46 protein-coding genes, 1 pseudogene and 1 riboswitch (1 of these 48 running past the window's edge) are annotated in these 57,671 nt (G+C 50.6%); of the genes and pseudogenes, 17 read left to right on the forward strand and 30 right to left on the reverse strand.

The genetic code is table 11. The features are described 5' to 3' along the window. Positions 1–305: 305 nt before the first annotated feature. The 24 genes from nagA to CAFE_RS04260 form a co-directional block, all read right to left on the reverse strand. Positions 306–1,433: an N-acetylglucosamine-6-phosphate deacetylase gene (nagA, locus tag CAFE_RS04145; protein ID WP_156989885.1), complete on the reverse strand. Its 1,128-nt coding sequence runs from the start codon at positions 1,431–1,433 to the stop codon at positions 306–308. Positions 1,434–1,448: 15 nt separating this feature from the next. After that, entirely contained in the window at positions 1,449–2,189 is a 741-nt protein-coding gene (gene nagB, locus CAFE_RS04150) for a glucosamine-6-phosphate deaminase (protein WP_066648156.1), read from the reverse strand. An 83-nt stretch (positions 2,190–2,272) separates the two neighbouring features. Continuing rightward, a complete protein-coding gene (locus tag CAFE_RS04155; RefSeq protein ID WP_156989886.1) occupies positions 2,273–3,028 on the reverse strand; it encodes a response regulator transcription factor in 756 nt (251 codons plus the stop codon). 29 nt (positions 3,029–3,057) lie between these two features. Continuing rightward, the gene (locus CAFE_RS04160) at positions 3,058–3,954 is read right to left on the reverse strand and encodes a carbohydrate ABC transporter permease (RefSeq protein ID WP_156989887.1); all 897 of its coding nucleotides are present in this window, start codon (positions 3,952–3,954) and stop codon (positions 3,058–3,060) included. Between the two features lie 82 nt (positions 3,955–4,036). After that, the gene (locus tag CAFE_RS04165) at positions 4,037–4,891 is read right to left on the reverse strand and encodes a carbohydrate ABC transporter permease (RefSeq protein WP_407926838.1); all 855 of its coding nucleotides are present in this window, start codon (positions 4,889–4,891) and stop codon (positions 4,037–4,039) included. A gap of 117 nt (positions 4,892–5,008) precedes the next feature. Then, the gene (locus tag CAFE_RS04170) at positions 5,009–6,340 is read right to left on the reverse strand and encodes an ABC transporter substrate-binding protein (protein WP_156989889.1); all 1,332 of its coding nucleotides are present in this window, start codon (positions 6,338–6,340) and stop codon (positions 5,009–5,011) included. A 105-nt stretch (positions 6,341–6,445) separates the two neighbouring features. Beyond that, positions 6,446–8,188 (reverse strand): sensor histidine kinase, encoded by a 1,743-nt coding sequence (locus CAFE_RS04175; protein WP_156989890.1) that lies wholly within the window; start codon positions 8,186–8,188, stop codon positions 6,446–6,448. 92 nt (positions 8,189–8,280) lie between these two features. Further along, complete coding sequence (locus tag CAFE_RS04180; protein WP_156989891.1) at positions 8,281–9,705, reverse strand: phosphoglucomutase/phosphomannomutase family protein; 1,425 nt, start codon at positions 9,703–9,705, stop codon at positions 8,281–8,283. A gap of 56 nt (positions 9,706–9,761) precedes the next feature. Then, positions 9,762–12,158, reverse strand: a complete 2,397-nt coding sequence (locus CAFE_RS04185) for a GH36-type glycosyl hydrolase domain-containing protein (RefSeq protein ID WP_156989892.1) — start codon at positions 12,156–12,158, stop codon at positions 9,762–9,764. Between the two features lie 225 nt (positions 12,159–12,383). Beyond that, positions 12,384–13,535: a LacI family DNA-binding transcriptional regulator gene (locus tag CAFE_RS04190; RefSeq protein ID WP_066648170.1), complete on the reverse strand. Its 1,152-nt coding sequence runs from the start codon at positions 13,533–13,535 to the stop codon at positions 12,384–12,386. A gap of 23 nt (positions 13,536–13,558) precedes the next feature. Next, a complete protein-coding gene (locus tag CAFE_RS04195; protein WP_156989893.1) occupies positions 13,559–14,620 on the reverse strand; it encodes a glycoside hydrolase family 130 protein in 1,062 nt (353 codons plus the stop codon). An 85-nt stretch (positions 14,621–14,705) separates the two neighbouring features. Continuing rightward, the gene (locus CAFE_RS04200) at positions 14,706–15,566 is read right to left on the reverse strand and encodes a carbohydrate ABC transporter permease (protein WP_066648174.1); all 861 of its coding nucleotides are present in this window, start codon (positions 15,564–15,566) and stop codon (positions 14,706–14,708) included. Further along, on the reverse strand, positions 15,563–16,492 hold the full coding sequence (locus tag CAFE_RS04205) for a carbohydrate ABC transporter permease (RefSeq protein WP_156989894.1): 930 nt from the start codon (positions 16,490–16,492) through the stop codon (positions 15,563–15,565). The genes CAFE_RS04200 and CAFE_RS04205 overlap by 4 nt, the downstream gene beginning before the upstream one ends. A 59-nt stretch (positions 16,493–16,551) precedes the next feature. Continuing rightward, the gene (locus CAFE_RS04210; RefSeq protein ID WP_156989895.1) at positions 16,552–17,835 is read right to left on the reverse strand and encodes an ABC transporter substrate-binding protein; all 1,284 of its coding nucleotides are present in this window, start codon (positions 17,833–17,835) and stop codon (positions 16,552–16,554) included. Positions 17,836–17,855: 20 nt separating this feature from the next. Continuing rightward, a complete protein-coding gene (locus CAFE_RS04215; RefSeq protein ID WP_066648187.1) occupies positions 17,856–18,791 on the reverse strand; it encodes a DUF1861 family protein in 936 nt (311 codons plus the stop codon). A gap of 508 nt (positions 18,792–19,299) precedes the next feature. Further along, on the reverse strand, positions 19,300–20,076 hold the full coding sequence (locus CAFE_RS04220) for a 5-deoxy-glucuronate isomerase (protein ID WP_066648189.1): 777 nt from the start codon (positions 20,074–20,076) through the stop codon (positions 19,300–19,302). 41 nt (positions 20,077–20,117) lie between these two features. Beyond that, positions 20,118–21,128: an inositol 2-dehydrogenase gene (gene iolG / locus CAFE_RS04225; protein ID WP_066648191.1), complete on the reverse strand. Its 1,011-nt coding sequence runs from the start codon at positions 21,126–21,128 to the stop codon at positions 20,118–20,120. Positions 21,129–21,267: 139 nt separating this feature from the next. After that, positions 21,268–22,746, reverse strand: coding sequence for a histidine phosphatase family protein (locus CAFE_RS04230; protein ID WP_156989896.1), 1,479 nt, complete (start codon positions 22,744–22,746; stop codon positions 21,268–21,270). A 90-nt stretch (positions 22,747–22,836) separates the two neighbouring features. Beyond that, on the reverse strand, positions 22,837–25,800 hold the full coding sequence (locus tag CAFE_RS04235) for a metallophosphoesterase family protein (RefSeq protein WP_156989897.1): 2,964 nt from the start codon (positions 25,798–25,800) through the stop codon (positions 22,837–22,839). A gap of 49 nt (positions 25,801–25,849) precedes the next feature. Then, entirely contained in the window at positions 25,850–27,202 is a 1,353-nt protein-coding gene (locus CAFE_RS04240; RefSeq protein ID WP_156989898.1) for an MFS transporter, read from the reverse strand. Positions 27,203–27,443: 241 nt separating this feature from the next. After that, on the reverse strand, positions 27,444–28,337 hold the full coding sequence (gene iolE / locus CAFE_RS04245) for a myo-inosose-2 dehydratase (protein ID WP_156989899.1): 894 nt from the start codon (positions 28,335–28,337) through the stop codon (positions 27,444–27,446). A 16-nt stretch (positions 28,338–28,353) separates the two neighbouring features. Then, positions 28,354–30,285 carry a 3D-(3,5/4)-trihydroxycyclohexane-1,2-dione acylhydrolase (decyclizing) gene (gene iolD / locus CAFE_RS04250; protein WP_156989900.1) on the reverse strand — a complete coding sequence of 644 codons (1,932 nt, stop codon included), beginning with the start codon at positions 30,283–30,285 and terminating at the stop codon, positions 28,354–28,356. Between the two features lie 41 nt (positions 30,286–30,326). Beyond that, positions 30,327–31,343, reverse strand: coding sequence for a 5-dehydro-2-deoxygluconokinase (gene iolC, locus CAFE_RS04255; protein WP_156989901.1), 1,017 nt, complete (start codon positions 31,341–31,343; stop codon positions 30,327–30,329). A 21-nt stretch (positions 31,344–31,364) separates the two neighbouring features. Continuing rightward, on the reverse strand, positions 31,365–32,222 hold the full coding sequence (locus tag CAFE_RS04260; RefSeq protein WP_066648209.1) for a class II fructose-bisphosphate aldolase: 858 nt from the start codon (positions 32,220–32,222) through the stop codon (positions 31,365–31,367). A gap of 360 nt (positions 32,223–32,582) precedes the next feature. On the opposite strand from CAFE_RS04260, the gene CAFE_RS04265 reads away from it, so the two are divergent. From CAFE_RS04265 to ribH, 6 genes are all read left to right on the forward strand, one after another. Further along, entirely contained in the window at positions 32,583–33,341 is a 759-nt protein-coding gene (locus tag CAFE_RS04265; protein ID WP_066648211.1) for a DeoR/GlpR family DNA-binding transcription regulator, read from the forward strand. Between the two features lie 355 nt (positions 33,342–33,696). Continuing rightward, on the forward strand, positions 33,697–35,214 hold the full coding sequence (locus CAFE_RS04270) for a CoA-acylating methylmalonate-semialdehyde dehydrogenase (protein ID WP_066648213.1): 1,518 nt from the start codon (positions 33,697–33,699) through the stop codon (positions 35,212–35,214). 224 nt (positions 35,215–35,438) lie between these two features. Then, positions 35,439–35,579: riboswitch (FMN riboswitch) on the forward strand. Between the two features lie 170 nt (positions 35,580–35,749). Further along, positions 35,750–36,853: a bifunctional diaminohydroxyphosphoribosylaminopyrimidine deaminase/5-amino-6-(5-phosphoribosylamino)uracil reductase RibD gene (gene ribD / locus CAFE_RS04275; RefSeq protein WP_066648215.1), complete on the forward strand. Its 1,104-nt coding sequence runs from the start codon at positions 35,750–35,752 to the stop codon at positions 36,851–36,853. Next, entirely contained in the window at positions 36,835–37,473 is a 639-nt protein-coding gene (locus CAFE_RS04280; RefSeq protein ID WP_066648224.1) for a riboflavin synthase, read from the forward strand. The genes ribD and CAFE_RS04280 overlap by 19 nt, the downstream gene beginning before the upstream one ends. 14 nt (positions 37,474–37,487) lie before the next feature. Continuing rightward, a complete protein-coding gene (locus tag CAFE_RS04285) occupies positions 37,488–38,687 on the forward strand; it encodes a bifunctional 3,4-dihydroxy-2-butanone-4-phosphate synthase/GTP cyclohydrolase II (RefSeq protein WP_066648234.1) in 1,200 nt (399 codons plus the stop codon). Between the two features lie 13 nt (positions 38,688–38,700). Next, positions 38,701–39,168, forward strand: a complete 468-nt coding sequence (gene ribH, locus CAFE_RS04290; RefSeq protein WP_156989902.1) for a 6,7-dimethyl-8-ribityllumazine synthase — start codon at positions 38,701–38,703, stop codon at positions 39,166–39,168. A 231-nt stretch (positions 39,169–39,399) separates the two neighbouring features. Here the strand turns inward: ribH and CAFE_RS04295 are convergent, their stop codons facing one another. The 5 genes from CAFE_RS04295 to CAFE_RS04315 all read right to left on the reverse strand — a co-directional run bounded on the left by CAFE_RS04295 (position 39,400) and on the right by CAFE_RS04315 (position 45,355). Next, positions 39,400–40,143, reverse strand: coding sequence for a hypothetical protein (locus CAFE_RS04295; protein WP_066648237.1), 744 nt, complete (start codon positions 40,141–40,143; stop codon positions 39,400–39,402). Beyond that, positions 40,136–42,352: a hypothetical protein gene (locus tag CAFE_RS04300; protein WP_156989903.1), complete on the reverse strand. Its 2,217-nt coding sequence runs from the start codon at positions 42,350–42,352 to the stop codon at positions 40,136–40,138. The genes CAFE_RS04295 and CAFE_RS04300 overlap by 8 nt, the downstream gene beginning before the upstream one ends. Next, positions 42,349–43,080 carry an ABC transporter ATP-binding protein gene (locus CAFE_RS04305; protein ID WP_156989904.1) on the reverse strand — a complete coding sequence of 244 codons (732 nt, stop codon included), beginning with the start codon at positions 43,078–43,080 and terminating at the stop codon, positions 42,349–42,351. The genes CAFE_RS04300 and CAFE_RS04305 overlap by 4 nt, the downstream gene beginning before the upstream one ends. An 86-nt stretch (positions 43,081–43,166) precedes the next feature. Then, positions 43,167–44,696, reverse strand: a complete 1,530-nt coding sequence (locus tag CAFE_RS04310; protein ID WP_233452698.1) for a sensor histidine kinase — start codon at positions 44,694–44,696, stop codon at positions 43,167–43,169. Beyond that, positions 44,693–45,355: a response regulator transcription factor gene (locus CAFE_RS04315; RefSeq protein ID WP_156989905.1), complete on the reverse strand. Its 663-nt coding sequence runs from the start codon at positions 45,353–45,355 to the stop codon at positions 44,693–44,695. The genes CAFE_RS04310 and CAFE_RS04315 overlap by 4 nt, the downstream gene beginning before the upstream one ends. Before the next feature lie 565 nt (positions 45,356–45,920). Between CAFE_RS04315 and CAFE_RS04320 the strand changes: the two genes are divergently transcribed. From CAFE_RS04320 to CAFE_RS04340, 5 genes are all read left to right on the forward strand, one after another. Then, positions 45,921–46,832, forward strand: a complete 912-nt coding sequence (locus CAFE_RS04320; protein WP_066648248.1) for an NUDIX hydrolase — start codon at positions 45,921–45,923, stop codon at positions 46,830–46,832. 45 nt (positions 46,833–46,877) lie between these two features. Further along, positions 46,878–47,795 carry a quinolinate synthase NadA gene (nadA, locus tag CAFE_RS04325; protein WP_156989906.1) on the forward strand — a complete coding sequence of 306 codons (918 nt, stop codon included), beginning with the start codon at positions 46,878–46,880 and terminating at the stop codon, positions 47,793–47,795. A 1-nt stretch (position 47,796) separates the two neighbouring features. Continuing rightward, positions 47,797–49,359, forward strand: a complete 1,563-nt coding sequence (nadB, locus tag CAFE_RS04330; RefSeq protein WP_233452699.1) for an L-aspartate oxidase — start codon at positions 47,797–47,799, stop codon at positions 49,357–49,359. Positions 49,360–49,380: 21 nt separating this feature from the next. After that, the gene (gene nadC / locus CAFE_RS04335) at positions 49,381–50,223 is read left to right on the forward strand and encodes a carboxylating nicotinate-nucleotide diphosphorylase (RefSeq protein WP_156989907.1); all 843 of its coding nucleotides are present in this window, start codon (positions 49,381–49,383) and stop codon (positions 50,221–50,223) included. A gap of 152 nt (positions 50,224–50,375) precedes the next feature. Beyond that, complete coding sequence (locus tag CAFE_RS04340; RefSeq protein ID WP_066648254.1) at positions 50,376–50,750, forward strand: RidA family protein; 375 nt, start codon at positions 50,376–50,378, stop codon at positions 50,748–50,750. A 13-nt stretch (positions 50,751–50,763) separates the two neighbouring features. Here the strand turns inward: CAFE_RS04340 and CAFE_RS04345 are convergent, their stop codons facing one another. After that, complete coding sequence (locus CAFE_RS04345; RefSeq protein WP_066648256.1) at positions 50,764–51,432, reverse strand: helix-turn-helix transcriptional regulator; 669 nt, start codon at positions 51,430–51,432, stop codon at positions 50,764–50,766. Between the two features lie 160 nt (positions 51,433–51,592). Between CAFE_RS04345 and sdaAB the strand changes: the two genes are divergently transcribed. The 6 genes and pseudogenes from sdaAB to CAFE_RS04370 all read left to right on the forward strand — a co-directional run. Continuing rightward, complete coding sequence (gene sdaAB / locus CAFE_RS04350; protein WP_156989908.1) at positions 51,593–52,252, forward strand: L-serine ammonia-lyase, iron-sulfur-dependent subunit beta; 660 nt, start codon at positions 51,593–51,595, stop codon at positions 52,250–52,252. Positions 52,253–52,263: 11 nt separating this feature from the next. After that, on the forward strand, positions 52,264–53,160 hold the full coding sequence (sdaAA, locus tag CAFE_RS04355; RefSeq protein WP_156989909.1) for an L-serine ammonia-lyase, iron-sulfur-dependent, subunit alpha: 897 nt from the start codon (positions 52,264–52,266) through the stop codon (positions 53,158–53,160). Positions 53,161–53,242: 82 nt separating this feature from the next. Further along, the gene (locus tag CAFE_RS04360; protein WP_066648327.1) at positions 53,243–54,460 is read left to right on the forward strand and encodes a dicarboxylate/amino acid:cation symporter; all 1,218 of its coding nucleotides are present in this window, start codon (positions 53,243–53,245) and stop codon (positions 54,458–54,460) included. 582 nt (positions 54,461–55,042) lie between these two features. Continuing rightward, a pseudogene (locus CAFE_RS20600) lies at positions 55,043–55,171 on the forward strand (LacI family DNA-binding transcriptional regulator); the annotation flags it as partial. A 171-nt stretch (positions 55,172–55,342) separates the two neighbouring features. Next, complete coding sequence (locus CAFE_RS04365; RefSeq protein ID WP_066648265.1) at positions 55,343–56,938, forward strand: PfkB family carbohydrate kinase; 1,596 nt, start codon at positions 55,343–55,345, stop codon at positions 56,936–56,938. After that, positions 56,935–57,671, forward strand: the 5' portion of a protein-coding gene (locus CAFE_RS04370; RefSeq protein WP_066648270.1) for a ribokinase. 181 nt of this gene lie beyond the right edge of the window; only the first 737 of its 918 coding nucleotides appear in the window; the start codon lies at positions 56,935–56,937; its stop codon lies beyond the right edge, outside the window. Before CAFE_RS04365 ends, CAFE_RS04370 begins: the two co-directional genes overlap by 4 nt.

Consider the following 57,671-nt stretch of genomic DNA (forward strand, 5'->3'; position numbering starts at 1 on the left):
ATATTCGATATCCGTAAAAGTTTGTTGCTTTTTCATTTCTCTGCACCGCCTGTGAATTGATAGTTCTATTTTACCAGAGTTCTCCTCTCTTCGGTAGAGGGGCGGATTAAATCAGAGGTTCCTTAGATAAGGTTATCGTTCGCATTTGTTGCTGAAAACATTCATAATTTAATAAATTCCCGCCGGCATGCCGTTTCCCGAAAGAAAAGACGGCGGACCGGATTCTGTAAACCACCCGTAAAACCGGCAGTACAGAATCCGGCACCGTCTCAAATGAACTGAAAAAAAATTTTTGAAAACGTCGGCTAAAACACAAACTTGCCGCCCACCATCACTTTCCTGATGGTGAAATCCCGGTTCAGTACAACGAGGTCGGCAGATTTTCCTGTTTTAATACTGCCGATCCGGTCGTCCATCCCGATCGCGGCGGCAGGATTAATCGTCGCGGACTTTATGATCCGTCGGAGCGGCAGTCCGAACCGGACCAGATTCCTGATTTCATCCAAAAGGTTGGTGGTGGAACCCGCGATCGTGCCGTCAGCCAGTCTGGCTCTGCCGTCTTTCACGAAAACCTGCTGTCCGCCCAGGTCATAAAGGCCGTCCGCGAGTCCCGCCGCGCGAAGGGAATCGCTGACAATCACCGTTCTGTCTTCTCCCAGAAGGCGGAACGAAAGCCGCAGCACAGCCGGATGAATATGAACCCCGTCGCAAATGATTTCAGCCTTCACGTCAGAATTGTCGAAGACCGCCCCCACCGCGCCCGGCGTGCGGTGGTTGAGTCCGGTCATGGCATTATACAGATGGGTTACGTGCGTGATTCCCTGTTCAAAAGCGGCTTTGGCCCGGTCATAGTCCGCGTCGGTATGCGCCATAGATACCGTGCACAATTTTGCGGCATGTTCGATAAAGTCATCCGCGTTTTCCTGTTCCGGAGCAATATCGACAAGCTTGATGATGCCGCCGCAGTCCCGGAAAAGCTCCTCGAACTCCCTCCAGTCCGGCGTTCGCACGTAGCTTTCGTCCTGCGCGCCCTTTCTATGCGCGGAAATGTAGGGACCTTCCATATTAACCCCGCACACGCGCGCCCCCTCGACGGGATGTTCCATGCAGTCCCTGACGACGGAAAGCGCGGATCGGATTTGGGTCATCGCAACCGTCATCGTCGTGGGGCAAAATGACGTAACGCCCTTTGTAATCAGATGTTTTGCCATTGTTTCGATCGCCCCGCGAGTGCCGTCGCAGGTGTCGGCGCCCGCACAGCCGTGGATATGAATATCCACAAACCCCGGCGCAACAATGCAGCCGCTCAGATCGACGGTTTCTTCTCCGGAAAGGCAGGGCGCGATTTCAGCGATCCTGTCCTCATGAATGGAAAGATCGGTTTGAACCAGATCGAAATCCTGATTAAACACCTCTGCGTTTTTCAATAACATATGTTTTCTATCCTTTCACCGGCGTCTGCTGTGAACAGCCGACATTGCGTCCTGATCCGCAACCACCGTCACGTCCGGATGAAGCTGAAGAATCGAAGCCGGAATTCCAGGGGTCACCGGGCCAAACAGAGCCTTTTCAAGAATATCGGCCTTATTTGCGCCGCTGACCACCAAAAGGATTTTTTTCGCCTGCATGATCGCCTTGATTCCCATCGTAAGCGCATACCTCGGGACTTCCTCCATGCTCTGGAAAAAGCGGGAATTCGCCTGAATGGTTTCTTCCCTGAGCGCCGCCCGGTGCGTCATTTTGTCAAAGCTCTGGTCCGGCTCGTTAAATCCGATGTGACCGGTTTCCCCGACGCCGAGCAGCTGAAGGTCGATTCCTCCAAGCTCCGCGATATGCCTGTCATATTTTTTGCATTCCGTTTCAAAGTCTTCCGCCATCCCGTTTGGAACCGCCGTGTTTTCCGGTTTTATATTGACATGCCCGAAAAAGTTTTGATTCATATAATAGCGGTAGCTCTGCGGGTTTTCCGGAGAAAGCCCGCAGTACTCATCCAAATTTACACTGTGGATTTCCCCGAAATCGACGTCCCCTTTTTCGTACCAGTCAACCAGCTGACGATAAATGCCCAGCGGAGTCGACCCCGTCGCAAGACCCAGAACACTTCTCGGAAAGAGAATCACCTGCGCCGAAATGATGTTCGCGGCCTTGCGGCTCATCCCCTGATAATCCTTTGCCTCAATTAATTTCATCGTCCGATTTCCTTTCTTTTCCCAATTTTGTAGTCCGATTATCCTTTTTTATCATACCACACAAATGCAAAGCGGTTAAGCTTCTATTGATATGAATTTCGATATTCCAGCGGCGACATTTGAATTGTTTTTTTAAAGATTCTTGAAAAATGCGTGACATCGTTAAAACCCAGCATTTCGGAAATCTCATGGATTTTGAAAGAAGGATCTTTCAGAAGCTCTTTTGCCTTTTCAATCCTCGTATTGTTTAAAAGGCTGCTGAAGCTTTCCCCGGTGTACCGGTTCAGAAGTTTACTGAGATACCATGGACTGACATATGTTTTTTCGGTGAGCACGGTCAGGGTGAGCTTCTCCGCGTAATGCACCCGGATATACTCCACGGCGCTGCGGACGATCAGGTTCCCGGCGGGGCTCTCTTCCGGGCGTTCTTCGCCGATTCCCGCTTCGCGCGGAGAAGCAGTGTTTCCGCTGAGGTTTTTCGTCATAATCCGAAGGGCTTCCTCCAGCTCGTGCATCCTGGAGGGCTTCAGCAAAAAGCGGGTAACACCGAGGTTGATTGCCCTTTTTGCGTATTCAAAATCCCTGTAGCCGGTCAGCACCGTAATCTGCATCCGGGGGAATTCGCTTTTCAGTCCGGCAAGCATGGTAAGGCCGTCCATGTCCGGCATTTTGATATCGGTAAAAAGAATATCCGGGCGGTATTGTCTGACCGCGACCGCGCCCTGCCGCGCGTCCGACGCGGTCGCAACTACCTCGCAGTCAAACGCGGTCCAGTCGACAACCTTTTTCAGGCCCTCCACAATGATCGTTTCATCGTCGATCAAAATCACTTTGTACATCAAGCCGCCTCCGGTACGCAAAAAGATGTTCAGCCCTTGATGGCTCCAACGGTCAGTCCCCTGATAATATTCTTTTGTAAAATGACGTATACGGCCAAAACCGGCACCACGACCAGAACAACGGCCGCCGCCATCAGTCCGTAGTTGACGCCCGCAATCGAGGTGATCTCGCTCAGCAGACGGGTAATGGTAAAGGTATCCTTATACCGCAAAAAGAACATCTGGGTGAACAGGTCGTTATAGGACCATAGGAATGTAAATATAGCAACGGTAACAAAGGAAGGTTTTGCAATGGGAAGAATGATTTTAAAAAATATCTGATAAGTGCTGCAGCCTTCCAGGTAAGCCGCCTCCTCCAGGTCGATGGGCAGCGAGCGGATAAATCCGGTCAGAACAATCATGGCGAAGGAAAGATTCCCCGCTATCTGCGGCAGAATCACGCTGAGCTGGGAAAGAAACAGATGGTCGGTGTTGACGATGTGCCAGCTGAACATCATCCGAAACACCGGAATCACCGTTGAAAAAACAGGAAACATCATGCTGGCAATTACCAGGGAATACAAAATTCCCCTGCCCTTGAACTGGTAGCGAGCCATTCCGTAGGCCGCGAGTCCCGCCAGCAGAAGAACCGCGACGGTAACCGCAGTGGAAATCACCATGCTGTTCTTATAGGCGCTGAGGATATCCACTCTCTCAAAAGCGGTTTTATAATTATCCAGCGTAAAGCTGTTGCCAAACGGGATGGAAAAGGAATCGGAACGGATGAGTCCTTTCAGCCGGAACGAATTCAAAATCACCCAGAAAAACGGATAAATCGTTGTCAGAGCCCAAAATGAAAGAAGCAAATATAGAAACAGTTTTCCCGGGCCAAACCGCCTGCCCGGACTTTTTAATTTTGCTAAGGAAACAGAATCTGCTGTTTGCATCTGATGACCAATCCTTTCGCTGCGCATAAGGCAATGCGGTAATTCAAAAAAATCTCCGGACGGTATTTCTGTTGAATCATCGCTAATAATCCTTTTCTTTGAATATTTTGTTCGCAGCCTGTGCGATCACTACGCCGAGCACTACAATCACGATGGCGATTGCGGAACCGTAATCCACGTCTCCCATCGTAAAGGTCTGATGATACATATAGGTACCCGTCAGCCAGGACAGGTTCATGGGAATTCCCTCTCCCATCATAACCCAGGGAAGATCGAACACCTTCAGCGCCCCGGTAATTGCCAAAATTAGGCAGGTACAAAGAACATTGTGCAGCAGGGGCAGCGTGATATAGCGCACTTGCTGCAACTTTCCGGCTCCGTCAATCTCGGCGGCCTCGTAAAGCTCTTCGGAAATGTTGTTCAGCCCCGTGACAAGGATGACAAAATAGAAACCGACATACTGCCACATCACGGGCAGCGTCATGGTAAACAGAAAATGGGTTTCGTCCTTCCAGTCTATCACTTCGGTTGAGCCGAGCATTTGAAGCAGCTGGTTGACCATGCCCCCGTCGTAGAGAAAGATCAGATTAAAAAGCAGTCCCAGCGCAGTTGCGGAGATGACAATCGGAAAAAAGTACACGGTGCGGAAGAATTGGGTGCCCGCTCTGATATGGTCGACCATCAGCGCGAGAAGCAACGCGACGCCGACCTGAAAAATGATCGTCAATACCATCAGCAGCAGCGTATTTTTAACCGCTGTCGCCATCATGGGATCCTGAAACAGCTTTTTATAATTTTCGTACCACGGCTGATTCATCCCCGCCGCAGCGGTGCCAAGGCCGTCAATGCTGCAAAAGCTGTTGTAGACATTCATGACAAATGGATAGTAGAGAAACAGCCCCATAAACAGAAACGCGGGAACCAGAAAAATAACCAACGGCCCTTTCCTTCTGTAAACCATCGAAGTCATACCATCATCGCTTTCTTTAGAAAAACCGGAGAGACGACGCGCACTCTCCGGTTTTTTCTGTAATTTTCGGGAAACGGCCTTGTCTTAACCCTTGATTGCCAGGCTTTGGTCAATGACCTTGCCCGCGTCCTGCTTTCCGGCAACAATATCCTTGATTCCGGCAAACAGCGCGGTGCGGGCGGCCTGATTCAGATTATCCTGCGCGGCGGGCGCGAGCCCCGTTTTACCGTTGACCATCTGAAGAGCGGACTGAACAAGGGCGTCCGCGCCGTCCGGGGTAGGCATCGGTTTCTTGAGCGCGGTCACATTGGTCGCGCCGAATTTTGCGACCACATCGTCCGCAGTCATCGCCTCGACAAACTGAACGCATGCCTTTTGCTTGGCCGGGTCGCTCCATGCCTTTTTGGTAATATAATAGCCCATGGAGATTCCGCCGATGAGATCAGTCGCTTTTCTCTCATTTTCAGCAGGTACGTAGGTAACGGCAAAATCTTTAATGTCTTTCGCGTTCTGCTGGAACCAGCCGATCTTCCAGGAACCGTCAATGGCAAACGCGGCTTTGTCGTCCGCCATCAGCTGAAACGTCTCCGCGTCGGTGGCAGTCAATGTATTTTTCGGGAAATATCCTTTTTCATAAAGGGTTTTCATGTCGTTCATCCCGTCAACCCATGCTTTTCCGCGCTCATCCGTGGAGGACGCGGGAACCTTGGCGTGGGTTGCAATAGTGTCGTGGTTAAAAATCGTGTATTCAAACCAATAATGCGGAACCTCCTGAAGCGAGCATGCGATCGGCGTATACCCCTTCGCCTTGATGGCTTCGCAGTCTTTCAGAAACTGATCCCATGTGTAATTGGAATCCGGAACGGAAACGCCGCAGTCCGAGAGAACCTTTTTGTTAACGTACAACCCTTCCCAGTATCCGTTGACCGGAACGGAATAATTCTTGCCGTCAACCGGGGAAGCGCCCAGAAGCTCGTCTTTCATATTGCCGGCATACTCCGGATACGTTTGGCGGATCTCGTCCACGCCGACAACTTTTCCGCCCTGAACCAGCTTGTTGGAGTCGACGCCGTTGAAGTAAAAGAGAACGTCCGGCTCCGCGCCGGTTTCAAAGTCGGCCATGATTTTTGCTTTCCACTCTTCGTTGGATGTGCCGGAGGCGTCTTTCACCGTATTGCCGGTCGCCTTTTCGTAATCCTTTACCGCGGCTTCATAGTTGCCGCGGTTGCCGTCGTCACCGCCGTACGAGGTGACAACCGTGATTTCTACCGGCTGAGCGGCCGCGGAGGAAACCTGCGCGGATTGCGCGGAAGCGGCCTGGGACGACGCCGCGGGCTGAGAAGAGTTTTGGCAGCCGAACATCGTGCCGCACAGGGATACGGCAAGCACGAGCGCTGCTGCTTTTTTGATTTTCATAATGAAACCTCCCTATTTTTGATAGCGCCAGAACCATTCTTTCGCTTTTTATGATACTCTTCTCCGAATTAAATAATAATAGACAGACTTGTGATTTCTTGCATATTATTGTTTGCTTTGTACATTTGCAATAACAATTCTCGCCAAAGTATGGTCTTTGCTGTTCATAATAATAGTCAGCCCACTGCCGTCCCCAAAAATTATTTTCAATCGCTGATTTACATTTCGAATTCCAATGTTGCAGGAACTTTCATTTTCAAGGCTGCCGTTCCCGGAAAGAAGCTCTTCGATTTTTGCGCGGTCCTCCGGTGAAAGCGCGCTGTCGTTTTCGACTTCCAGAATCAAAGCGTTGTCTTCATAAAAGGCCCTGATCTGAATTTCCCCCTTCTGCCGCTGCTGGATTCCATGCTCCACAGCGTTTTCCAGCACCGGCTGGAGAATCAGGCGCGGAACGTATTCGTCCACGGCGGACGGGTCGACCTCCTTTTGCACGGTAAGCCTTTTGCCGAACCGCTCGGAAATAATGTACAGATAAGCGTCCGCGTACATCATCTCCTCAGAAAGATGAACCATAGGTTTCCCTCTGCGGTCTATGGCGGCGTCAAGCATGGTGGACAGCGCTTCGATCATTCTGGAAACCTTTACATTGTCCGCCAGTCTTGCCTCCCAGTTGATGATTTCGAGCGTATTGTTCAGAAAATGCGGATTGATCTGCGACTGCAGCGCCTTGATCCGTGCGTCGCGCAGCGCAAGCTCTTCTTTATAGATGCGTTCAAACTGGTACTTCAGCTTATATGACATGCTGTTGAACGAATTTGCAAGATATTGAAATTCGGAACTGTGAAACCGGTCGTTGATCTGAATACCGAATTCGCCGTCTTCAATCGCCCGGTTCCGGTCCATCAGACGTTTGACCGGCGCAGTGATATTCCGCGTAAAAAACCAGACAACCATAGCCAGAAGCGGCACGGCGAAAATCAGAATTTCAATCAGCATATTTTTGAATCCGGACAATTCCCTCGCGAGCGGAGCGCTGTTCACGCCAATTACATAGGAAAACCGGTAATCCTGTCCCGGATTCATTCCGAAAACATACGATCGGTTCCCCGAATTCCTGTAAAAGAGTCCCTTCTGCGCCAGACTGATTCCCAGTGATTCCGGCGCGAGCTCTTCTCCCTTCAAAACCACTTTGGTGGAATTGAGCCAAAGAGAAGCGTCGGTTTCCCACGCCACATTCGCAATGCTGCCGAACATGGTTTTCGGATTGAGCTGCATGGTCAGGACCGCGTAGGTTCTATAATTGTCATCCACAATGTTTCTCACCATATAAACGCTGCCCTGAACGTTCAGAAAGCCGACGTTTGTGCCCAAGGTCCGGGAAAGGTTCCGGACCATGCTGTGAACCTTTTCCTGGTATTTCAGCACTCCCGAATAAGTTTCATGGTAGGTGTAATAAACCCGGTCCGGTTTGTCGCAGAAGTATAGCATGGTCAATAAAAAGCTGTCGTCATACTTGTACTGCTTCGAAAGAAATTCCGTAATTTTGTCGTACAGGGCCATGGCGTCCTGTGTTTTTAAATAGTCCCGGTAAGCGCTTTGTACCGAACCGTTGTAAGAGGCATAGCGGGACGCCGAAATGGCCGAATCGATCTGATTCAGCGTAATTTTTACGGAATTGTTCGCGGATGCGGTAATGGTATTTGAAATCTGCCGGTCGATTCCTCTGTATATGTAATAACCCGCGGCGCCGCCGAAAATCGCCACGGGCAAAATCCAGCAAGCCATCACGATACCGATCAGTTCCCACTTCAGGGAAAAAGCCCCGCGCCGGTTTGTTTTTTTTCTCATACTTCGCCCCGTTTCTGCGGATGGCCAGGTATTTCCAACGGATTCATTCTTTGTAGATTATAACACCCAGGGCGGAAAAAGGACAGCCGATTTTAGCTGTCCTGCCCAAGAGAAAGATAATTTTTCAAAATGTTCCCGACGTTCTCCGCGTCTTCCAGCGTCGGCATTTCACAAAAGACGCGAAGAAGCGGCTCCGTTCCCGAAAACCGGGCGATCACCCAGCCTCCGTTTTTAAAATACACCTTGCAGCCGTCCAGGTAGGAGACCTTTTCGATCAAGAAAGGGAATTCCGGCAGCAGCTTATCCCTTAATAAGATTTTGGTGACACGCTCTTTTTCCTGCTGCCCGAACCGATAATCGGATTCGATCATCTCGCAGGTGCCGTACCGGTCGGTAATCTCCCGATAGATTTCCGAGAGTTTCCGGCCCGTGACGGCAATCATTTCGACCAGCAGGGACGCCGCGTAAATACCGTCCTTCCCCTGAATATGCCCCCGAACGGTAAGCCCGCCGGACGACTCGCCGCCGATAATCGCATTCGTTTCCGCCATTTTGGCGGAAACATATTTAAAGCCGACGGGAACTTCATAGCAGACTTCGCGGAAATCCTCCGCAATCCGGTCCACCATATGGGTTGTCGCAAGGTTGCGAACCGCCGCGCCGTGCCATCCCTTGTATTTCATCAGATAGTAGTAGAGCAGCACAAGAATTTTGTTGGGATGCAGGAAATTTCCCTGATCGTCTATCACGCCGAGCCTGTCGGCGTCGCCGTCGGTCGCGATTCCCAGGCCGCAGTGTTTTTCCTTTACATAACTGATTAATCCCGTCAGCGTCTTGTCGTTCGGGGCGGGAAGCCTCCCGCCAAACAGCGCGTCATGCCGCTCATGAATGACATCCACATCGCACCGGGCGGTCATCAGAATCATTTGAAGAGCCGTCCTGCTGACGCCGTACATCGGGTCAAGCACTACCTTTAGTCCCGCACTGCGGATGGCCCCCATGTTGACGGACCGGATGATGCTGTCGATATACTGATTCATTGGGTCAATGAGCTGAATCGCTCCGTTTGCCAGACCCTCTTCAAACGGTACTGTTTTAATTTCAGACTCATCGGTATTCAGAACATACCGTTCCAGCTCGCTTGTCAGCAGCTCGTCCGCGTCCCGGCCGCCATCCATAAACACCTTGATTCCGTTGTAAACGGCCGGATTGTGGCTGGCGGTAATCGTCATCCCGTAAGGAAGCCCCTCCTGCTGCACGGTAAACATGACAAGCGGAGTCGGCGATTCCCGGTGAATCACGCGGCAGGGAATGCCCCGCCCCGCCATGGCCTCCGCCGCCCAGCATGCCGCCGTGTCGGAGAGAAAACGCCGGTCGTATCCGATCACAAAGCCTTTTTCGGTCCTCCCCTCATCCGTCATCTTTTTCGCGATGGCGGTTGTCAAAAGCTGAACGTTTGATTTCGTAAAATCCTCGCCGATGACCGCACGCCAGCCGCCAGTGCCAAACTTAATCATATCTACCCCCGCGATTCTTCGCGCGCAAGGCCCCCCACGCGCGGCAGTTTTATTTTTTAGCCCAGCACGGCAAGAACCTTATGCCGAGAGCCGGCCTGCTGTGCAGGTATGCCGTCCGCGACGGCGCTGCCGTCAAGCTCCAGTCTTTTGACCCCTTTGCAGACATGATCCGGATTTTCTACATGAATCTCATAAACGGCGCCGCGCCAAGCGCGCACAACATCGAACTCCGCCCAATCTTTCGGAATACAGGGATCAATCGTGAGGCGGTCAAAATCGGGCCGCACGCCAAGCAGATAATGCGTGGCGGCATAATAGGCCCACCCCGCGGACCCGGTCATAAAGGGATGCCTGGCCCGGCCGAACGCCGGATGGTCCTTCCCCATGACAAACTGGCAGTAGGAATACGGTTCGGACTGTCTGATTTCGATTTTCTCATTCTGATCATACGGCAGAAGGGCATTGTAGAATTTCATTGCCCGATCTCCCCGGCCAAGTCTCGCTTCCGCGCACCAGGCCCATGGATTCGGATGGCTGAAAATCGATCCGTTTTCCTTAACGCCCGGATAAACCCGCGTCACAAACCCGATTTCGTCGTCCGGTTTTGTGTAGGACGGCGCGTTCAGCATCAACCCGTAAGGGGTGTAAAGATATCTGTCAACCGAATCCATGGCCAGCATACCGCGCTCCCCGTCGGCAACGCCGGAGAAAACCGCCCAGGCGTTGGATTCCAGATGAACCTTCCCCTCCCGGTCGGAACAGGTGCCGATTTTCCTGCCGCTTTCCGTGATGCCGCGGATGTACCATTTTCCGTCCCACAGATGATCGTTGCAGGCATCCTTCACCGCCTTCGCCATAACGGCGTATGTTTCCGCTTCCTGTGTTTTTCCTACAAAACGGGAAAGCTGAATAAACCCGTCGAGCGCCCAGAAATGCAGGAACGAGACCATGGCGCTTTCCCCTCCGCCAAGGTTCAAGCAGTCGTTCCAGTCCGCCCGAAGCCCTTTGCAAATTCCGTCCGGCCCAATTTCGCGGCCGGAAAAATCAAGAATGCGCTTCATATGCTCATAGACGGTTCCGTCCCCGCCGTCGGCATAACTCACCGTTTCATTCAGCAGAGAAATCTCGCCGGTTTCCTTAATATATTCGACGATCGACCCAACCAGCCAGAGCGCGTCGTCGGAGCAGGCGTCCTTGATTCCGTGGACGATCTCGGACCGGTCCGGCGTTGGAATCATGGTTGGTGATTGAAAGCTCTGCCGTTCTCCCTTCCGCTCCGGGTCAAACCATTCCGGCTGGAACAGATGAAGCCCGTAACCCTCGGACGTAAGCCCCCTCAGCAGCTGCATCAGGCGCTGCCTGCACTTTTGAGGGTTCGAGTGCGGAACCGCCATGGCGTCCTGCGAGGTATCCCGGAACCCAAGGCCGGTTCTGCCGCCTACCTCGATGAAAGAGGCGAAGCGCGAGAACATGATATTAACTTCCGCCTGATACAGATTCCAGATATTCAGAGATGTATCCATTCCTGGATTCGGCGTTTGAACCTGAAAACGAGTCAGCTTGTCGTCCCAGAATTTCGCAAGGTCGGCAAACGCACGGTCGATATTTTCCGGGTTTGCATATTTTTTTCGGTACGGCGCGGCAGCCGCTCGTTTTCCCTCCCCCAGAAAAAAGGCAACGCGTGTTTTTTCTCCGGGCGAAAGCGTCAGCTTTTTCTGAAGAACGGCGCAGTGGTTGCCCGTTGTTCCGCAGCTGCCGAAGCATTCCCCGCGCTCCACCGCCTGCGGATTTCGCTCATCGCGGTAACTGCCGAGGAATCTGTCTCTCAAACAGTCAAAGCCGTCGGGCTCAAAGCTGGAGGCAAACCACTGATAGCCTTGTTCCTCATAATGGAGATCATATTCGATCACGCCGTCCTCATAATCGGAACCCGCGGCATACAGACTCATCTGAAAATTCTGGTTATCCATGTCGATCTGATGAAATGAAAATTCCAGATAGGAAAACACGCTGAGTCTTCTTGGCCGTTCCGAGTCATTTTCCAGAACGACATCCCAGATTTCGACCGGTTCATTCAGAGGAATCAAAATCGTTTGGGCAGCTCTGATTTTCTGATAATCGCAAAGGAATTTGGAATAGGACAGTCCGTGCCTGCAGGTATATTTCGCGCGGTTCAAATCCATGCCCACCGGCTGCCAGGAAATGCTCCAGTATTTCCCCGTGTCGTCGTCGCGCAGATAAACGCAGTGGCCCGGGCTTTCCATCGGAGCATTCGGGCGAAAGCGCGTAATCCTGTGATATTGAGGCGATTGATAGAAGGAATACCCGCCCGCCGTCTGGTTCAACACGGCGCACATGTCGTTGACGCCGATATAATTTGTCCAGGAAACCGGCGTATCGACACGGTCGACGATATATTCCCTGTTTTGGTTGTCAAAATATCCGTACCGCATGAACATTCTCCTTCCGGACGGTTCTGACCCCATTATAAGACTCCCGGAAAACGGAATGAATAGCAGATGTTGCGATTAATTGCATATTTTTGTGTAGCTTTTTAGAATAACGCGCGGCGGAAGCTTCACGTCTGTTTTGTCCGACAAAAATAGCTGCCCTGAAAATTTCCAGGCAGCCTACAATGGCACAGTGAATGAAGCCTACCTCAAAGAGGTGAGCTTGATTTATGTTTGACCCCACGGGATGCCCCTTTCGTTCAGGTCAAAGAAATCATGTTTTTGAGAGTCGCAATTCTGTATTGCGATAGAAACCGAATCAATTCCGCCTGAATCAATTTTTTTCATTTGTTTATTGATGCTGTCACGTTCAACGATCTCCACATCCAGAAGAATGTTTTCCCGCGGTTCATCCCGGTGGCTCATTCGCCAGATCAGCCTCTGCACGGATACCTGTCCCATAAATTCCTTGTGAACGTTCACGGTAGTCAGTCTGGGGGAAATCGCATTGGACAACGCCGTATTGTCGAAACCGACGACCGCAATATCCTCCGGGATACAGTACCCCAGCCGCCGCAACGCGAGAATCAACTGACCCGCGGCATCGTCGTTGGAACAGACAAATGCTTGCGGCAGCCGCCGGATACTTTTCACTTGACTCACTATTTTGCCAACATCATGCTCAATGACAGATTGCTCGACATCCTCAAGGACAGAATATGCCAGCACATATCTGCTGACATCGGGATAGCCAAAAACAGATGGCAGTCTGTGGATCGCCTCCTGATACCCGAAAAAGCGTTCTTTGATGCTCATGGAGTAATTTAAGTCGCCGAAAAATCCGATTTTCCGATAACCGCTGTCGATCAGCAAACGGGTTACACGGTAGCTGCCCAGCTTATTATTGGAAAGGATACAGTCGATCGATTCCGCCATGGAATTGTGGTCGACAACAACAATCGGCAGGCCTTGTTTCTTTAATTCAGTCAAATACTCGTCGCTGATCTGTCCAATCGAGATCAGTCCGCAGGCACGGCCTTCCTTTACACAATCCGGCACGCTGATCAGCTCGTCCGTAAAATTAATCAGGATTTCGTAACCGTTTCTTTTTGCCTCCGCTTCAACCCCTAAAAGTACCTTGGAATAAAAATCCGAATTTCTGAAATACTGCGTCTTAATTAAAATACAGATGTTTTTGTTTGCCAGAGCCTTTTTGTATCGTGTCTTCTCTGAAAAGTACCCTAGTTCTTCCGCCTTATTAATAATCAAATTTCTTGTCTCTTTGCCCACCCCCGTTTTGTCGTTTAGCGCTAAAGATACCGCGTTAACCGACAGGTTCAATTCCTTTGCAATGTCTTTCATGGTAATCCGCTGTTTCAATTTGAATCACTCATTTCAAATCGTCATAACTTTAAAGACCGGTAAATTTCCTCCAAAGTGAAATCAACTCGGCATATTTTGTCGTCCGCCGCCCCATAGTACAGTACAATTTTATTACTATTTTGATAACAGCCGCAGGTAAAAACAGCATCGCCAAAGAAGCCGCTTGTTTCATAACCGATTTCCGGCTCAAAAACTGGATTTTCCGTTCGGGCCAGAATTTTTTCCGGATGATTTGCTTCAAGCAGCATGGCGCCGATACAATAACGATTATTTTCATCGGCCGCATGGTAAAACTCAATCCAGCCCTTTTCCGTGCGGAACGGAACCGCCCCGCCGCCGATTCGCCCGCTTTCCCATCTGTTTCCGGATACGCTGCAAAAATGCCGCTGATTTCCCCAGTGAATCATGTCCGGGGATTCGCAAATCCACATTTCCGGTGTGCCGAACGCCTCGCTGACCGGACGGTTCAGCGCATAAAACAAGTCTCCGAATTTTTCTGGAAAAATGACAACATCTTTATTTTCAGGCGCAAAAATGACTCCGCAGTGCTTAAAATCAACAAAATTTTTCGTGCTCAACAGGGCGGTGGCGGGCCCCTGCGGGCTGACTGCCGTATAGTTTATGTAATAAGTGTCTCCTACCCGGGTAACCCTCGGGTCCTCCATCCCCCAGCTCTCTTCTTTTAATACCGGCTGAACCATCGGGGAGTCGCTTACCGTAAAATTGATTCCGTCTCTGGAACGCGCCAGACGCAGATGGGAAAAGGACGTCAGATAGACTGTTTTTATCCCATGCGGTGTTTTTTGCCTGACTGATCGTGAATCGGAAAAATCCCATTCCGGGTGCTCAGCCTTCACCACCTCCACAACATTCATCGCCATATTGGAACCGTTTTGAACCATGATTGGAATTTTTACACTTTGGCTGGTAAAGCCTGCCGATTCGGAAACCCGGCAAACCAATAGTATTTCATCCTGATACTGGCAGACACCGCAGTTAAAGATTCCCTCCACACGGAGGCCCTCCCTGCTTGGTTTAACATCTTCGATCGTGATTAGCGGATTTCTGATACATCTTTTCATGAAGCAATCTCCAATATATGTAATATGATGCCGAGGTACACCCGTGCCTGCCCAGACGGCGCGAATCCTTAGGGCGAATCAGGAATCACCCCTTGATTCCTGAAAAACTGATTCCTTCCACAAAGTATTTCTGAGCTGCAAAGAAAATGACCAAGACCGGAATTAATGTTAGTACGGAAGCCGCCATCAAAGGTCCCCACTCAACTTTCGTCATACCGTTGAACATGGCAAGCCCTAACTGCAGTGTGAACTTTTTGCTGTCGTTCAGATAAATCAGCGGGCCCATCAGGTCATTCCATGAACCTTGAAAGGAAAAAATCGCCACCGTAATCAACGCCGGTTTCGAAATCGGTAAGTATATTTTTACAAACACGGAAAACTTGTTTGCCCCGTCGATCATTGCGGCTTCCATCAATTCGTCCGACTGAGACATAAAAAACTGCCTGAGCAGAAAGATAAACACGGCTTGCCCGCCAAAAAAAGCCGGAACCGTTAACGGTAAAAACGTATTCACCCACCCAAGGCGGGTAAACATCTGAAAGACAGGAATCAGCATCACTTCCGACGGCAGCATAATGGTTGACAGCAGAAGAAGGAACCAAATGTTTTTTCCCGGAAAATTAAATTTCGCAAAACCAAATGCAACAAACGCTGAAACAAACACCTCCGCCACAAGGCGTGTAACCGATATGATCGTAGAATTCAAAAAATACTGCATGAAAGGGATGTCCTGCAGGGCCTTCCCATAATTTTCAATGTGAAATCCGTCGGGCAGCCACTGCGGCGGAACCTCAAAGATCACGTTTCCCGATTTCAGGGAAGTTGATATCATCCAGAAAAGGGGTAAAATACACACAATGGAAGCCAAAGTCAACACAACGTAAAGCACTGAATTCTGAATCAGGAGCTTTTTTGACTTGCTTAAAGATCTGCGTTGGACTGTCAATACAATCCCCCCTCTTTTCCGTGCGGGGCACGTTTTGATTTCTTTTTGCCTTTTTCAATCTCCGCATTGTAGAATACCCACAGGTTGGAAGATTTAAAAACCAGAAGCGAAAGGACCAGAATGATCAGAAACAGGATCCACGCCATGGCGGTAGCATAACCCATCTTGAAATAGTTGAATGCGTTTTGATATAAATAAACCATGTAGAACCTTCCCTGATTCCCGGCGCCGCCAATAATGTAAGCGTCGCTGAACTTACGGAACGCGCCGACAATTCCCATAATCAGGTTGTAAAATATGACGGGCGTCAGCATCGGCACGGTTATTTTGACGAATTTTTCGAACCAGCCGGCACCATCAAGGTCTGCGGCCTCATAGAGGGATCTCGGAACATCCTGGAGGCCCGCGAGATAGGTCAGAATTCCTCCTCCGGCACCCCAAAGCGCGATCAATATGTAAGACGGCAATACCCAGTTAGGGTTCGACAGCCAGCCGGGCCCCTGAATGCCAATTCTGGCCAAAAGCATATTCAGCAGCCCCATGTCCTTGTCAAGAATCCATCTCCACAATAACGCGATCGACACACCGGACACAACAGCCGGCAAATATAAAATGGTACGAAACAGGTACACGCCCCTGATTTTGCAGTTGAGAAGCGCCGCCAAAGACAGCGAGGCCGCGATACCGAGCGGCACCGCGAAAATCGCGTACCAAACGGTCAGGGACAGCGAACTTAAAAAATCTTCGTCATGGAACAAATCGATATAATTCTGGAATCCAACAAAATTTGGTGCCGTAATGGAATTTGAATCGGTAAATCCCAGGTACAACGCCTGAAACAGCGGGATTACCGTAAAAACGATAAACCCAATTACCCAAGGCGCCACAAAGAAAAATCCAGCGTTTCGGCTCAGAGCCTTTTTCATTACATTTCCTCCGATATAAAACACTAAGCTGATATTGAAACCAGCTTAGTGTATAGAAATCACTTGCCTGTAATCGTTTTGATTTTCGCCGCCGCGTCTTTCGCGGCCTGCTCCGGCGTCTTCTTGCCGTTAATCAAAGGAGTATAAAGCTCATCGCCGATCGCGGTATCTATTTCGGTTTCTTTTTCCTGATTATTGAATCCTCTGGCATATTGCGAGGATTTCTTGATGACGTCGAGCGCATATTCTTTTTCCGGCATATTTTTGGGAATCATATCAAAACCGTCCTGAATCGGCGGCACCACCTTCCACTGGAATGTCGCGTTCGTAAGATCAACCAGAGCTTCGTATGCCGCATCAGGATTTTTGGTTTGCGAAGATATGACGGTGGAAGCAATCCAGCTGAACGTGACTTTTTTGTCTCCGTGCGGTATTTCGGCCATTCCGACTTTGAATTTATTGCCAACCTGCTTTTCAAGGTCGTCGCCGGCACCGCCGAAGAACATGGCTACTTTTCCGGTCTTGAACAAATCTGCATCGCCCATATTCTGTGCTTGCTCCTGCGTTGGGGAGACATTGTCCCGCAAAATTTTATTTAACTCCGTCAGGCCCTTGATTGACTCACGGGAATCGATCAGGATTTTTCCGTCCTTGTCAACCGTTTCGCCGCCGTATGCCCAGATCCAAGTCTGTACCGGAGGCCAGCCGTCGATTACCGTGCCCCACTGCGTTATTTTTCCGCTTGAGTCTACCTTAGTCAGCTTTTTCGCCGCAGTCCGGAAATCTTCCCATGACCAGTTCCCGCTGGGTAAATCCACGCCGGCGGATTTTAGCAGGTCTTCATTGTAGTACATCACAACCGGCTGACTGATCCATGGAAGCCCGTACAGTTTATCCTTGTATTTCGCCGTATTCAGCGGCCCGTCAAAATAATTGTTTAAATTGACTTTCGAATCCTGCGTGGCCTTGTCCTTGATGTCCATCAGAACGCCCAGCTTCGCGTACATCGGTATGTATTCCTGCGAAAGCCACATTAAATCCGGCGCCTGCTTTGCGGAAATCATCGCTTGAATTTTTGTATAATAGTTCGCCGGTATGCTTTGAATGGTCAGGGTATAATCCTTGGAATTTGCATTCAATTTATCGACAATCGCCTGCATCTGCTTTAACTCATCGGCTCCGGCCCAGGTGGAAACCGTCAATTTTGCTTTTTCAGTTGATTGGCCCGATGTTGTGCTGCCCGTCGAGGCACCGCCTGTTGACGAAGCGCATCCGGATATCGACCCTGCCGCGATGGCGGCCGTGATGAAAACCGCTGTTATCTTCCGCCAGATTTTTTTCATTTTAAATCCTCCTAATCATTTCATATTTTCTCCCATTTCAAAAATGGGTCCAATATTGTAATACAGTGCGCCTCCGTATCGCCAACGCCGCAGTACAGCACCGCCGTTCCGTTTTTCTGCCTGACAAGCCCTCCGGCAAACACGACATCTTTTAAATCATTTCTCTTGCTGGGACCGTTTTCAAAATTTTTTCGAACCGCAATAATTTTCATGGGCGAGTGACTCCCGCTCTCGGGGTCAAGCAAAAAACAGGTTGAATAATAATGGCGGTTACCCTCCGGATCAAAATTTGCAATGTGGGACAGAACACCGATTTTCCCATTTTTCAGCAGATGAAGCTGATTTGTACCGCCCCACTCCTCCTTTGCAAACTGATCCTCAAAGATTCGAGCGGAGGAAATGGACCGGTCATTCAAGTCGTCCAGCGAACGGATCACCGTAAAACCGATTTTTCCCCTGCCCGCTTCCGCCCCCTGCGGCCTTGTCGTAATCAAAATTTTTCCGTTTGGCAGCTCCAGCAAACGGATATCCTTCATATGTTCCGGCCCACAGGCAAACCTCTGAAGCTGAAACGGAGCTGTTTCGCGGTAAAACACGGTTCGATATGTAAGTGTGCTTACCTGATTTCGATAAACTTCCACACCTCCGATTATCATTTTCCCGCCGATCATGCAGAAAAATGGATCCTGCAAATGGTCCAGCGGCTGATATTGTTCATCCAAAGTCCATATTCCGGCGTTCCTGCGCAGGAATATAATACTGGAATCTTCGCTGTCCCTGAATTCCGCTCTTCCCAGAAGTAATTCCCTTCCATTGTAGAAAAAAGGTGAGGAAATGTTATAAACATCCCGCTTATCTTTTCCTTTTAACCGAATCGGAAGCTTTGTATTGGCAAATTGCAGCTGGCGATAAGGAAATTCTTTTAAAAGCTGTTGGCATGTCCGCATTGTAGTCATTATGATCTCTCCCCATGGAATCGGATTTCGCAATTTGGTCAACCGCTTTTCAGGCCGCGGTAAAGCATGAAATATAGACAAATTTGTATTTTACTGCTCTCTTCTATTACCACTTTAGACAACTTATCACTTGAATTCAACTATAATTTACTTTAATTTTATGATTAGAGGGTATTTCAAGGCAAAGTTGAGTCAGTTTGCCTATGTGTTGAAAACTTATCTTTATAAACGGTCAGGCACGCAGTGCTAGCCCCGCCGTAACGCAACGCAAAAATTCAATTCAGAAACTACTCTTTCTGAAGACAAAACAAACTGTTTTCAGCCTTCACAGCTTATTCAGATTGAACCCAGGTCACAATTTGTTTCACAATTAAACAAAAAATCGGGGCTTCCAATACCTTTTGGTATGGTTGCTCCGACTTTTTATTTGGTCTGTTTTGCAACAAGCTTTTTATTATGCCATAAGACAAGCTGTTCACCAAAATTTTTCAGGTCAGCCCTTTTTCTTTTACGGCTCATTGAGGAGCCATTCGTGCGCAGGATCAAAAATACGATCCGTCCATGGGTTTCCGTCGAAATGGCGGATCATCCAGACATAATACATCGGATATCCGGGTGCGTTTACCTGGGGATGGGTCTGGCCGCCTGGAATCAAACAGAAGCTGCCATCCTGAATCCGGCAGACCTCCCGCCCGATGAAGCAGGCCCCGAAACCCTGCGGCCTTTCAAACCGGTAGTAATAAACCTCCGGCTGAGGATGCCGGTGCGGCGGATAGCTGGACCAGCCGCCCTGCGGGACAATAATCTCGCCCATTACCATATTGGAATAGGGCGCAGTATGGTAATCGAAAAAAGTCCGTACGGTCCGCTGTGCTTTTCCCTCAAACTGATTTTTGCCAAACGTCTCCTCCGCGCAGTTTGCAGGCGTATAAAATCTGCTGCCGAAGGTCTGATCGTTTTCCGTGCTTTGCACCAGCAGCTCGCTGCTTTCGCGGGCCGTCACCTTTACCGGAACGTCACGGCAGACATGCAGGCAGTACGCCCCTTCTTTCATAAAGCCGCCGCGTCTGGCCGGTTCGCATTTTCCCTGCCGTTCAAAAATCACGCTGCCCTGCACCAGCAGGAGCGCCGTTTCCTCTTTCGGATGATGAAAGGTAATCGTCCGGCCTCGTTCGATCTGATATACAGTAATGTTCATCATGGAATCGGCATAGAGTCCCTTCGTTTCCGTCAGGATTTTCTTACCCTGCCTGTCGAATTCCGGATAACCGAAAATCTCGCTCATTCAAAAACCTCCCTAAATAATGAAGCATCTCAAAAACGGAGTCAGAATCTGATCTCGGAGAGCTTTACGGGACGATGCTCCGCCATGGACCGATTAGCTGCCACTGCGATGAGCACAGCCTGCAGTCCGTCGTTGGCGGAAACGGGAACCGGTTCGTCATCCCGAATGGCGTTCAGAAATTCACCGATTTCGGCTGCATAGGCGTTCATGTACCGCTCCAGAAAGAAATGCAGAGGCTTTTCGGCGGTCACACCATTCGCCGTGCTGACAACGGCGTTGGACGGCAGGTCGTTTTCAACCGCGACCTGACCCATGGAACCGAATACTTCAGCACGCTGATCATAGCCGTAAACAGCCCTTCGAGAGTTGTCTATGACCGCCAGCGCTCCGTTTGACAGCCTCATAGTCACAATGGCGGTATCCACGTCACCTGCCCTTCCGATCTCCGGATCGACCAGCACGGCGGCGTTGACGTAAACCTCTTTTACGTCGCTCGCGGTCAGATAGCGTACCATATCGAAATCGTGAATCATCATATCCATGAACAGGCCGCCGGAAACCCTGACGTATGAGATCGGCGGGCAGTCGGGATCCCTGGATGTGATTTTGACAATATGGATATCCCCCACCCGGCCGTCGGCCACAGCCTGACGCACCGCATGAAAGTTATGGTCGAAACGGCGGTTGAAGCCCACCTGGTATTTTACGGGATGTTTTTCCAACTCCTGCATTACCGCTTTGATCTCCGAAAGATCGTGCGAAATCGGTTTTTCACAGAAAACATGTTTGCCTGAGCGAATCGCCTCTATGGAAATCGGAGCGTGGGTCTGCGTGGAAGAGCAGATCAGAACAGCGTCAACCGAAGGATCCCTCAGAATCTCATGGTAATCGTCAAGGACGGGGATTTCCATGCTCTTTGCCCATGCTCTGGAATCCCCGGTCCAGCAAGGATCCGCCATGGCGGCAACCTCCGCGCCCTTCAGGTGATTCGCGATGCTTTCGCCGTGTACCTTACCGATTCTTCCCGCTCCAATAATACCGACCTTCATCATTTTATGTACCTCCTCATTTTCCTCGAATTTCAAGACTTTCCTCATGGGGACGGCGGAACTTCCGATGCCTGTTTAAGGCAAGGCATCGCCTTGCCCTTTTTTGATTGATCCGGTAAATTCCGATCAAACCGCCGGAATGTCACTTTGAACCATTGTGATCGCTTCCCTTCAAGGTTTTAATATTATCCTTCAGTGTGCTGTTGAGAGAGATTCCAAGCGCTTCCGCTTTATTGCCATAGTAGGCTTCTACATCATCCCAGTTATAGTAAGGATAGGAATCGGTCTCTACGGGAAAAGCAGTCTCCTCTTCATTGAACAGCATTTTTACCAAATAATTTTTGCCGTTCGTATAAAATACCCATTGAATGTTGGAACACATCGGCATAATTTTTGCCGCACTCCATAGGTTTGCAACTTCGCCGGGATCACTCGTACTTTCACATCCCCCTTTGATTTCCAGAAAAGCGGCTAACGGTGCTATCGTATTATCGTGGGCAAAGGAAAAAATCCCTGCATAATTTTTATTTTTCAAAGCTTCGTCCGACGAGACTATCATGTATTTGACCAACGGGGCGGACATGGGAGCCATCACATTATTACTTTCCATCGACGGCCCATATTTATAAAAAACATCGATGTTAAAAACGCCGGCATACCAAGCGATTTCGTCAGATGTAAAGTACTTTTTGAAATTAAAGTCCGCCCCTTCCCCGGCCAAATTAGCAGTATGCATATATAAATTAAATAAATTTTCCGCCGCGTCAGAGGGATTTTTCAAAATGGTTGCTCCGTCGGAGTCTTTCAGCTGAAACTCACCGTTCTTTAATCTATCGTAAAACTTTATTGAAAAAAATCGGGTCAGGATTTGTTTATTATGAGACTCTCCAGTAGTACCGGACGTATATTTCTCAACGATTTTCTTCCATGCTCCGTTGTTTTTGTAGTCAATATACTTCGCGTCGATGTCAAAGGGACGCAAATATGGGTCTTCCTGCTCCGGGTAGAAAGAGGTTGTAATTTGATTCTTTGATGCTATTTTTTTAAAACCGGAAAAAAATTCATCCCTGCTGTCTTGTGTTCTTTTTACATTTGTGGCATACCCGAGAATTGGTTTGCCGTCATTAAAAATTTCTATATAATCCTCTGCGGTGCGCTCCCCCAACTTATTCAGGTTTTCTCTTCCAAGTTTCGTCAGCTGCCCATATCTTCCCTTTTCAAACTGCATCAATTCTTCTATTTGATTTTTCAGTTCTGTTCCAGCGGGAGTAATCTCTTTGTCTTTCTCAGCGGCTGAAAGCAATTCACACAGAGTCTTGTCATAACTCGGTCTGCAAATGTTCCTTGAGCCATGACGTCCCACATACTGAATAAACACCGGATGATAGCCCTTCGGCGCTGCGGTAAAATTTGTTTTTTCATAGGGGTAGGGCAGCATGTTTCCTAAATACTTTGAGCTGTCGAGCGGAGTCGTACTTGCCGTTCCGATTTGGCCGGATGCCGCCGCAGATACGCCGGCGCTACTCTGTGAATTTCCCGGTTTATTTGTCGCACACGCTTCCGTTCCCAAAAGAATACATAATACCAGTAACCGTGCAAGGCAGTTTTTCATTTTGGACATTTATTTCGCCCCCATTCAAATTTCATTTCATACCTCTCAAAGCACCGTGGATAAGCTCAACATACAAATAGATAGATCCGGGAATAACGATCAGCCATGAATTACATCCGTATATTCATCAAAGACCCTGAGCCGGTCGACGGGTTCAAAACCGACGGCGCCCTCAAATTCCCCTTTTTCCCAGTCTCTGCGCGTAGCCCATACAACTGACGCGTTTGTCCTTCCATTTGAGGCCGTAATCCGGTATTCCCTCAGCCGCGGGATGAAAGTACCCTTTTCGGATAAGCTTGCTTTAAAAATCGTCCTGATTCTGATAAACTGCGATGGCTGCAGGTCGGAAAGATCCACAGCCATTGCGCCGTTTTTGATTGAGATCTTCTTCAAGCCGTTGACATGCTGTTCGTCATCCGAAACCTCCACCGTTGCCTCCAGGAGCACTGTTTCCGGAGTGTCCGCGTGAATCTCGATTTTTTCGAAATTCCATAACTTGCGGTCCATTTTGTACGCCGGTTTAAATTCGGCGGGTCTCCGCCATTCCGTGGTGTGGGCCCCCGTGTCACAAATATTGTCAAAATCAAGCCAAACGGCCAATTTCTCTCCCGCCGGCCCTCTTTGTTTAGGATTATGAAAAACAGCGGCTATTCCCCGGTCGGTCAATTTTTTTCTGTAAAAACGCACCTGACCGATATCAGCGGACAGATGAGTAAAGTATTTTGGCCTGCTGATTTCTCTAATGACATGACCAATGTAAGAATACCCGATGAAGAGCGGATCATTTTCCCAGTTTCTCAGCTGACAGCTGCCCTCGACGCCCGGAATCGATGAAACTCTGTCCTCGTCGCAATAGGAATCTCCTCCGCTTTCTTTTGAGAATGCAAGCGTATACTGAGTCCATTTGTTCAGAGCGGCTTTTCCTCCTTCCCACGCATATTCGGTACTGCCGTAGCAGGTGCCCCACTTCATCATTCCAGAACGTTCAACCACCATACGGATCAGGTAGGTAGCCCCCCACCCTACGGATTTCCCTTTTACCATCAACGGATTGTGACCCATCTCGGTGTCTTTTGCCAAACGATTGATTTTCGCCTCGACAATTCCACTGAATTCATCATCGACAATTAACGATTCACTGCATGGAATTTCCAAGTAATCCTCATTATGATTCAGGCACACATACGTCCTGCCGTCCCGATGGACAACAGGAGGATTTCCTCGAATCAAAGCGTCATTACCGCACCCGGACCGGTCTTTTACTCTTGGGACTACGCAGAGATAGTCCTGAATATCAATCGTCTTTTCTTCGGAATCATTGACCTGAATTGTATAAAGGCCATTATGGAGATACCGGTACAAAAATTCAACCTGCGTATTTTCATGCCCGGATAAGCTGACGATTTTTGTTTCGACCGTTTTTTTATTGACTACCAGATTGACCGGAAACTCCGTAACGGGAACATTTTCATGGTTAGTAACGTCAATCGCGACTGCAAAGTAGCTCTTTTGCCTGTTTACCATCAATTTCAAACTTCCGAATGATAATTTTTCGCCGTTCTGAACCGTAACTTCCAGATATTTGTCACCCACACGAACCGTATGGGCACCCGCCGTCTCCGCTCTGTAAACGGTTGAAAAACACTTTTCCTCTCGACCGTTCAACAAAATCACCCGTTCGTTGCCCCGGCTGCCAAATAAATTCAGGTTCTTCCGGACCCCGTTGTCTTCAATTTGAAGATTTAAGGCCGCAATACTGTCTCCTTCGTTTCGCGCGCAGCCCGTGATTCCCAAATTTCCCAGATTGTCAAGGGCTTTTATCTCGACATTGGAAAGCCGGACCTGCGGAAGATCTTTATCCATAACCATCCGATCCATTCTAACCGGGAGATCCGTGTCATTCTGAAAGCCAAAGCCTTCATAAATCAGCCGCTCATCACCGATATGAAGTTCAGAAAAATTTTCTTTGCCGAGAGCAACCGCTTCCGGGTAATCGGAAAGCAGTCTCTCTTCCAGAGAACCCTCTTTCAATTCCGCCTCCGGCGACTCGGCATTTCCCTGGGTGATATAAACCGCTCTATGGTTCGGATGGATCGATAAGTTTTTGATATAGTAATGCAAATGTCCGCCGATCATAAGGTCAACACGCTGCTTCTCCGCTATCGGCACCATGTACTTGTTTGTAAACTCATCCGTATAAGGATGATGGATCAACAGAATTCTCCATTTTGCGTTCCGGGCCTTTTCAGATTTCAGGTCATTTTCCGCCCAGTTTAAAGTATCTTCCCTGACCTTTCTTGTTTGCCGGTCAACCGGTAAACCGGAATTAACGGAGTTCATTTCCGTCAACCCCCATGAGCAGCTGTCGACCATTAAGAAATGGGCTCCGCCGCAGTCAAAAGAAAAGGTTCTCTTCGCAGCGTCACAGCGGTAAACAGTTGACTGGGGAAATGCAAAAAAATCGTTAAAAAGCGGCCCGTCGTCATGGTTGCCGGGTATGTATACGACAGGTATCGAACGGAGCAGATTCGGGATTTTTCTGAACCAGCCCGATATGTACTGGTCCCTCTGATATCCGCTGCCTGCCGGAATATCGCCAAGGTTGATCATAAAGTCGGGTTTGCTTGTCAGAGCTGCATGTTCAAACTGCTTATAGATCCTGAATAAGTGAGTATCTCCTACTATCATAACATTCAGATTGTCCGGATCTTTTCTGAGTGTTTTGAATTGCCCATCCATTCTTTCACCGGAAGGAAACACAATGCTGTAACCGTAGCGGGAATCCGGTTCCAGATTTTTCAGGTTTGCATAATAAATAAAATGTTTGGTGCCGTCCGTGCTCCCCGCATCCGCTTCCCTGTGAACCGATACAGCAGCCTCGAGCGGTTTCTCCCCCGCTAGGCCGTAAAACAGACTTGCGCCTGCACTGAAGCCGGCTTCCCATGCAACCGTCATGCACGTTGGAAATGGAGCTAATAAATATGGGCCATTTACCTCTATCCCGTCAATGAACACGCTTTCGCTTCCTCCCCCTATTTTATAGTTTTTCTGACAATCCAACATAGAGTCGCCCCCGGGGATACCGGGGGTTTCCTCTGCATCGGGAACGCTTTCATTCCTTGCCGTCAGCCTTTTTCCTCTTTGCAAATACAACTGGAATCACGAAAAGAATCATTAAGAAAACAGAGATGATCCAGAATTTGTTGATGACGCTGAAATTATAAACGGCAATCCCGTTCACAACTCTTTTGCTGATGTCCATCAGGCGGCCATTTACAATTTCCTGGCCCGTAGCTCCCAAATATGAAAGCAGACCGACCATTCCCATCGCTGCGCCGGTAGCCTTTTGTGAAACAAGGTCAACAGCAAGCATACCGCCGAGAAACGAGAGTTCTATGCCGAGACCGAATCCATAGATTGCCGTAAATACCATGCACAAAGCGCGATTGTAAGAAAACGTACAGAAACCGATAATTCCCGCCAGCATCACGATGCCGAACACAATGGATGTTGTTGCATGACGGGATTTGAAAATTCTGTCTGAAATAATTCCGGAGCAGGCAGACCCCAATCCGCCCGTCACGGAACTGATTGCCAGTATGCTGCCTGCAACGCCGACGCTGTATTTGCATTGTTCCTGCAGAAAAATGACGCCCCAGTTGTCGATGGAATATCTTGCGACCCCGAGGAAGATGGCACTCAGCGCGACACACCAGACGAACGGATTTTTAAGAGCTTCAAATTGCGCTTTTCCCGTGGACTTCGCTTTCTCAACCTTTGCCGTCTCGACATCGCCGTCATATTCATTGGCCGGCGGCAGTCCGTAGGTTTCCGGACGGTCGCTCATAAAGATATACATCAGCAGCGCGACCAGAATACAGAAGAAACCGGGTGCAAAGAAGCCGCTTCGCCAGCCAAATCGGGCTACGATGGCAGCCGTACCGACATATGTAAGCCCTTCGCCCAAATAGTGTGCGATTCCGCAAACCCCGTACCAGGTTGCCAGTTTGCGTTTGCCGAACCACTGCGACAGAGACACCGTCCACGGAGCGGAGCCCATGGACTGAAAAAAACCATTCATAAGCCAAAGAAAGAAGAAAAGAGTAAAATTGATTGAAGAAAATCCGAAAATGATGTTCATGATTGCTGCGCCCAGCAGTCCGAGAGGTACAATTTTCTTAATATTGCACCTGTCGCCCATGAAACCGTTAAAGCATTTTCCGAACGCATACGCTATGGTAAGAGCGGCTCCGATCATTCCAAGCTGTGTAGCTGTCATTCCCTCGGCCAGCAAGGGCTTTTTTGCAACGGACAAGGGCAGCTTTACAACATAATACATGCCGTATCCGAAAATAATGGACGCGATGTCCTCGATTCGATGCTTCTTGTACTCCTTTTTGATGACGGTCCGGTCGGTGATCCTAGGTTGATCGGGGCCTGTCAAAAACCAATTCAAAACACTCATTCCAATCCATCCTCCCAAAATAACATAAAACTCTCTCCCAATCCTGCATCTTTCAAATCAATACAAACCTCACAGGGGCAAAAGACAAACCCAGTCCCTTTCCATTTAATTCTATGACTCCGCCGAAGCCCCCGGGCCCCTCATTTTGCCGCAAATCCTCGGGCCCCCTTTCATTTGTCCGCGACAGCAATCAGGGCTTATAGCCGGGAGGCCAAAGCCCGGCATCTAAAATGTCCTTTCTTTAAATTCCCGCGGCCGCCCGAAGGTAAGCGCGCGCTCTTTTTGCGTACTCAAACGGATTTGCTTTCGCAGGATCCTGTTCGGCTTCCACCACAACCCAGCCTTCATATCCGCGGCCGCCCAGAATCTCGAAAATCGGTTTGAAATCGACATCGCCGTCTCCCGGGACCGTAAACGTTCCTCCGCGCACGCCGTCCAGAAAGCTGAGACGCTTCGCCTTGGCCTCGGCGGCCACGCTGCTCCTCAGATCCTTCAGATGCACGTGACCGACACGGGAAACATATCGGTTCAGAATTTTTTCGGGGTCGATTCCGCAAAAGCTCAGGTGGCCGGAATCAAACAAAAGATAAACCATGTCCGGATCGGTATGCGCCATCAGGCGGTCGATTTCCTTTTCGTCCTGGACAACGGTGCCCATGTGATGATGGAAAGTCAGCTTCATCTGTCTGTCGTTCGCAATTTTTCCAAGACGGTTCAGTCCTTCGCACAGCAGATTCCACTCTCGGTCGTCCATTACATGCTTGCCTTCAAAAATCGGCTGCTTTTTCCCCTGAATGCTGTAGCTCTGCTCTGAGACGCCGATAACCCTCGCGCCGAGGTATTTCAGGGTATCCAGCTTTTCCTCAAACGGTCCGGCCGTTTCCTCAAAGGGTCTGGAGATCAGGAAAGTCGAAAACCATTGGTTGCAGACGGTCAGTCCTCTGAGATCCAAAGCCCTTTTCAGGACCTCCCGGTCCGCGGGAAATTTGTTGCCGATTTCACACCCCGCATAACCCGCCAGCGCCATTTCGCTGACACATTGCTCAAAGGTGTTCTCCTTCCCCAGATCCGGCATGTCGTCGTTGGTCCAGCCGATCGGCGCAATTCCAAGAGAGACTTTTTTACTGTCAAGCATACGAAGCATCCTCCCCTTAATATTTTCTGGCCTGAGCACGGTGCGCTTCCTTGTTCTCGAAAGCCTCCCGCTCAGCCTCGTTTTCCGCCGTGCTTGCCAAGCCCACATGCCACCAGGACAGATAGTCGTGAGTCATGGTCTTCGGCAGAACCTTAAGGTCGATCAACGTGGAAACATTCTGCTTTTTGCTGTCCTCAAGCGCTTCCTCGAGTTCATCCATGTTCCGCACCGAATAGGTCTTCGCCCCGTATCCGGCCGCCACGGCGGCATAGTTCACGGGAATAAGAGCTCCCGTCAGCCCTCCGGTCCCCGAATCACGGAACCGGAACTCCGTGCCCAGGTTTCCGACGCCGTTCGACATCTGAAGATTGTTGATGCAGCCGAACGAGGCGTTGTCAAACAGCAGAACATTGATTTTTTGATGCTCCTGGATTGAGGTAAGAAGCTCCGTGTGCAGCATCAGGAAGCTGCCGTCCCCCGCCACCGCGTAAACCTCGCGGTCCGGACGGGCCAGCTTTGCGCCGAGCGCCCCGGCAATTTCATATCCCATGCAGGAATATCCGTACTCCATGTTGTAGGAGTCGCGCGCATCCGTCGTCCACATTCTCTGCAGGTCGCCCGGCAGGCTTCCCGAAGCGCCCACAAGGATCGCGTCCTCCGCAATGTGCTTCCTCACCGCGCAGATGGCGGCGGTCTGGGTCAGGGCGCAGCCCGTCATCTTTGCAAATTCCTCCATGCTTCCGGGATTGCGCGCCGCTATCATCGGCTGAAAGTCCTTGCGGCAGCTGTAAGAACCGAGCTTTTTCATTTCCTCGTTCCATTCGGTTTTCGCTACGGAAATTTCGTTGCCGTACGAGGATCGGTATTTTCTTTCAGACAGGAGCTTTGTCAATTCCTCCAACGCGGCCTTCGCGTCGCCGACCGCCTTGACGGCGTCCATTTTGTACGCGTGGAAACGGGAAACATTGATGGAGGCCACTTTGACCTCCGGGTTCCGGAAAAGCCATTTCGACGAGGTCGTAAAATCCGACAGCCGGGATCCCACGGCAAGGATCAGGTCTGCCTCCCAGGCGATCGAATTGGCCGCCAGGTTCCCGGTGACGCCGACGCCTCCCAGGCAGAGCGGCGAACTGGACCTGCAGGCACTCTTGCCGGCCTGTGTCTCGGCAAACGGGATGTTGAACCGTTCGCAGAAATTTTCCAGAGTTTCCCCCGCCTCGGAGTATTTGACTCCCCCGCCGCAGATGACCAGCGGTCTTTTACTGTTCATCAGGGCCGAAGCCACATCCTCCAGTTCCTCACGGGCGGGGGACTGCCTGACGATGCGGTGGACTCTTTTCCGAAGGAAATAATCCGGATAATCATAGCTTTCGCCCTGCACATCCTGCGGGACGGCGACGCACACCGCACCCGCCTCAGCGGGATCCGTCAAAACGCGCATGGCATTGATCATAGCCGTCATCAGCTGTTCAGGGCGCTCCACCCTGTCCCAGTATTTGCAGACGGGTTTGAAGGCGTCGTTTGTTGTTGTCTGAAGGCTGTTGGGCTGTTCCACCTGCTGCAGGACCGGATCCGGCTGCCGAATGGCAAAGGTATCGCCCGGCAGCACCAGCAGCGGGATATTGTTTACGGTCGCGCAGGCGGCAGCCGTGATCATGTTCGCCGCGCCGGGGCCGATGGAGGACGCGCAGGCTATGATTTTCCTGCGTTTATTCTGCTTCGCAAACGAGGCGGCCATATGTGCCATTCCCTGCTCGTTTTTCCCCTGAAATACCTTCAGCCCGCCGGGGTTTTCGTCCAGCGCCTGACCGAGGCCGACGACGATTCCGTGGCCGAAAATCGCGGCAACGCCCTCCACAAATTTGGTTTCACAGCCGTCCATGCAGACATACTGATTATCCAGAAAGCGCACAAGCGCCTGAGCCATTGTCATTCTTACCGTTCCCATATTCCTGCTTCCTTTCCGAAGATCCATGACCCGATAATAAGTCAAACCCTGGCTACCAGTTCCCCGTACCTCTGCTTGCATTCGTCGATGTAATTTTTGATATCCCCGACGCCCGGCATACTGTCCGCGCAGGAGTGGCTGGCAACCAGAAGGGAAGCCGAAGCACTGCCGAATTCCAGGCAGTCGATGACGTCCCATCCCTCCAGGAGTCCGTAAAGAAACGCGGAAGCGTATCCGTCGCCACCGCCAAAGCCCTTCAGCTTCTTGATGGGGAAGGGCCTGATGCTGAAATTCTGCCCGTCGTTGGTATAGGCTGTGGAGCCCTCTTTTCCGTGCTTGATGACGACTATTTTGGCGCCGCGGCCATGCCAGTAGGAGGCCGTCTCCCGGTCGTCCATCCCCGGACGAATCAACTGCCCGGCGAGGTCGTATTCCTCCCTGGAGCCCAGAATCACATCCGCCTGCCCGGCCGCGATCCCGTAGTAAACGCCGATTTCATCCTTCGATTTCCAGTTGTATTCCCGGTAGTCGATATCGAAGATGACGGGGGTGCCCGTCTTTCGAGCAAGGAAAAGAACCTTCAGCGCCGCTTCCCGGGAGGGGCTCTCCGAAAGTGCGGTGCCGGAAATCAAAACCGCTTTGCTGCCGCTTATGTATTCCTCGTCGATATCCGAAACGCCGAGCTGTAGATCCGCGGCCCGGTTGCGGTACATCAGGATGCTGCTTTCCTGCTCGCTTAATATCTCCGTAAAGGTCAGTCCGATTTTCTCCCCGTGCTCACAGCGGCGGATTCGGGAGGTATCGATCCCCTCCCGCCTGAAGTAGTCCGTTACATAATCTCCGAAGCGATCGTCCGAAACACGCGCGAAAAATCCGCATTTTTTCCCGAGACGGGCAAGACCGACCGCAATATTCGCGGGCGAACCTCCCAGATATTTCTTGAACGTCGTGCTTTCCTCAAGCGTTCTGTAATAATCCACGGGGTTGAGATCAATGGTAATTCTTCCGACAAGCGTCAGATCGTACGGTCGTTTTTCATCAAATTGAATATACTTCATTTTTTCGATTCCACTCCTCGCTCACTCTATTTCATTTAGGGGCATCCGATTGTTGAAAATCAGGATGTGTTTCCTGACACTGTCGTACATCCCCCGAACCATGGCTTCGTTCAGTTCAAAATAATTGTGTTTTCCGCCCGTGCGCAGATACCGCTCAGACGCCAGGGTGACGGAGTCGAAGTTTGCCGTCGCGATATTGATCTTGCGGATTCCGAGATTTACGCCCTTCCGGAAATCGGCCGCGCTGATCCCCGACCCGCCGTGCAGTACAAGCGGGATCTGAACCCTTTTATGTATTTCCTCCAAAACGTCGAACCGCAGCTTTGGAATGCCCGCGTAGTGCCCGTGCGCGTTTCCGATTGAAACAGCCAGCGCGTCTACCTTCGTTTTTTCGGCGAACGCCTTCGCCCGGTCGGGATCCGTGCAAATGATTTTTTCATTTGTGCTGTTGTCTTCGCTTCCTCCGACGACGCCAAGCTCCGCTTCAACATCCGCTCCGGCATTTCTCGACATCCGCACGACTTCGGCGGTTGCTTCCACGTTCCTTTCATCATCGAACCGGGAACCGTCAAACATAACCGAAGTAAAATTTAAATCGAGCGCCTGCTTTACGGTATCCGGCGTCAGGCCATGGTCCAGGTGGACCGCGATCCTGACCTGCGCCTTCTCAGCCGCCTGAAGCATCAAGGGACCCATCAGATGCAGCGGGGAATGCTTTAACCTCACCTGAGCAATCTGCAGTATGATCGGCGTATCCAACTCTTCGGCCGCCCGGACCGCTCCAATCACCATTTCCATATTTCCAACGCTGAAAGCCCCTACGGCCCTGTTCTCGGCCGACGCCTCATTCATTAACTCTTTCATGTGGCATACAGGCATATTGCTCCTTCTTTCCCAATGCATTTTGAATAAATTATGGCAATATGTTACCACCAATGCATTCACTTTTCAATAGTTTTATTGATAAATTTGGGTCAACTTTCCTTTTTATTGGAAATGACTAAATTGTCAAAATTAATTATGCATAACGACGAATTTATGTATCTAGTGCACATTTGCCTCTATTATAAGCCATAGATTACAAGAATATTTCCCGTTTCACAGCCTCAGTATGAATACCCAAAAGACGTTGTGTGATTATTTATTGGACATATCTTGAAAAAATTGAAAATATTTATTATAATGAGGAATGAATTTCGGATCAATTAGGCCAACTACAAAAAGGAATGAGGAAACGTCATGCGCTCGCAAAGGATTGAAGAAATAAGAAAATATATCTATGAGAACAAGACGGTGACACTGGACGACATCTGCGAAACTTTTCAGGTCTCCAAAAGCACGCTCCGCAGAGATCTCAGCGCAATATTGCAGTCCAGCGATATCAAAAAAATATACGGCGGAGTGACCGCACTGCCCAAGAAGGGGCTTGTTTCTTTTGAGGAGAGAAATATCTCGAATTTGGAAGCCAAGCGCAGGATTGCGGCGGCTGCGGCGGCTCTGATACAGGAGAACGACATCATATTTATCGATTCCGGAACCACCACGCTGCCGATTATCGACTATATCAAGGAGAAAAGAAACATTACCGTTCTGACCAACAATGTGGAAATCATCCTGCACGCGATTCCCTACGAGAATATCAACATCATCTCCCTGTCCGGAACCCTCAGCCGAAAAACCCTTTCCTTTACAGGAGCCAGCGCCGTGCAGGTGCTGCAAAACTACAACATCAGCAAGGCCTTTATGGCTACTACCGGATTTTCCATTGAAAACGGGGTCACGAATTCATCCCCCTTAGAATCGGATATCAAGCGAGCCGTGGTGCAGCGTAGTCAAAAAGTCCATCTGCTTGCGGACAGCAGCAAATGCAATATCGTCTCGCTGATTACCTATTGCGGCCTGGATAAAATCAATACCCTGGTGACGGATGCATCTCCCTCAAAAGAAATCTGCAATTTTGTCTATAATAACGGGAATGAAATCCTGGTCGCAAAATAAACTGCCATAAATCGCCGCGTCCGGCGATTTAACGCCATCGGCCTTTCCGGTTTTAGAACAAGCCGGAAGGGCCCCCGCTTTGTCTACGCTTTTCTTCCCTGCCGAGCAAACATAGTATCGAGACCGATCGATTTGTTTTAGAATCGGTTGGAAACAGGCACATATTTTGTTAACTCTAATTCATTCTAAATTGAACAACTTTAGATAATGTGTTGACATTTTATTGGTAATTAGTTAAACTAACATTGTCACAACAGATTTAACATAGCTAAAATATTTTACCGTATTTTGCAGTTTTTTCACGGCAAAAACATTTTAGCAATAAAATCATCATTACTGAAAAGGAGATAAACCTATGGGTACAGTGGAGAAAAAAGGATATTGTGTCAGCGGAGAATGGAAGAAATCAAAAACTCAAAAATGGATGCAGGTCACGAATTCGAGTACCGGCGAAGTCATGGCGGAAGTCCCCTGCTGCACGGTCGAAGAGGTCAACGAGGCCATCGCCTCCGCAGAAGCGGCTTTCCCCTCTTGGTCTAGGATGTCGCTGGCAAAACGCACGCAGTTTATGTTTCAATGGAGAAACGTATTATTGGAGCACCTGGAGGAACTGACCCTGCTCTGTTCTAAAGAATTGGGCAAAAACCTTGACGAAGCAAAGGGAGATATTCTGAAAGCGATTGAGCCGACGGAATTTGCGTGCAGCATATCCTATTCCAGCCAGGGCTCAGCCTCGCTTCAGGTGACGACGGGTTTCGACACGGCTACATACAGAATGCCGCTTGGCGTTGTTGCGGGCATCGTTCCGTTCAATTTTCCGGCAATGATTCCCTGGGGCTGGATGGTTCCTCTGGCGATTGCGACCGGCAATACCGTCGTGCTTAAGGCGGCGAGCTTCACGCCGCTGACATCCATGCGCATTCTGGAGCTTTTCTACAAAGAAGCCGGCTTTCCGAAAGGCGTCGTGAATCTCGTCACCTGCAGCAGAACGGAAGCTGAAATATTCCTTACGGATCCAAGAATCAGGGCCGTCACCTTTGTCGGAACGACAGATGTAGGAAAGCACATCTATTCGGTTGCCGCCGCGAACGGCAAGAGGGTGCAGGCGCAGTGCGAGGCAAAGAACCATGCGTTAATTCTGGAAGACTGCGACCTGGAGAGCACCGTAAACGCAATCATCAACTCTACGTTCGGCTGCGCGGGCATGCGTTGCATGGCGCTTCCGGTATGCGTTGTTCAAGAGAGTATCGCAGACAGATTTGTGGCTCTGCTGAAGGAAAAGGCGCAGAAAATGACCATAGGCTGTTCTTACGATCCGGCGACAAAGCTGGGCCCCGTCGTAAACGCAAAGCATAAGCAGTCTGTCTGCAACTGGATCCAGAGAGGCGTTGAGGAAGGCGCGGAGCTGGTCCTCGACGGACGCGACATTGTCGTTCCCGGTTACGAAAACGGATTTTTCGTGGGTCCCACCATTTTCGACCATGTGAAACTGGGCATGTCGGTCGGTGAGCGTGAAATATTCGGACCCGTCACGATTGTGAAACGCGTAAAGGACTTTGACGAAGGCCTTGCCATAATGAACGCGAATCCGCTCGCAAACGGATCCGTCATCTTTACGCAGAGCGGATATTACGCCAGAAAATTCGAATTGCTCACAGACGGCGGCATGGTCGGTGTCAATGTAGGCATCCCGGTACCTTCAGCCTATTTCCCGTTCTCTGGAAACAAGGATTCCTTTTTCGGTGATCAGCATGTTCTGGGCCTCGACGGCATCCGCTTTTATACCCGCGCGAAGACGGTTACAAAGCATTGGTACGATGAAGCATCCAAAAACAGGCAGGTCGGAACATGGGAAGGCGTCGTGGAGCGGTAAAAAGCTGAATATTCCGGAAGCGCAACGGCTTCAATAAAAGAAAATGCACCTTAAAACGGGTTTCAAGACCCGCTTAAGGTGCATTTTTTGAGCATTATTTTATTTAGCCTCGGAAGAACCTGAAAAGTTGCTGTGCCAAACCTAGTGCGGATTAAATACGAATTAAATGATATTGATTTTTTTATCAACTAGCGTATAATTGATTTAAACAACTGAATAAATTCAAATGTCTTCAGGGCAGGGTGAAATTCCCGATCGGCGGTATAGTCCGCGAGCGCGTAAGCGCAGGGCTTGACATTATGTTCAAGTCAGGATTTGGTGAAACTCCAAAACCGACAGTATAGTCTGGATGGAAGAAGATGTGTTGAAATTGTATGCAGTGCCGAGGTAATGTTCGGCAGTGCTTGATAATACCGTCAGAGCCGGTTTTTCCGTGCCTGATGGTTTTAAGGGCATTCCATACACCTGGATTTTAACACCTGAAAGACATTTCAATGCTTTCAGGTGTTAATTTTTTATTTTAGAGGTGTTGCGATTGTCTGATGAAACTTACATGAAGCTGGCGCTGGAATACGCCGAAAAGGGCTGCGGCTGGGTCAATCCGAATCCGATGGTTGGAGCTGTTGTCGTGAAAGATGACCGTGTGATCGGCACGGGCTATCATCAGCGGTACGGAGAATTGCATGCGGAACGGAATGCTCTCGCTTCCTGCACGGAACCGCCGCAGGGCGCGACCTTGTATGTGACCTTGGAGCCGTGCTGCCATTACGGAAAAACGCCGCCGTGTACGGACGCGATTCTGAAAAGCGGCGTCCGTCGTGTGGTAATCGGTTCGGCCGATCCGAATCCGCTGGTTGCCGGAAAAGGAATTCAGATTTTACGCCGGCACGGGATGGAAGTCACGGAAGGTGTGCTCCGGGAAGCCTGTAGCAAACTGAATGAGGTGTTTTTTCATTTCATTCAGACCAAAACTCCATTCGTTTTGATGAAATACGCCATGACGATGGATGGTAAGACCGCCACGCATTCCGGCAAGTCGAAATGGATCACCGGAGAAGCCGCCCGCAGGCGCGTACAGGAGGACCGGCATCGGTATTCCGGTGTCATGGTGGGTGTCGGCACGATTTTCGCGGACGACCCGCTTTTGACCTGCCGCCTGCCGAACAGCAGGAGTCCCGTCCGCATTATCTGCGATTCCCGATTGCGGATGCCGCTGAGCGCGCAGGTTGTGCGGACGGCGAGAGAAATTCACACCATCATTGCCACCTGCTCACAGGATGAAACCCTTGCGCGCCCCTACCGGAAGGCCGGGTGTGAGGTGGTAACGCTGCCGTCAAAAGACGGGCATATCGATCTGCGCGAGCTCATGGCTGCGTTGGGGGAAAAAGAAATCGACAGCGTTCTGCTGGAGGGCGGCGGTACGCTGAATTGGTCGGCATTGCAAAGCGGCATTGTCAGCAAGGTACAGGCATACGTTGCTCCGAAGCTGTTCGGCGGCGCCGATGCGAAATCCCCGGTGGAGGGAATCGGCGTGGAAGGCCCGAAGAAGGCGTTCCGGCTTGCCTCGCCGCAGGTGATGCGGCTGGGAGAAGATGTTTTGCTGGAAAGCGAGGTGCTCCCATGTTCACAGGAATCATAGAGGAAACGGGGACGATCCGCTCAATCAAAAAAATCGGGCGCTCCGCCGCCCTGACCATCGGCGCATCAGCGGTTCTAGATGGTTTGAGACTGGGCGACAGCATCGCGGTAAGCGGCGTGTGCCTGACGGTCGTTTCCCTGGAGGAAGATTCCTTTTCCGCCGACGTGATGAACGAAACCGCCGCGTGCTCCAACCTTTTGGATATAAAAGTCGGCGGTACGGTCAACCTCGAGCGCGCCATGCCACTGAACGGACGGTTTGGCGGGCATATCGTCGCGGGGCACATCGACGGAACCGGCGTGATCAGCAGTATGCGACAGGATGAAAACGCGATTTGGTTCACCGTCCGGACTTTCCCCCGCATTTTGCGGTATGTGATTAATAAAGGGTCCATTGCCATCGACGGCATCAGTTTGACCGTCGCGGGCGTAACAGAGAAGGATTTCAGCGTGTCCGTGATTCCGCACACGGCCCAAAACACCACGCTTGGAGAAAAACGCGTCGGGTTCACGGTGAATCTGGAAAACGACTGCATCGGAAAATATGTGGAAAAGCTGCTTCGCGCGCCGGGAGGACAGAGCGGTATCTCAAAGGAATTTCTCGCCCGGTACGGATTTTGAAAGGAGAAATCGGCATGTTTGCGTTTAGTACGATAGAAAAAGCGCTTGAAGATTTGCGTCAGGGAAAAATAATTTTAGCAACAGATGATGAGAATCGGGAAAATGAAGGAGATTTGATTTGCGCTTCGGAATTCGCCACAACCGAAAACGTCAATTTCATGGCGGTGCACGGTAAAGGCTTGATTTGTATGCCCATGAGCATTGCTCTCTGCCAGAAGCTCCGGTTCCCGCAGATGGTTTCAGACAATACCGACAACCACGAAACGGCGTTCACGGTTTCCGTCGATCATATCGGCACCACAACGGGCATTTCCGCCGAAGAACGGGGCGTCACGGCCCGCGCCTGTGTAAGCGACGGCGCAAAACCGGAAGATTTCCGCCGCCCCGGTCATATGTTTCCGCTGATGGCGAAGCCGAACGGCGTTCTGGAACGGGGCGGGCATACGGAGGCCACCGTGGATCTGTTGCGGCTTGCCGGACTGAAAGAATGCGGACTGTGCTGTGAGGTCATGGGCGCAGACGGTCGGATGATGCGGACGCCCGAGCTGATTCAGCTTGCCGGTCAATGGGGACTGACCTTCATCACGATTCAGGATTTGCAGGATTACCGAAAAAAGCACGACAAGCTGGTCGAGCGCGTAGCTGTTGCCAAGATGCCCACCCGATACGGGAATTTCACCGCATATGGATATGTCAACACTCTTAACGGGGAGCATCATGTCGCGTTGGTCAAGGGAGAAATCGGAGACGGGCAGAACCTGTTATGCCGCGTCCATTCCGAATGCCTGACCGGGGACGCGTTCGGCTCCCTTCGCTGCGACTGCGGGCAGCAGTTCGCGTCCGCCATGACGCAGATTGAACGGGAGGGACGCGGTGTCCTGCTTTACATGCGGCAGGAAGGGCGGGGCATCGGGCTGATCAACAAGCTCCGGGCCTATGAATTGCAGGACCAGGGAATGGACACGCTGGAAGCCAACGAGGCGCTTGGCTTTGCGGGCGATCTGCGGGAATATTTCATCGGCGCACAAATTCTCCGGGATTTGGGAGCCAAAACGCTGCGGCTTCTGACCAATAATCCCGACAAGGTGTACCAGCTTGCCGATTACGGCATGAAAATTGTAGAGCGAATCCCCCTCCAGATGGACGCCACCCCCTACGACCTGTTTTATCTGAAAACGAAGCAGTCCCGGATGGGACATATTCTCAATTATTGAAGGAGTTTTTGTAATGAATATTTTTGAAGGAAAATTGGTATCCAAAGAAATCCGGATCGGTATTGTAGCCGCCCGCTTTAACGAATTTATTACCTCGAAACTGCTGTCGGGCGCGCTGGACGGCTTGAAGCGTCACGACGTATCGGGGGACAGCATCGATGTGGCATGGGTTCCCGGCGCGTTTGAAATTCCGCTGATCGCGTCGAAGATGGCGAAAAGCGGGAAATACGACGCGGTGATCTGCCTCGGCGCTGTAATCCGCGGAAGCACCAGCCATTACGATTATGTTTGCAATGAAGTGTCAAAGGGAATCGCGCAGACGGAGCTTGCCAGCGGAGTCCCGGTGATGTTCGGCGTTCTGACGACGGAGAATATCGAGCAGGCCATTGAACGCGCCGGAACCAAGGCGGGCAATAAGGGCTTCGACTGCGCGGAGGGAGCAATCGAGATGGTCAATTTGATTCGCGTGATGGAAGCATGACTACAAATGCCTCATCGAAAGAAAGTGTACAAAACAAGCAGGGTAACTTTAGCCACAGTTGCCCCGCTTAGCCGGTACAGTGAACACGGTAATTTGCGCCGGCTCACCGGGCGTAATCAGGTGAATTGACCCGGTCTGCGTTTCCTTTCGGAAATTTCAGCCCATTAAAAGCAAAATTGTTTTTCCACAACGTCCGTCCGGATCGCGAACAACGAATTTCAGCATAAAATCTTAAGACTTTCTAAGGAAAATCATCGGACTCATGTTAGTTCTTTGCCTTTTGATGAAAAAAATGATCAACGCAACGCCCGCAATCGTAAACGCCGCCCGTCCGGCTAAAAATTCATTGGAAAACGTAAACTTCTGCACGCCGGTGTAAAGAGGACGTACTACGGATGTACCGAACAGATCCATACAGTCCGGCAGAGAAATTCCGAAAGCTCCCAGTATCAGAACGACGGCCAGCAGAATATAGACAAGGGCCTGTCTTTTGTGTCCAAGGAGCATGGCCGCCCCGAAAAGAAACAGCGCGGGCGGCAGAAGCAGGATCAGTCCGGCATAAATGAGCGAGCCAAAGCCTGTATAGTCAAATACAAGCCGATAAAATACAAAGCATATGCCGAACGACAGTCCCATCGCAGTCAGGAACGCACACGCAGTCGCAGCATAGCGAATCGCCCGGAATACGGCCATTTGAACCGACGATGTCTCCAAGATTGTCACGGCGCGGCGTTCAGAAGTCGTGAATTGCCGCGCGCACAGTGCCAGCAGCAGGATGAACAGCAAAACAGCCGCGGAAGAGAGATAGCTGCAAAACGTCCATTGGGAAAAGGGAGCTGTAAAGCCCGTGCCATAGATGACGCTGCCGCGAAGCAGAGCCAAACAGTAGACGATGTTCACCGCTAAAAGCAGCAGATATTCTTTTGAACAGAAAAGACGTTTCAGCTCATACTTGAAAATCGTTCCTTTACGCAAGGTCAAGCGCCTCCTTTGCGAGTCCGACTGCGGCCAGAAAGTCGTCATAGGTGATCGGCTGGCCCAAGTGCTTCAGATACAGTCCCGAGAGCCTTTTCTGCAATGCCCCGCTTCCGCCCAGAGCTTTTTCCGCTTTTACAAACTGGAGCGGCATGATATCGTAAAGGCCGATATTATTCAGAGCGGCCAATACGTTGGACTGATCGCCGGGCGACAGCTTTTTCAAATAGGTCGGGTTCTGAATATAAAACGCGTTTCGGTAAGACTTCAGGTTTTTTTGCCACTCGCTGACAAAATGGGAATTTGCATAGTCTGCGCCAAAGTAATCCTTCATAAAGCAGTATGTACTGTAGCAGGTAATCCCCTCCGCCGACCAGTAGGACTTGCCGTCCGCCATCGGGTAAGTCGCGAGCCCCCACCACTGATGCGCGAGCTCATGGACCAGCACATCGATTCCTCCGCCGGAATCAGGGTCGCCCGCTCCGTCGGGCAGGTAGCCCGCCACGGCAAAAGAGGTTTCATCCATGGCGCTGATGTTCCCGAAAGCACCCCCGCCGCTGAAATACGCCGGAATCTCCAGAACGGTCAGATGATCTTGATAGAGAAGCGGCCCGAATGCGTTTGTAAAATAATCGATCGCGTCTTTCATAATCGCAATCGTACCCATATCCGCAATCGCGGCTTTCTGCTTTGTAAAGTATTTGAATTCCACATTGAGCCCGCCGGCCTTAAAAGTCGTGGTATCATAGACGGCGGCATCCAACCCGGTGCGGTCATTTCCGGGTTCGGATGCAAATTGCCATTGTGTCTTCCCGTTCGCCGTCTTACCCTTGACGCCGTTTGCCCTCGTAAACACCGGCTCAAGACGTTCGTCCAAAGACAGCGTGCCCGAGAAGCCGCAGTCGTCGGCAACCGAAACGTCGGTCTTTGGCGAAAAGCCCGTCGCGGGCAAATCGACGTATTCATTGCAGATTCCGTATACCGGTTTTTGGCTCAACGATCCGTCGTTGCCGACTTTCCCCGCGTACCGGATCACAACCGCATATTCGGAAGCATTGGGCAGATTGATTCTCCATGTGGCATTTCCTTCTTTCTCCGCCGGGTCCCGAACAGCCTGAGCGGAGGCTCCGTTGACCTGAATGCTGCCTACGGTATATCCGGAATTCAGCAAAACGGGAAGCGTCTGCGCTCCCCCCGACGTGTTGCGCAGGGTATAGGAGGCTTCTCCCGAAAGACATCGGACCGCCGTATCAATATCAGCCTTCACGGATTTGTTCGTCAAAAGCAGGGATGGATTTCCGACTTCATCGCCGCCGGAAGACACGACGATGCCGGTCCCCGAGCTGTAGGCGGCGCTGTAATCTCTCGGAACACTGTGATCAAAGTAAGGTTCTGCTGCAAAACTCCCATATGAAAGCACCGTCGCCGCTATCAAAAGGACCGGTATCCAGGCCCGCCGCGCGTTACTCACAAAGGAGCTAAAAACGCCTCGGCCATATCTCCGCGAACCCCAAAGTCCCATCAGCCAGATCGACAGGGAAACCAAAAAGCAAAAGAGACGATTCCACAGAATCAGATCGATTTGGAACTGATTGCTCACCAGATCGGAAAAGCAGTCCGCGTTTGTCTGAACCCAAAACAATAGAAAGCTTGGGTTCAGCGCTGATTGGCTTTCCAGCAGCTTGGAAAGAACGATTAAGCACACCACGGCGACAAACGCCGCCTCCACTCGCCGGAACAGCAGATAGAAGCCAGCGGACAGTAAAATGGAAAAGATCAGCGCTCCGAGAAAAATCAGATACCAGGATGCCGCAAAGGAGCCCGGCTGAAAGTAGACGCCGGTTTTGGCCAGCGCAAAGGGAAAAGCAAACAGCGTTACGATCCACGCCGTGACGACTGCCGTACAAATGAGCGCCAGCGTGCGGCGGAGCTGATAGAAAATGGAATCCGTGCAGGTCAGGATGATCGCGTCTGTGTGATTTTTGTAATCTCTGTGGAATTGTGCCAGCGTCAGTACAGAAAAAAGCAGAGCGCCTAAAATCGCGCTGTTTTTGGCCGGTTCCAAAATGTAAGCATCGGAGGCCGTCCGTCCGGAGGTGTTCAGGCAAAACCACACCGCTCCAACCGACGTCAGCGCAATAAAAAGCAGAATCAGACGGTCCCGCAGCATCCTTTCAATCTCTCTTGAAAGCTTTTCGAAAGCGTTCATGCCGACGCCCTCCCGTTGACCAGCGCCATGTATGCGTTCTCCAAAGTGGCAGCGTGTTTTTCCGCCATCAGTGATTCCGGAGTTCCGGTATAGAGTATTTCTCCGCCGTTCAGGACCACCAGATGATCACAAGCGGGCTGGACATCTTCAATGATGTGCGTGGATAAAATCACCAGCCTGTTTTTCGCCGTCTCGGCAAAGAGGTTTCGGAAAGCAAACCGCTCGGCGGGATCAAGTCCCACGGTCGGTTCGTCAAAAATCAAAAGCTCTGGATCCCCCAACAGGGACTGCGCGATTCCGACGCGCTGCTTTTGTCCGCCCGACAGCGTGCGGATCTTTGCCTTCTGCTTATCCTGAAGATGGGTGAGCGCAATTACCCGGTCGATCTCATCCTTTGCCGTTTTTTTATCCGGACATTTGATTGCCGCCATGTAATCCAGAAACTGTGTCGTGGTCAGATCCTCAAACAGACCAAATTCCTGCGGAAGATAGCCCAAGCCGGATTTTAACTCTTTTTCCTGCTTTATCAGCGGTGAGCCATCCTTCAGAATTTCTCCGGAGGTGGGGAGAAGATTTGCGGTGAGCAGCTTCATCAGCGTGCTTTTTCCGGCTCCGTTCGGCCCCACCAATCCAATCAGGCTGGGGCTTGCCAGCGTCAGATCGATATTCTTCAGCGCGGCTTTCCCGTGCGGATAGGTTTTACTCAGGTGTTTCAGCTCTATTTTCAAAAAATCAGCTCCAATCATCGGTGTTAATTCAACTTTAACACCGGCGATTGGAGCTATGATGAAATACATGTGTAACGGATATGAAATTAGAATTTTATGGTAAAACGCATTCCGTCCGGCGAGCACATCGGCTTAAAATTGAAATCCAGTTCAAGCTGATGAAGGATGGAAGCTGTGATATAGAGCCCCAGACCATTCCCTCCGGTTTCGCGGCTTCTGGATTCGTCCATTCTGCAGAACGGTTCAAACAGCCGGGGGATTTGCTCTTCGGAAATCGGGGCACACTCATTTTCCACAAAAAGGCTGTTCCCGCGGCAGTAGACGGCCAGCCTCCCGCCGGTTGCGGTATACTGAACCGCGTTCGATAAAATGTTGGACAGGGCCTTGCCCAGCAGTTTCGGAGGCATCATTACAACAAACGCGGCGCTCCAGTCCACATACAAAAGGAGCCCTTTTGCGCGGGCAATCATCCCATAAGGCTCTATGACCTCCGCGCAGATCGTTTCTATGCTCTCGGTAACCTTTTCCTCGATTGCGTCGCCGAGGTGGGAGGTATCCAGAATTTCGCGCAGCATCCCGGAAAGCCGGTCCACCAGTTCTTTGCATTTGGGGAGCCATTCTTTCTGATTTTTATATTTGCCCACCCCAAGGATCATGTTGTCCATAATCACGCTCACTGCGGTAACCGGTGTTTTCAGTTCGTGAGACGCGGCGCGGAGGAAATCGGTTTTGGCGCGTTCCGCGGCGCCAACCTTCTTCAGTTCGGTCTCCAACGATTCTATGGTGCCCAGCAGATTTCCGTACAGGCTGTTGACATTGGCAGCCAATGTGCCGATCTCATCTCTTGTGTTGACCCTGCATATGGCAGCCCGGTCCAGCGTATTCATACGCTGTGTTTCTTCGGAAATTGCTTTGATCGGACGCGTGATGGCCCTGGCATACAGCAATGAAAAAAGGACCGCGATAATGAGGCACAGAAAAATCGACACGGGCAGAAGGGACACGATTACCTGCACGGCTTCCTCGACCGGGGCCAGCGTAAGCGTTGCGGTAAGCGCGCCCGCTTCTCCTCCTATCGTAAAGCTGCGCTGCGCTTGAATCGTCTTGGAACCGGCTGCCCCGCTGGTCACGATGCCGGTAAGGATTCCTCCGTCACCGATATTTTCGGTACCGCTGGCTTCGGCGGAGGAAGAGGCGGTGTCATCGCTGATGATTTTTACGCCTTTATCCTCTGTGACGGTCACGGTCTTGTCCGTATCGCAGCTCTCCGACGCGGTTCCCCGGCTGGCAGCAGCGCCGGACTCCTCAGAATCCGAATCCTTAATCCGCGTGATCACTCCGCCGTCCCAGTTCAGCATAGTATAGGAATCGCTCCCGATGCTGAGCTCTAAATTTGCCTGAAGACTTCCGGCGTACCCAGCCATCAAATCCGTCACATCGCTTCGTTTTGCCTTCTCCAGCCGGCTGACAAACCGGTCTGTTTGCAGCGTCAATTCCTGCTGCTTCTGATCGGTGTAAACCTTCGGCAGCAGCGCATAAATCAATCCGTCCGCCAACAAAGCGATCAATATCAGAAGTGTGAGGGTATAGAAAAAAGTCTTAGTGAAAATCTTCATGGATCGTCCTCCAGCTTGTATCCCACGCCGGTAACGGTTGTGACACAAGTCAGATGAAGCTTCTTCCGAAGGTTTTTAATGTAAGAATCCACAGTTCGGTCAAAGACAGGCTTGTCTTCTCCCCACAGCTCATCCAGAATACGGTCGCGCGACAGCACGCTGCCTCTGTGTTCCACCAGAAGCCTCAGCAGTTTGATTTCCTTCGGCGTAACGTCGATCGGTCCGTCTGCGCCCAGTGCCGTGTAGCCGTTGAAATCCACCGTAACGCCCTGATACCGCCAAATGTAAGGGAAATCACCGGATTTTCCCCGGCGTAATAAAGCTTCCACGCGCTTTTCCAAAAGGACGATGGAAAACGGCTTGGTCACGTAGTCGTCCGCCATCCCGTCAAAACTGGAGATCTGCGTATATTCATCGCCGATCGCGGTCAGCATGATGACGGGAACATTGCTTGTCTTTCGCAGTTCATGAAGAACGGCCAGCCCCGTAAGCTTCGGCAGCATAATATCAAGCAAAATAAGGTCATAAGGACTCTGACCGGTCAGCTTCAGAGCCTGTTCTCCGTCGTAGGCGGGAGTAGTTTCATATCCCGCTTCTTTAAAATATTCGCATATTCCTTCACTGGTATCCCGGTCGTCTTCCACAACAAGAAGCCTCAAACAGCATCACCACCTGAATTAATTTTAGCGGAAAGATGTGTAACGAATATGAAAATCAGTTGCCCCTTTCCCCATTTATAAAATTACGATCCGCGATAATTTTTGGCGTTGGGGATGCAAATGTCCGCTCCGGGCAGCCCCACCCGGATAAAGTTTTGCCGTCTCCGGTTCAGCAGTCCAACCGCGGGTCCCACGCTCAAAAGCAAAACCGCACAGGCTGCCCTGCACGGCTAAAACACACCGGCGTTGTTTAAAGTATTTCGCCGTTTTCATTATACCGATAATTTCTATCTTTCTCAATAAAAAGCAGCTTCTTTAGGGCTGCTTCGCAACAGCTCCTTCTCTGGAATTGATGATTGATGCCCCGGCCTTTTTACGATTTCGGCCGTGAGTCCAAGATTCGTCCGCACCCCAAAACGCCGGTGCTGTCGTAATTTCCAACTTGCCGGAGGAAAGATTTAATTTTATGATTGACAGCCATACTACTTAATAGTAATATGATAATAACATTTTCATATTAACATTTGGATAATAACAAATTCCGACAGAAAAGGGCGTGGGCAGAGTGGCAGACAGCCGGCTCCGGAATGAAGACGGGCTGACAGAACAGGAATTCCTGCGGCAATACGACGTAACCCGGTATCAAAGGCCGTCGGTTTCGGTCGATCTCCTTCTTTTCACGGTGGTGAACGGCCCGAAATTCAATTATCGAAAGCTACCGGAAAAAGAGGTCAAAGTGCTGATGGTCAAACGCGGCAACCACCCGTTTATCGGCCAATGGGCGCTGCCGGGCGGTTTTATGTCGGTGAACGAAAGCCTTGACGACGCCGCATACCGCGAGCTGAAGGAAGAAGTCAACGTCAGCGACATTTATATGGAACAGCTTTACACGTGGGGGAATGTGGACCGGGATCCGCGCACACGCGTCATCAGCTGTTCCTATATGTCGCTGGTCGACAGCTCCCAGCTCCAGATCAAAGCGGGCGGAGGCGCCTGGGACGCCCGCTGGTTCACGCTCGGCTATGAAATGCAGGAAGAAAAAAAAGAAGTCTGCTCCGGTGGTTATCTTTTTGAAAACCTCGTGAAACTAACCCTTTCAGGTAACGACGAGACCCTTTCCGCCGTGATAGGAACCCAGAAACGTATTGTGGGGCGGTGCAAAACGCTCCAATGCCGTACTGTGGAAAACAGCGGGATTGCGTTTGACCACGCAATGGTCATTCAATACGGACTGGAGCGGCTGCGCAACAAAATCGAATACACCGATATCGCCTTCAATCTTATGCCCCGCTATTTCACGCTGACCGAACTGCAGCAGGTTTACGAGGTGATTCTGGGGAAAGAACTTTTAAAAGCCAATTTTCGCCGTAAAATCGCGGATATGGTGATTGAGACCAACCGGGTGACAAAGGACGCGGGGCATCGTCCGTCAAAGCTTTATATGTTCAACTCGAACCGGCGGGAAAGCAATTTCTGACAATCCCGCCGCAGACCGACGATAACAAGAACGGAGGTGCTATCGTTGAACGACCCTGAGCTCATCCATGAAATCAACCGGCTCCGTAAAGAGCGGGACGCCGTGATTCTGGCCCATAACTACCAGCCGCCCGAAATACAGGAAATTGCCGATCTGGTCGGCGATTCCTTTGCATTGAGCAAAGCGGCTGCTGAAATCGACCGCAGGGTAATCGTTTTCTGCGGCGTGCGTTTTATGGCGGAGAGCGCAAAAATCCTATCGCCCCGGAAAACCGTTCTGCAGCCGGCAGCAGGCGCCGGCTGCCCGCTGGCCGATTCCGTCACGGTGCCTCAGCTTCGGCAGGCACGGGCGGCGCATCCCCGGGCGGCTGTGGTATGTTATATCAACACCAGCGCCGCGGTCAAGTCGGAATGCGATATTTGCTGCACGTCATCCAACGCGGTTCGGATCGCGCGGTCGGTCAGGAAGGAAGAAATCCTTTTTGTGCCGGACTGCAATCTCGCATCCTATGTGGCCGAAGCCGTGCCTGAGAAAAAAGTGATCCCGTGGTCGGGAAGCTGTGCCGTCCATTCGCGCATCTCCTCGGCCGGCGTGGCGGCGGCGCGGGCGGCGCACCCGGGCGCACCGCTGCTCGTGCACCCAGAGGTACCGGCGAAAATCCGCAACCAGGCCGACTTTACGGGAAGCACCGCGCAGATCATCGGCTTTGCTGCCGGGTCGGACGGCCGGGAATTCATAGTCGGCACGGAAGTGGGTATTCTGGAAAAGCTCCGCTCCGTTCGTCCGGACGCTGCGTTCTATCCGCTGCAGGGGAATCTTTTATGCGCTGACATGAAGAAAACGACATTGCAGAATGTATGCGATTCTCTGACTTCTATGAAAAACGAAGTGAAGATGCCCGAAGAGCTTCGGCAGAAGGCCTTTGTATGCCTGAACCGAATGATGGCTGCAGCGGAAAATTAAAATGCGATTCGAAAAGGAGGAAACTGCTTTGACCCGCTGTCTTTCAAATTTCGACGCGTCGGTCATGGGGCGCGCGTCGTTCGACGCCGTGATCGTGGGCGGCGGGCTTGCCGGAATTTTCTGCGCCCTGAACCTGCCCCGCCGGATGAAAACGGCGGTGCTCTGCAAGGGATCGGTCGAGGACTGCGACTCCTATCTGGCGCAGGGGGGCATTGCGGCAAGCATCGGCAGCGATGACCGCGGCCTGCATATCCGCGACACTATGACCGCCGGGTGCGGCGTCAACAATCCGCAGGCTGTGCGCATCCTGGTCGAAGAAAGCGAACAGGCCATCCGGAAGCTGGCGGAGCTGGGGGTATCGTTCGACCGCAGGCCGGACGGCCGGTTTCAGCGTTCGCTGGAGGGAAACCATTCTGCCAGGCGGATCCTGCATGTCAACGGCGATGCCACAGGCAAGGGCATTATGACGGCGCTCATCGCCCGCTGCGCCGGGCGGGATAACATCTCTCTGCTCGAAAACACCTTTGCCGTGGATCTGGTCACGCGGGAAGGGACTTGCTCCGGCGTGATTGCGGAAAAAGCCGGAAGATTGCTTTGCCTTTCCTCCCCCGCCGTCGTGATGGCAACCGGAGGCATCGGCCAGCTGTTCCCCGTTACCACCAATTCAAAGGTGCTTACGGGTGACGGCATCGCCGCGGCAAGCCGGGCCGGCGCGGCTCTCGATTCCCTTGAATTCATCCAGTTTCACCCTACCGCGCTCTATTCGCCGGTGAAAGCGGAGCGGGCGTTTCTGATTTCGGAGGCGGTGCGCGGCGAAGGCGCGCTGCTGCGCAACAGGGAGGGAGACCGGTTCATGCCCCGCTATGACGCGCGTCTGGAGCTTGCCCCGCGCGACATCGTGGCCCGGGCCATCTTCGACCAGATGGCGAAAACATCCAGCCCCTGCGTATACCTCGATATCACCGGGAAAAAACGCGCGTTTTTGGAACGGCGGTTCCCAATGATTTTCAGCGAATGCCTGAAAAGGGGTATTGATATTTCGAAGGATTGGATTCCAGTAGTTCCGTGCGAACATTATTGTATGGGCGGTATCCGCACGGATTGCGACGGACGCACCAGCGTCGACCGCCTATACGCCATTGGGGAATGCGCATGCACCGGGGTGCATGGAGCCAACAGACTGGCCAGTAATTCCCTGTTGGAGGATGTGGTTTTCGGCGCTAGAGCCGCGGCGGCTGTCGCCGGGCGCGCGGCGCCGCCTGCCGATGTGCGGGACTTTCGTTTGGAGGGGAGGAAGGCCGGCGGTCTTGCCGACCCGGAAAAGCTGCGTGCCGGCCTGCGTCTCCTGATGGAGGAGGACGCAGGAATCATTCGCAGTGGGCGGAAACTCGGGCAAGCGCTCGCAGCCATCGAAAAGGTGCAGCGGGAAAGGATCGACCCCGCCGACCTTACGACCCGGGAAGAATACGAAACGGCGGATATGGTTGAAACGGCGCGCCTGATCGTAAGCGCCGCGGTGAAAAACCGCAGCAGCATCGGCTGCCATTACATTGTGGATTCCTAAACCGAATGCGAGGTATGTAATATGGTAAACGATCTTATCCTTGATGATTTTCTGCGTATGGCGCTTAAGGAGGACATCGGACTGGGCGATGTGACGACCGACAGCCTCATCGGCCCGGGGCAGGTCTCGCATTGCCGGCTTGTCGCAAAGGAAGCCGGCGTACTGGCGGGCCTTCCCGTTTTTGTTCAGGTATTCCGGCTGCTGGATGCGGGAGTGTCCGTAAAATTTTATCGGTCGGAGGGGGATTCCATCCAATCGGGAGAAGTGATCGCCGAGTTGGACGGCAACACCCGGGCGCTCCTGCAAGGCGAGCGGGTTGCGCTCAATATTCTGCAGCGCATGTGCGGCATTGCCACCAAAACGCACCGGCTCTGCGCCCTGATTCAGGGTTATCCCACCCGCCTTGCCGACACCCGCAAAACGCTGCCGGGATTCCGCATGCTTGATAAATATGCCGTGACAGTGGGCGGCGGAACGAATCACCGAATGAACCTCTCGGATCTTGTGCTGATTAAAGACAATCACATCGCGGCGGTGGGCTCTATACGGCAGGCGGTCGCTCTGGCCCGGAAGCGGGCGCCTTTTTCCGCCAAAATCGAGGTGGAAGCAGAAAACCTGGAACAACTCGCGGAGGCCGCGGAAGCTGGGGCCGACATCGTCATGCTCGATAATATGGACTGTGCGGAAATGAAAAAAGCAGTTAATTGGGTGCAAGGCAGGTTCTGCCTTGAAGCTTCGGGCAATATCGATGAGGAGAACGTCATTGCCGTGGCAGCCACAGGCATTGACCTCATCTCCTGCGGCGCGCTGACCCATTCGGTGCGGGCGCTGGACATCAGCCTAAAATTTGATTTGCCCCGCTGATTTCACCGTTTTTATACAGGAAAACCCCGCCGGCTTGGAAGCTGACGGGGTTTCCCTGATTTAACAAAATAATCAAAAATTCATTGAATAAAAAATATTTTAGTGATATAATAATGAAAAATCATAATTAATAACAGGAGGCAGTTGCCGTGATGAAAAAAACAGACACAAAAAATGCTCCCGCCGCGATAGGACCATATTCGCAAGCTGTCGAGGCAAACGGATTTTTGTTTACATCCGGACAAATCCCTCTCTCGCCCAAAACAATGCAAATTGTCGAAGGCGGAATTGAAGCTCAGACGGAGCAGGTCATCCAAAATCTGCGGGAAGTTTTGGCGGAAAGTCATATTTCGTTTGAACAGACCGTTAAAACAACATGCTATCTAGCCAATATAGACGACTTTGAAAAATTCAACCGTATTTATGAAAAATACTTTACCGAAAAGCCGGCCAGAAGCTGCATTTCTGTAAAAGCCCTTCCCGAAAACGTCCTGTGTGAGATTGATCTGGTGGCGACGCTGGCCTAATCGCGCAGCGTCCTTATTTGCGCGGCCGATTCCGAATATGCATATAAACCGTATTTTTTGAAATAGAGAGTATTGCGGCAATTTTAACTACTGCGTCTTTGAGATTAAATATTCCTTTTTCGTACAAGAAATTGATGATTTCCTTATTCCTGTTTGCAACGGTAATGGAACTGTCGTTAAAAACTTTTTCTTTTGCCATTTCCACCGACGCACGGATCAAATCGTCCGAATTCTCCACATAATTTTCCGTGAAAGTTTTGGCTGTTTCGATACCCGGCTGCGGCAGAAAAGAGTTGATGACTGAAAAAAAAGGGGTATTCAGATAATAATTGATACATAGCAGTCCGATAATCCGATTTTTATCTCCCTGAATCGAAATGGTGCAGGATTTTAACGGCTGTCCCGTTTTGCTCTTGCTGAAATAAGTCAAAAAATGCCGGTCGGAATTTTTTTGATTATTTTCCAGGAACGCTAACGCCAAATCCGTGATAGGCGCGCCAATGCTCCTGCCGGAATGGTACCCATGAATAATTTCGATCACAGAATGGTCAAGATCTTCCAGACTATGGAGGATCACTTCGCAGCTTTCCCCTAAATAATCCGCAAGTCCTTTCGCAAAAACCTTATAGGTTTCAATAATTTTTTTTTCGGTGATTGAAAGCTTTACGTTTGAATACTGCATAATTTCTCCTTACATTCTGATCAAACAGTCTTTTATTGAAGGTTTCCGTTATCCGATATTAAAGCAATTACATCTTAAGTGATTGTCCGGAACCCTGTCAACAGAAAAGTTTCAAGCCGTTTAAAAAGTTTTCCCAGGATAAAAGGAGCAGGAAGAAAATATGGACGTCTTCAGCATTATTGGTCCCGTCATGATCGGACCATCCAGTTCCCACACCGCGGGGGCCGTAAAAATTGGAAATGCCGCGGCTTCTTTACTGGGGGAAGAACCCGCATCGGCCGATATCCTGTTTGTCGGTTCCTTTGCCAAAACCTATAAGGGACATGGAACCGACAAAGCGGTAATCGCCGGTATTCTGGGCATGAAGCCAAGCGATTCACGCATTAAAACAAGTATGAATCTCGCGAAAGAAAAGGGAATCAAAATTGCATTTCGGCAAGGGGAGCTGCCGGGAGCCCACCCCAACACCATGGTGATCACCCTGGCGGGAAAGCGGGGGAAAAAGGTATCGGTTCAGGGAGCCTCCATCGGCGGAGGAAATATTGTCATCAACCGGATCAACAGCTATCCGGTCAATGTGGCCGGTCAAAACACAACTCTTCTCGTTTTTCACCGCGATGTTCCCGGCATGATTTCAGATGTTACAAGGCTCTTGGCAATTCGGGACGTCAACATCAATCATTTCAGTCTGAGCCGCAACCGTCGGGGAGGCGCCGCAGTCATGGCGATCGAAATCGACGGCGAAATGGACGATGATATTGCACAAGAAATCAATCGCGCCCACAATATCCTCAGCGCCGTAGTTTTAAGACTGAATTAGGGAGAAAAAGTATGTTTGCTTATGAATCTGTTCAAGAGCTGATTTCCGCAGCGGACAAACAGGGAAAGAAAATTTCCGAACTTGTATTGCGGGATCAGGCGGAATACCTGGAAAAAGAGAGTAACGCGATCTATGAGCAAATGCACAAGAATTTTCTTGTGATGAAAAAGGCCTCTGAAGACGGCTTAAAGAAAAACACGCGATCAGCCAGCGGCCTGACCGGCGGCAACGCCATAAAAATGAATCAGGTGGTCGAAGCCGGCAAAAGCATCTGCGGCAGGGTCATCGGGAAAGCCATTGCGAGAGCGCTGGCCGTTTCTGAAACGAATGCATGCATGGGCAGGATCGTAGCCGCTCCGACGGCAGGCTCCTGCGGGATTCTTCCCGCCGCCGTGCTTACCTTGGCGGAGGAGCACCACTTGGATGAACACGATGCGGTTATGTCACTGTTCACCGCCGCGGGCTTTGGCATGGTGATTGCAAAAAAGGCCAGTATTGCCGGGGCGGAGGGCGGATGTCAGGCAGAATGCGGTTCAGCGGCCGCCATGGCCGCCGCCGCCCTGACAGAGCTGATGGGCGGAACCCCGCAGATGGCTGGCCACGCTTGTTCGATCGCCATAAAAAACATTTTGGGGTTAGTCTGTGATCCAGTCGCCGGTCTGGTCGAAATTCCCTGCATTAAGCGAAACGCGTCTGGTGTTTCCAACGCGTTCATCTCGGCGGATATGGCACTTGCCGGAATTAAAAGCGCAATTCCGGCGGACGAAGTCATTGAAGCCATGAAAAAAGTCGGGGACGCGATGCCAAACAGTCTGAAAGAAACCGCAGAAGGCGGACTTGCTGCGACACCGACCGGAAAGGCTCTTTATAAAAAAGTATTTGGCCGCTGCGGCGATGAAAAGCTATAAGCTGCTCACCCTTGCGCAACGATGGATTTTGACGGTTGTTGCATTTCGTGCAGCAAAATATAATATTGAGGAGGAAGATAAAATGAAAAGCAAGTTAAAAAGGCTCGGTTTATTGCCAAAACTTCTGATTGCGATTTTCATTGGCACTATATTGGGTCTGACCACCCCAAGACCGGTGATCGGCATTCTGGCAACATTCAATAGCTTGTTTGGCAACTTTCTGGAATTCTCCATTCCATTGATTATCATTGGTTTCGTGGTTCCCGGAATCAGCAATCTGGGGAAAGGCGCCGGAAAAATTCTCGGCATTACGGTTGCCATTGCCTATATTTCTACCGTTATTGCCGGTTCCCTTGCCTATTTCGCAGATTCCTCCGCATTTCCGTTGTTCCTGAAAGCAGGTGCGGTTCAACTGGATGCTTCAGATCCTTCTAAAGCGTTGGTGCCCGCATACTTCACCATTCAAATGGATCCGATTATGGGGGTGGTCCCCGCCCTCTTGATTTCCTTTGTGCTCGGTCTGGGCGCTTCCGCCTTAAAGGGGGACTCCATTAGAAATGTTTTTAGCGAATTCGGGGAAATTATTGCACGACTGATTGAGAAAATCATTTTACCTCTTTTACCAATCTATGTGCTGGGTGTCTTTGCAAATCTGACTTTCACAGGAAAAGTATTTGAAATATTAAGCGTCTTTATTAAAGTTTATGGAATCGTTCTGATTCTTCACTGCTGTATTCTTCTGATTCAATACGCTGTTGCGGGAACCGTCACGAAAAGGAACCCGTTAAAACTGCTAAAAAATATGCTGCCGGCCTATGTTACGGCACTCGGAACACAATCTTCAGCCGCAACCATACCGGTAACTCTGGCTCGAACTAAATTGAATAAGGTCAGCGACGATGTCGCCAGCTTTGTCGTCCCACTCTGCGCCACCATTCACATGTCCGGAAGCACCATAACCATTACCAGCTGTTCCATTGCCGTTTTAATGCTAAACGGTACTCCTATAACGATTGGAAAGATGTATCCCTTTATTCTGATGCTGGGCGTAACCATGGTCGCCGCCGCGGGCGTTCCGGGCGGCTGCATCATGGCGGCCTTAGGCATTCTTCAGTCCATGCTTGGATTTAACCAGACTATGCTTTCTCTGATGATTGCGCTCTATCTGGCACAGGACAGCTTCGGCACCGCCTGTAATGTGACCGGAGACGGTGCAATCGCAATTCTGATGGATAAAATCAAAGAAAACACAATTCGAAAGAAAAATAAAGTCCCGGCGGACACAGAACCGGTCGGATGAACCCGCCGGCACCATGGGTCAATTGTCGCGCTGTCTTGCAAATCGTATTCCTGCGGTGATTTCACTTTGATATTTTCTCGGCACTCGTCCTCCACGGGTCATATTGGAGTTCATTAAATTGTTTATAACTTCCCCCATGGCTGCAACAATTTGGAAATCAACTTTACCTCCGCAAATGAAGTCCTACATATCTGCTCACTAAGGCACAAGGCGGTACTTCCCGGTTTTTCCGGTCGGTACCGCCTTGTGTTATTACGTGTGATGCTCTTTTGTACAACCGGGCCGTATCGGTTACTGTTGACGATCAGACGCCATTCGATTTTACCTGTTTGCCCGTGTGTAAACACATCACCGTGGGACTTATTAATGTCGACTCTGATCTGATATCTGCATAAGATTGCTTTGGGTGCCCGCTGGATTGGCATCCCTGCAATTATTTCGTCAATATTCACAAATTAATATAATGTATATGTTGCAGAAATGATGATTGACAAGCACACATAAATATGGTTAACTTATATAAGAAAACATTTTCGGAAACTATTTTCTTATTAAAATATGATTAAAGGGAGACATAAATATATGACGCTAAAAGAAATCGCCGAATTAGCGAATGTTTCTGTCTCAACCGTATCAAAAGTAATTAACAAAAAAGATGACAGTATAAGTTCTGAAACCAGAGAAAGAATTCTCCATATTGTAAAGAAATACCATTATTCACCATATATGGACAGAACGTCCGACGACTTAAGGCCTTCTTTGATCCTTGGAGTATTAATTGGAAGATCAGCCGACTACAGTTTTCTTACAGGTATCGTAAAGCAAGCAAGAACAAGAGGATACAGCACTATTGTTTGTGCATCTTCTTCAGCGAATGAGGAAATGCAAAATTTTAAAATGCTTTTGTCTCATCATGTTGACGGCATTATCTGGAACAAAGAAAAATACTCAATCACAGATATTCCGGACGATATTCTTCCGTTCTCTTTCAAAATATTTACTCTGAACAGTGAAAAAAAGCCTTCCGCAGCCAACCCTTATTTTTCATATTCAGAACTCGGCTATGCAGCCTCGAATAGTTTAATCAGGAAGGGGCACAGATGTATCGGCTGTCTTTCTTTAAAAAAGGACTACGCCGCTGGCGCTTTCGTGGAAGGAATTCGCAAATGCCTTTTTGACCACCAAATTTCGGAAGACGACGATGTCGTCTGGCGTCTTACAGAATCATGCGACTCGCTCTGGCTCCAAGCACATACCGGTATAATCTGTTTCGATTCCGCGGCGGTCGAAAAGATGGCCACCATGACGGAGTATCTGCATATAATGGTTCCCGAGGAAATTTCTGTCGTCGGCATTGATACTGAACACATGAAAATTGCGGGGACACAGCTTTCATCGATCGCAAGGCCTTTTGAAGAACTCGGGTCTTTTGCAGCGGACGGGCTGATCACAGCGGTCGAATCGGGAAAAACGGCCTATGAGCCCTTTCAAAAGGATTTCAGTGTCTCATGCTTTGACAGCATTGTTCCACCCAAAAAGACTAGGCGCAGTCATTTTGTCATCATGGGAACGATCAACGTTGACACCTTGATGCTCGTGGATAAGCAGCCGGAACCAGGGGAAACGATCAGCGTAAGGCAGCGGGTGATTATGCCCGGCGGCAAGGGGCTGAACCAGTCTCTCGGCGTAACCAAGCTCGGCGCTTCGGCAGCGTTGATTTCTGCTTTGGGCACCGATTATGACGGAAGACAAATGTTTCAATGCCTCAAGTCAAACTCAGTTTGTACGGACGGTGTTACGCTGCATGACAACCTGTCCACCGGCCACGCTTATGTGTTTATCCAAAGAAACGCGGAAAGCAATATTTCGGTGTTTGACGGTGCCAACTCGGCGCTGACCTCGAAAAACATCGATCAATATGAAAACCTGTTTGAAAATGTGGATTATTGTCTGCTGCAAACCGAATTGGATCAAAACCTTGTGCTTCACGCAGCGGAACTCGCCCATCGTCACGATGTGAAAGTAATCCTCAAGCCCTGTGCCGTGACATCCCTTCTCCCGGAGCTGGTTCAAAACACAGATATCCTTGTTCCCAACGTGAAAGAAGCCAACGAACTGCTTCCCAATGTATTCTCCTTGGAGAAAAAGGCAAAGATATTTAGAAAACAGGGGGCAAAAACCGTGATTATCACTCTTGGGGAAAAAGGGTGTTTCCTTCAGGACGACAAGCACGAAAAATATTTTCCGGCCGCCCGCATCACGCCGGTCGATACCACCGGCGCGGCCGATGCGTTTATTTCTACGCTTGCCTTTTACCTCTCCATAGGAAAAGATATAGAGGAAGCTATTCAATACGCGACTTGTGCCGCAGGCTTGTCAACAACCAGATACGGCGTACCGCCCGCACTGGTCAATAGGGAAACGCTGGAATTGTATTACTTTAAAAACCAGAATGACTTTAGGAGAACTGGAGAATGAAAAAACTAGTGCTGGGATCGCTCAACATTGACAGAACCTACAGAGTCACAGATCTTGTCAAGCCCATGGAAACGATCGCCGCAAATAAATACGAATCTTACTGCGGCGGAAAAGGATTCAATCAGGCGGTCGCCTTGGCGCGCGCCGGCAGCGAGGTTTTTTTTGCGGGGATCATCGGAAGTGACGGGGACATGTTTTGGGACGCACTCCATTCGGACGCGATCAAAACCGACCTGATGAGAAAATCCGAATCTCCGAACGGGCACGCTGTGATCCAGGTGGATGAGGAGGGGCAAAACTGTATCATCATTGTTTCCGGGTCAAATGAGAAAGTGACGGAGACGTATATCGACGAAGTCCTTTCGCACTTTTCGGAAGGCGACCTGATCGTTCTTCAGAATGAAATTTCCTGCGTAGGCTATGCCATCGAGCAAGCGAGCCGGAAGGGCCTTCAAATCGCCTTTAACCCGTCTCCGCTGAACAAAACGATTCAGACCTATGATATGGCAAAAGTGGACATCCTGCTGGTCAACGAAGTGGAAAGCAAGGCTCTTTTCGGGTCGGACGACGCAGAGAGCATCCAACGCGTTGTAAATAAAAAGTATCCCGGCACATCGGTTGTGCTGACGAAGGGTGCGGCCGGAGCCTGGTTTATCGGGGCAAACGGAAAAACGTATTATTCGGAGGCGCTTCCGTGCTCCGCAGTTGATACGACAGCGGCCGGAGATACCTT

The organism is Caproicibacter fermentans (genome assembly GCF_009746625.1).
Taxonomy (GTDB): Bacteria; Bacillota; Clostridia; order Oscillospirales; family Acutalibacteraceae; genus Caproicibacter; species Caproicibacter fermentans.

Coding starts and splice junctions, on each gene's coding strand:
- nagA (WP_156989885.1), bottom strand. CDS start 1,433: ATGTTATTGAAAAACGCAGAGGTGTTTAATCAGGATTTCGATCTGGTT.
- nagB (WP_066648156.1), bottom strand. CDS start 2,189: ATGAAATTAATTGAGGCAAAGGATTATCAGGGGATGAGCCGCAAGGCC.
- CAFE_RS04155 (WP_156989886.1), bottom strand. CDS start 3,028: ATGTACAAAGTGATTTTGATCGACGATGAAACGATCATTGTGGAGGGC.
- CAFE_RS04160 (WP_156989887.1), bottom strand. CDS start 3,954: ATGCAAACAGCAGATTCTGTTTCCTTAGCAAAATTAAAAAGTCCGGGC.
- CAFE_RS04170 (WP_156989889.1), bottom strand. CDS start 6,340: ATGAAAATCAAAAAAGCAGCAGCGCTCGTGCTTGCCGTATCCCTGTGC.
- CAFE_RS04175 (WP_156989890.1), bottom strand. CDS start 8,188: ATGAGAAAAAAAACAAACCGGCGCGGGGCTTTTTCCCTGAAGTGGGAA.
- CAFE_RS04180 (WP_156989891.1), bottom strand. CDS start 9,705: ATGATTAAGTTTGGCACTGGCGGCTGGCGTGCGGTCATCGGCGAGGAT.
- CAFE_RS04185 (WP_156989892.1), bottom strand. CDS start 12,158: ATGCGGTACGGATATTTTGACAACCAAAACAGGGAATATATCGTCGAC.
- CAFE_RS04195 (WP_156989893.1), bottom strand. CDS start 14,620: ATGAAAAGATGTATCAGAAATCCGCTAATCACGATCGAAGATGTTAAA.
- CAFE_RS04205 (WP_156989894.1), bottom strand. CDS start 16,492: ATGAAAAAGGCTCTGAGCCGAAACGCTGGATTTTTCTTTGTGGCGCCT.
- CAFE_RS04210 (WP_156989895.1), bottom strand. CDS start 17,835: ATGAAAAAAATCTGGCGGAAGATAACAGCGGTTTTCATCACGGCCGCC.
- CAFE_RS04215 (WP_066648187.1), bottom strand. CDS start 18,791: ATGACTACAATGCGGACATGCCAACAGCTTTTAAAAGAATTTCCTTAT.
- CAFE_RS04220 (WP_066648189.1), bottom strand. CDS start 20,076: ATGAGCGAGATTTTCGGTTATCCGGAATTCGACAGGCAGGGTAAGAAA.
- iolG (WP_066648191.1), bottom strand. CDS start 21,128: ATGATGAAGGTCGGTATTATTGGAGCGGGAAGAATCGGTAAGGTACAC.
- CAFE_RS04230 (WP_156989896.1), bottom strand. CDS start 22,746: ATGTCCAAAATGAAAAACTGCCTTGCACGGTTACTGGTATTATGTATT.
- CAFE_RS04235 (WP_156989897.1), bottom strand. CDS start 25,800: ATGTTGGATTGTCAGAAAAACTATAAAATAGGGGGAGGAAGCGAAAGC.
- CAFE_RS04240 (WP_156989898.1), bottom strand. CDS start 27,202: ATGAGTGTTTTGAATTGGTTTTTGACAGGCCCCGATCAACCTAGGATC.
- iolE (WP_156989899.1), bottom strand. CDS start 28,337: ATGCTTGACAGTAAAAAAGTCTCTCTTGGAATTGCGCCGATCGGCTGG.
- iolD (WP_156989900.1), bottom strand. CDS start 30,285: ATGGGAACGGTAAGAATGACAATGGCTCAGGCGCTTGTGCGCTTTCTG.
- iolC (WP_156989901.1), bottom strand. CDS start 31,343: ATGAAGTATATTCAATTTGATGAAAAACGACCGTACGATCTGACGCTT.
- CAFE_RS04260 (WP_066648209.1), bottom strand. CDS start 32,222: ATGCCTGTATGCCACATGAAAGAGTTAATGAATGAGGCGTCGGCCGAG.
- CAFE_RS04265 (WP_066648211.1), top strand. CDS start 32,583: ATGCGCTCGCAAAGGATTGAAGAAATAAGAAAATATATCTATGAGAAC.
- CAFE_RS04270 (WP_066648213.1), top strand. CDS start 33,697: ATGGGTACAGTGGAGAAAAAAGGATATTGTGTCAGCGGAGAATGGAAG.
- CAFE_RS04280 (WP_066648224.1), top strand. CDS start 36,835: ATGTTCACAGGAATCATAGAGGAAACGGGGACGATCCGCTCAATCAAA.
- CAFE_RS04285 (WP_066648234.1), top strand. CDS start 37,488: ATGTTTGCGTTTAGTACGATAGAAAAAGCGCTTGAAGATTTGCGTCAG.
- ribH (WP_156989902.1), top strand. CDS start 38,701: ATGAATATTTTTGAAGGAAAATTGGTATCCAAAGAAATCCGGATCGGT.
- CAFE_RS04300 (WP_156989903.1), bottom strand. CDS start 42,352: ATGAACGCTTTCGAAAAGCTTTCAAGAGAGATTGAAAGGATGCTGCGG.
- CAFE_RS04310 (WP_233452698.1), bottom strand. CDS start 44,696: ATGAAGATTTTCACTAAGACTTTTTTCTATACCCTCACACTTCTGATA.
- nadB (WP_233452699.1), top strand. CDS start 47,797: ATGCGATTCGAAAAGGAGGAAACTGCTTTGACCCGCTGTCTTTCAAAT.
- nadC (WP_156989907.1), top strand. CDS start 49,381: ATGGTAAACGATCTTATCCTTGATGATTTTCTGCGTATGGCGCTTAAG.
- CAFE_RS04340 (WP_066648254.1), top strand. CDS start 50,376: ATGAAAAAAACAGACACAAAAAATGCTCCCGCCGCGATAGGACCATAT.
- CAFE_RS04345 (WP_066648256.1), bottom strand. CDS start 51,432: ATGCAGTATTCAAACGTAAAGCTTTCAATCACCGAAAAAAAAATTATT.
- sdaAB (WP_156989908.1), top strand. CDS start 51,593: ATGGACGTCTTCAGCATTATTGGTCCCGTCATGATCGGACCATCCAGT.
- sdaAA (WP_156989909.1), top strand. CDS start 52,264: ATGTTTGCTTATGAATCTGTTCAAGAGCTGATTTCCGCAGCGGACAAA.
- CAFE_RS04360 (WP_066648327.1), top strand. CDS start 53,243: ATGAAAAGCAAGTTAAAAAGGCTCGGTTTATTGCCAAAACTTCTGATT.
- CAFE_RS04365 (WP_066648265.1), top strand. CDS start 55,343: ATGCAAAATTTTAAAATGCTTTTGTCTCATCATGTTGACGGCATTATC.